The following is a 57671-nucleotide window of genomic DNA, read 5'->3' on the forward strand; positions in this document are numbered from 1 at the left end:
AGTCAACTAGAACAAGAAGTTGTAGACAGATGGTAGATTTTCATGCATAGGCTGCAAAACTAATCTGCATGCAGAGTATAACAGTCATTATATTAATAGTAAGTTATAGCCCCACATCATCTTGAGTAAGCGCCACTCTCTTTACTGAGACAGCATATTCCCATAGCTCACCTTTATCACAAACGAACTGGTCGTTATTGAAAGCTACAATAGGAACCAATAATTCGTAGTAATCATTATCTATGGTTGCTATAGCATAATCATCGCTAACGTTGCTGACAGCACACCATACATAGTTGCTGACATTTCCCAAGATGGCTTTGGTTAACTCACTGCCTTGTAATTCAGCAATCATCTTCAGGCTCCAGTATCTATCAAGTTAATCTATTACTTTATAGATAAATTCGGTTTTTGCAATATATCTGTATAACTCATAAGTTCTCGAAATACGCCTGACTCCCATCGAGCAGATTTTTTATAGTTATAATTTATACTCAAACTATTCAAAGATATTTTTAATCTTATGCTCGATATACTGTCTTTTCGGTATGATAAATCGGCTTTCATTTATGCTATAAAAGACTGCTTGAACGATGCTCGTTAACGCTTTACTAACATCTAAGAAATTGACAGCAGGGGGCAGCTTATACTACCCTTTATCACTCACTCATTCATTCATTTTATTAATCTTACTTCTTAAATAGTAAGATCGTTCCGGAGTAATCCCATGCAGTGGACCAAACCAGCTTTTCAAGACATTCGTATCGGTTTCGAAGTGACTATGTATTTCGAAGCACGCTAAAACTCATTAGCACTCAATCCATTAAAAGCCCTAGATGATTAGGGCTTTTATTTTTTTGGAAATATTGATTTATGTATATTCACGTTTTAGGCTCAGCTGCTGGTGGCGGTTTCCCGCAGTGGAACTGTAACTGCGATAATTGCCACGGTGTCCGTCAAGGCACGATTCAGGAAAAAAACCCGTACCCAATCTTCGATAGCCATATCAGAAAATGGTGTGGATTGGATCTTATTCAACGCGTCACCTGATATCCGCCAACAATTATTTGAGTTCAAGGCAGCACAGCCAGCACGTCAATTGAGAGATACAGGCATCACGAATGTGGTCTTGATGGACAGTCAACTTGACCATACGACGGGGCTATTGACCCTGCGTGAAGGTTGTCCAATGCCTGTTTGGTGTACTGACATGGTCTATCAAGATCTCACGACAGGATTTCCTCTTTTTAATATGTTAAAGCACTGGAATGGCGGCTTGCAATATAATCAAATTGATCCAGAAAAGACGTTTAAGATTGAAGGATTTGACAATTTAGAATTGACGCCTTTAGTGATTAGAAGCTCTGCACCGCCCTACTCTCCGCACCGCAACGACCCGCATGATGGCGACAATATTGCTCTGATTGTAAAAGATTTAAAAACACAAAAACAGCTGTTCTATGCGCCAGGTTTGGGCAAAATTGATGATGACGTTATGCAGATCATGCGCGCCTCTGATTGCGTGATGATTGACGGTACGCTATGGACAGACAATGAAATGCAAGAGTGCGGCGTCGGTACAAAGACCGGCCAAGACATGGGGCATTTACATATTAGTGGTAAAGACGGCTCGCTACATTATTTAGATCAGTTGGATAACGCTCGTAAGGTGCTGATCCATATTAATAATACCAACCCGATATTGAATGAACAGTCTGAACAAGCCGCGACATTAAAACAACATGGTGTTGAAGTAGCATTTGATGGTATGCAGATTGAGCTTTAATACAAACGGTAAGGCAAAACAGCAATCGTAAGGTGAGAACAATGCAAGAAGAAAACACAGCGCTAAGCCCAGAAGCGTTTGAACAAGCGATTATGGATAAGGGTCAGTATTATCATATTTACCATCCTTTTCATATTATGATGCATGAAGGCAAAGCGACCCAGCAGCAGATCCAAGCGTGGGTCGCCAACCGTTTTTATTATCAGATCAATATCCCATTGAAAGATGCGGCCATTATGGCAAACTGTCCTGATCAGCGCGTGCGTCAAGAATGGATTCAACGCATGATTGATCAAGATGGCGTCTATCCTGATGGCGGCGGTCGTGAAGCATGGCTAGGTCTGGCAGAGGCAGTCGGTCTGACTCGTGAGCAGGTGATTTCTGAAGAGCTGGTACTACCGGGTGTGCGTTTTGCTGTCGATGCTTATGTGAACTTTGCGCGGCGTACCTCATGGCGAGAAGCCGCCAGTAGCTCACTGACTGAGCTGTTTGCCCCGCAGATTCATCAGTCGCGTTTAGAGTCGTGGCCCAAGCATTACCCTTGGATAAAGGAGCAAGGCTATACCTATTTCCGCTCGCGCCTCAGCCAAGCTCGCCGCGATGTTGAGCATGGTCTGACCATCACACTCGACTCATTCAAAACAGCCGAGCAACAAGAGCGTATGCTTGAGATCCTACAGTTTAAGCTCGATATCTTATGGACAATCTTGGATGCCTTGAGCTTGGCCTATGTGCATAACCAAGCCCCTTACCAAAGTGTTACCACTGACAATGTCTGGCATAAAGGATTGTTCAAATGAGTATACCTGCTAGTTTACCTGAGCTGGATCAATCCATCGTACCGGCATGGCGTCATGGCTATCGCTTTCAGTTTGAGCCAGCGCAAAACGCCTATGTCTTACTCTACCTGAAGGCATGATTAAGCTCAATGACAGTGCCAGCATCATTGGGCAACATATTGATGGCAAAGCGTCCATTGCTGATATTATCCAAAAGGTACAGGCTATGTTTGGTGATATTCCCGAAATCGAACAAGACATCATTGAATATATGCTGGTCGCCCAGCGTGAACATTGGATTGATTTAGTATGACTGCGCCAGTCGGGCTACCGCTATGGCTGCTTGCTGAGCTGACCTACCGCTGCCCCTTACAATGCCCTTATTGCTCAAATCCTATCGATTATGCTCAGTATAAAGAAGAGCTAACGACAGAGGAATGGTTTGATGTATTTGATCAGGCGCGGCAAATGGGCGCGGTGCAGCTTGGTTTTTCTGGCGGCGAGCCACTGGTTCGTCAAGACCTAGAAGAGCTGGTCGCTTATGCACACAATCAAGGTTTTTATACTAACTTGATCACGTCGGGTATGGGATTGACCGAAGCTCGGATTGCGCGTTTAAAAGAAGCAGGTCTTCAGCATATCCAGATCAGCTTCCAAGCCAGCGATCCAACGGTGAACAATGCCTTGGCAGGTTCAAAGCATGCCTTTGAGCAAAAATATGAGATGTCACGTCTGGTCAAACAGTACGATTACCCGATGGTACTTAACTTTGTCATTCATCGGCAAAACATCGATCAGATTGACCAGATTATTGAGCTGTGCTTAGAGCTGGAAGCCGACACAGTTGAGCTGGCTATTTGCCAGTTTTACGGCTGGGCATTTGAAAACATAGAGGGTTTACTACCAACCAAAGCGCAAGTGGTCCGAGCCGAACGCATTACCAATGAATACCGTAAGCAGATTGAAGAACGTGGTATCAAATGCAAACTTATTTTTGTGGTGCCTGATTATTATGAAGAACGTCCAAAGCCCTGTATGGATGGCTGGGGCAAGATTTTCTTAACAGTGGCCCCAGACGGTACAGCCCTGCCTTGCCATGCTGCCAGACAAATGCCAATACAGTTTCCTAATGTACGACATACACCACTGTCAGATATTTGGTATGAATCTACGAGCTTCAATCAGTTTCGCGGTGATGACTGGATGCCTGACATGTGCCAAAGCTGCCCAGACAAAGAACGCGATTATGGCGGCTGTCGTTGCCAAGCCTTTATACTGACTGGGGACGCCAAAAATGCCGATCCTGTCTGTGGCAAATCGCCTTATCACTACTTGATTGAGGAGGCGCGTATCAACAGCGAGACGCCTGTACCTTTTGAAGAGTTGCGCTTTCGTAATCCAAAAAAATTCTAAAACACTGAGCAATAAACAGCTGAATAAAGACAAATTGATTCCTACTCGTATGGTAACAGGTGAAATATGAATGCTAATACTAAGCCTGTGATATTTGATGGACATAACGATCTATTGACTCGCCTTTGGCTAAGTTCAGCTGCCGATCCGGTACATGATTTCATTTATGGTACGTTACCGGGACATTTGGATTTACAACGCTGCAAAGACGCGAATTGGATGGGCGGATTATTTTCTATTTTCCTGCCGCCCTATGCTTATGTGAAAAACAACCATCCTGACAAATTAGCCAATCCCTCACATTCAGACTTCACTCCGCAAGAAATCGTCGATATCTGCTGTGCGCAATTGAAACTAGCCCAGCAACTAGAGGCAAGATCTGACGGTCAGATTCAGATTTGCACCTCGTTAGAACAAATTCAGGCCTGTCAGCAGAATCAACAACTGGCTATCGTTTTGCATCTTGAAGGTGCTGAGTTTTTAGCCATACAGCCTGAACTGCTAGATGTGTTTTATGATGCCGGACTCAGAAGCATTGGCCCACTATGGAATAGAAAGAGCCTTTTCGGTGATGGCTTGAATGCCTCCTTTCCGCATTCTCCAGATACGGGAGCTGGGCTTACGACTCAAGGTAAAGACCTCATTCTTAAATGCAGTGAAAAGCATATGCTGATCGATGTGTCGCATATGAATGAGCGTGCTTTTTGGGATACGCTAGAGATTGCTTGCCAGCCTATTGTTGCAACACACTCCAATGCACATGCTCTATGTCAGCAAGCACGGAACTTAACTGATCAGCAGCTGGCTGCTATTAAACAAAGCGATGGTTTGGTTGGGGTGAATTTCGATGTGGCGTTTCTTCGTGCAGATGGGCAACGTAATACGCAAACCTCACTTGACGTGATTGTCGACCATCTTGATTATCTGATCGACCATCTAGGCGAAGATCATGTTGGGTTTGGCTCTGATTTTGATGGGTGTCTACTACCTGATGAGCTATCTGATATCAGTCAAATCTCTATGTTGATTGAGCGAATGCAACAACGTCACTTCTCAAATCAACTGATTGAAAAGGTGACATCAAAAAAACTGGTTTACGGTACTTGATAAGGTATGGCAATAGTCATAATAATCATTAAGCAATTACTGTCTAGGGACTGCTGTTTTGCTCATCTGATTAAACATACCTCATGCAAAGAATTTAAATGTTAACTATCTTAAAACTGATCAAACAGGGTAATCATTAGTTCTCGTTTTACCTTAATACCTGCTCTACCCGTTCAATCAAGTATTCTTTGACCGCATTGAACAATGGATCGATTAAGCGCCGTTCTGGACAAATCAAATATAGTGGATAATTGGCCACTTGCCAGCCGTCCAACTCCACTTCAATAAGTCTCCCTGCCTTTAAATCGCCGGCGATATCTAACTGAGACTTTAATGCGATGCCTTTACCCGCTACTGCCCAGCGGCGTACAACGTCACCGTCTTTACTTCTGCGATTGCCATCCACTGCCACACGTTTAGTCTTTCCCGCTTTTTCAAAAGTCCACTCGCTCAAATACTTTTCATCATGACCCAAACGTAAACAGTTATGCTGCGATAAATCTTCTGGCATTGTTGGGATACCAATATCCTTATCAATCTTGTTCAAATACTCCTTTGACGCACACAGTATAGGGCGATTATTCAACACTATGGGTAATGCGACCAGTGATGAATCTTTGGGTGCGCCGTAACGTAGTGCCAAATCAATCTGCTGACCGTACAAGTCCACATAGCTGTCTGACATATGTAGCTGCACCGTCACTTTTGGGTGAATGTCTATAAAATCGTCCAGCCAAGCAAAATTAGGTTTCGTCCCAAATCTGATGATGCCGACAGTCGAATGGTACCCGTCAGTTCAGCATCATTGTCATGTAGTCCTGCATAAGCGTTGTCTAAAATAGCCACCGCATCTCGGCAATGCTTTAAATATTGCTCCCCCTTGCTAGTTAGACGCAGCCTACGAGTAGAGCGAACAAATAATACCGTCTCAATTTCCGCTTCTAATCGCTTGACCGCTGCACTCACAACTGCAGGCGACAGATCTAAGTGCCGAGCACAGGCAGATAGGCTACCTAAGCGAGCGGTCTCAATAAAAATACGTAAATCCTGCAAATTTTTCATCGTCATGCCTTCGCTCAATTAACGTCTAACTTAGCAACCACCATCGCTTGCTGCTGCTAGCCTCATCATTATATAAAAATTATTGAAACTGTTTCTCTAAACCTGCTGATTATCAAAATCATTAATTATAGTAGCATGCACCTATAAGGTTCACTCACACATTTGGAGATACACAATGGATACTATAATACGGCCTACGAGCACACAGGACACTCAACACCATAGCGACCATGATGGAGATAATCAACAGAGCGCACTACAGCAAGCACGCAACTTACCACTACCTTCAAAATCAGACATGCTTAGACGTGCACCATCGGTAGAGCATTTCTGGCATCAAAACAGCCAGTTACTAGAGCAAGCATGGGCAGAATGGGAAACCACTGAGCATGACTTGCCTGTACTCGATGATTCATTATTTGATCCAACTCTATGTGATGCAGTGACGCAAGCGTGGCGCACTCCTTCTACGGAGACAGCGGTTAAAAACTTATGGCAAGAGATACTACCTGACGTATATCAGGGGCAACTCTTTGACCCAGCACAACTATCAACGCTGCGCCGTTATTTGCAAGCAATCGCAGACGCTAATATCCCAATACGTCCTCCTTATGGTATCGCATTGAATAGTAATGGCGCCATGCTAGATGCGCGCTCGCTAGGCTATCTGGCCACCCCTAATTTTCAGGCGTTTTATCATAAAGTCATGAATCAATATATGCGCCCTATCGCTCGGTTATTATTTGCCAATATTTATGGCTATGACACTCAGACCTTTGGGTTCTCGATTCAATACCAGCCGGCAGGCGACACATCGCTACAACTTCATACTGATGCTTCAGCGGTGACTATGAATATTAACCTAAATCTGCCAGGCGAAGACTTTACTGGATCAGAAGTTGACTTTGTCGATCGCCATTTAGGGCAAACCAGACGTGCCATCTTTAAACCTGGCATGGCGATTATTCATAGAGGCTCAGTGCCTCACGCCGCACATTCAATCACCAGTGGCAAACGTACCAATATGGTGCTTTGGCTGTATGGCGATAATATGCAAGTACCACGAGGAGTTGGGCTTAATAGTCATATTGATGCCAATCAACGTTGGACTGCTACGCACAGTCAGCCTGATAATTTCGCACCGTTTTAAGATCAGTTTATGCGTTTAATAAATTTATCAATTGATAAATCACCTTCATTATACGTCCTAATATAGCTAACAAATAACCTTTAAAAAGATTAAAAACGCCGTATTCTCAAAATAATATTGAAAGTGTTTTCTCTTGTAGCTAGTGGTTCTAATGTATGAACTTTACTATTATGAGTCATCACTAGGACGGACTAATCAGTTAACTTGATGAACAATAAGGGTTGAGTGGCACCGTTTGTTAAATCCGTTTGTATTACCAGCTGACTAAAAAACTGAAACTTACTTTACTTAAGGACAATCATGAAAACCATTAATGAAGCACTAACTGGCGTTACAGCACCAAAGTATTTGATGCCAATAAAAAGATATCTGCTGAAGATTTTAAGCAGATCAAAGACATGCTACAAATGAGTCCATCAAGTACCAATATTCAACCATGGAACTTTGTCATTGCAGATGATGACGCAGGCAAAGCGCGCATTGCCAAAAGCACGCAAGGTGCCTTTCATTTTAATACACCTAAAGTCCTAGATGCCTCACACGTGGTGGTTTTATGTACTCGTATTCATGCGGATGATGAGTATCTGCAAGCTGTGTTAGAAAAAGAAGATCAAGATGGTCGCTATGCGCAGCCAGAATTCAAAGCACAGATGCATCAAGGTCGCCAATTGTTCTTAGATATGCATCGCTTCGATACCAAAGATGAGCACATTGGCTTGCCAAACAGGTATATCTCAACATGGGCGGGGTACTATTGGGCAGTGCGCTTTTGGGTATTGACACCGTCCCTATGGAAGGTGTTGATTTACAGGCGCTTGATACGGAGTTCGACTTACGTAGCAAAGGATATTCTGCTGTGGCAGTGGTATCGTTTGGCTACCGCAGTGATGAAGACTTTAATGCCAAAATACCTAAATCGCGCTTGAGTGAAGAGACTATTTTTAGTAAGGCTTAAGCAATCATTAGGGTCTGTTGAACATTCAAATGTGGTGCTGGCAGTCACTATTTTTTAGACAATATGCAGTGAATTTTTTTGACGCCTAGTCATTCTAGGTTAAACAATTTCGCCATATATTGGCAGAAAATAGTACTGCCCTGAAAGGCTGATGCTAAAATCACCCCAAACGTTGTTGCAATCCTAGTTAAGGTCTCGACATTATCGTCGGCTTGCGCCTAATTTGGTGCAATTTTAGCAATCAGCAGCCCTAATATTTGAATGTTCAACAGACCCTAAGCGAAGTCTAAACATTATCAAATGGTCAATAAGTATAATTTTAATGTTGCTATTGGCCGTTTGAGTTTCTGCTATAGATTTTCTGACGTTTTTTTAATAATATTTCTTATTAATCTACTATGTTGTTTTTAAAATAGTATAAACAAACATTCCGAGCCATCCATTACTTGCTACCAATAAGGCGAACGCTTTATTTCTTCGGCGAGAAAATCAATAAACTTTCTTTGTAGTGGTGTCACCTGCTTTCGATTGGCATAAACCACATAAACACCCAAGGTTTTGGGTTTCCATTCAGGCAATAACTCAATAAGTTGTCCAGATGCAATCAAAGATTTGACTGCGCCAGATGGCTGTAAACTAATCCCATGTCCACACAACGTGGCAGAGAGCAAGACTTCAGAGATATTGGCGCTAATATTGCCAGAGATAGGAACAGACTCTGGACCATTTGGCCCGTCAAACACCCATGCCGACCGTCCAAAATACGCAAATGATAGACAGTTGTGATGTACAAGCGACTGTACATCTGTAGGTCTGCCACGCTTTTGTAAATACTCAGGGGCAGCGCATACGATAGAGTGGCACTCACCGATACGTCTGGCAACGACATTTGGCTCCAAGTCATTGGTGATACGAATCGCCAAGTCAATACGGGCATCAACTAAATTGACCGAGTCATCAGTGGTAAGAATATCAATTGCTGTTTGCGGCCAGTGAGAAACAAAGCGACCAACCACATCCATCAAAAGGCTATCAATTAGCGAAAAGCTGGCAGTGATTCGCAGCTGACCTTTTAGCTCCAAAGTATTCTGATTGCGTATCTGATCCAACGAGTCGGTCAATCCAAGCAACTGGTACGCCACCTCAAGAGTCTGCTCACCAGGTGCAGTGAGGCTCAGACTTCGGGTCGTGCGATGTAATAAGCGCATATCCATCCAGCTCTCAAGCTCTGTCAGATAGCGCGTTACCTTAGCTCTAGACATGTCTAAATTGTCTGCGGCACGGCTCAAGCTACCTTGTTCAACGATCGTGACAAACACCTGCAACGCGGTCAGCCTATCCATCTCCACATCCTTATTTGCGCGAAAACTGAAACAGTAAATGCCGAATTATAGCGTATTTAAACGAAATACAATCGAATAGAATAGCCACTAACAACGAATACCGCCATTAACGCGGTCTATTTACTCAAACGAAAATACAGGTGGATTATGAAAAAATTAATGACAGCTTCTATGGCGGCCAGTGTGCTACTGCTCGCAACCCAAGTAAACGCAGCCGATCTACAACTGCAAGCATATAAACCAGATCAAAATGCTATTTTCCCAGTGACCTCTGTGCTGGCAAGTGGCGAGAAAGATGCTATCTTGTTCAATGCACAGTTTAGTGTTAGCGACGGTGAAGCATTGGTTGATATGATCAAAAAGAGCAATAAAGACCTAAAAATGATTTATATCACGGCAGGCGATCCAGATTACTATTTCGGTCTTCAGCCTTTAGTCAAAGCCTTCCCTGATGTGAAGGTTATGTCTAGCCCTTCTATTATTGAACACATTGAGGCGACTAAAGATGCAAAATTAGAGCATTGGGGTCCAATCCTTGGCAAGCATGCGCCTACCAAGATCACAGTACCGCAAACACTTGATCAGTCTACACTGACCCTAGAAGGTCACAAAATTGAAATCAAGGAGATGGGAACCCATCAAGCATACATGTGGGTACCAAAGTCAAAAACTGTTTTCGGCGGTGTGTCGGTAACATCAGGTATGCATGTGTGGACTGCGGATACCCAAACTAAAGAAGCTCGTAGCGATTGGATGCAATCATTGGAACACATGAAGCAATTAAAGCCAAACCTTGTGATACCAGGTCACTATTCGGGCAACCTACTCAAAAAAAGACTATGCTGTTGATTTCACTCTCAGTTATCTAAAAACCTTCAAGCAAGCACTGGGTGAGGCAAAAAAAGCAAGACTCCAAGCAGTCAGAAAAAGTAATTTCTACCATGAAATCGGCTTATCCAGCGTTGCCCGGAGGAAGTGATTTAGAGTTGAGCAGTCAAGTCAATACAGGTGAGATAGAGTGGTAAATACAGGGCAACTATTAAGTAAAAAACACTAATACTTTACTAAACCCACTAACCAGATATTAGTAGCAAAGTACTGGCGTATGCTGGGTCAATCAGCATACGCCAGTACTTTTAATGATAAATGAGAACAACTGATGACAATACAGTATCGTCGTGCTACGCCTGAAGACTTTGCAGCCATTGTTGAGCTTTTTATCGTCAATATGAATTTGAGTGTATTTACTACTGCTACAGATAAGCAGGTTCTAAAGCAACTGGCTACCCTATTTCTTGCGAAAGACTGTCATTATGCTACTTTTATACAAGTTGCAGAATATGATGACATCACTTGTGGTGTGGTGATAGGTGTTACTAAAGAAGATTCATACAAGGCATTACCATTCGATGATGAGCCTATTATTGTTCAGATAGAACAAAAGCTGGGTCTATCTGAACAAGGACAACAGGTATTAATTGATTTACAGAAAAAAAGAAACGGCTGGCGCGAAACGAAAGACAGTCGATTTTGATAGCAAGCTACAGTTCTTCTGTGTAGATCCAGACTATCGTCGCCACCGTATTGGAGCGACGTTGATTCAAGCATTTGAGACTTATCTCGTGGCACAGGGTGCAGACATGTATGCATTACATACAGACACCCTGTGCACTTATCAGTACTACGATAACAATGGCTATCAGCGTGTTGATGAGTATCCTAACCATCTAAACCCGCAGATAATGCACTATACCTATGTCAAATCTTTATCTTAACAAGCTTGTATAGACTATCTTTAATTAGCCAATAAAGCGGCTTCGAAAGGATAGTTAGTAAGGTTTTCAAACCCAGTGTCTGTAATAATGATTTGATCTTCAAGTTTGACACCATTTTTACCTCCAACTCGACCTACATACGCTTCAACGCAGAGGGCCATGCCCGGCTCCAACACACCACTATAGCCATGGCATTCAAGGTCTTCGGGGTAACGAATAGACGGGTATTCATCACAAAGACCAACGCCATGCATCATCACACCATATCTTTGCGCTCTATATTCTTCAGGTAGTAATAAACCAGATTTTGTCACCTCCTCAAATGTCATTCCTGGTTTTAATATAGTCATGTTGTGTTGGATATGTTCATAAGCTACCTGATAGAGATGCTTTTGCTCTGCACTTGGCAAGCTCTCTCCAATCATCCAAGTTCGAGACAAGTCTGCACACATTCCATAAGGCCAATCAGATCTGTATCGAATGCAAGTAACTCACCTTCCTTCACAATTCGAGGGCCACTTTCTTGAAACCAAGGATTGGTTCTCGGCCCTGAAGAAAGAATTCGACATTCTATCCACTCACCACCTCGACGAATATTTTCCGCATGAAGAATAGACCATATGTCATTCTCAGTGATACCGGGTACTGTTGCTTCTTGCATGCACTTCATCGCAACCTCTGTTGAGGCAATTGAACATCGCATGGCATTAATTTCATCTTCGTTCTTAATAGATCGAGCAAACTCCATCACTTCCTGACCATCAAAAACATCGACTCCTAACTGTTTTATCTTATTGAAACCAGCAATTTCAATTTTATCGATAGCCAATCTTTTATTGTCTCCAGCATGCTCCCGTAAAATAGATTGAATTTCTGAAGCAAACCTAGAGGCATGTTCGTCAGTTCTATCACCGGTTTCAAAGTAGAAGAAAGAAGCGCCTCCTCTGACTTCTTTGATCAAAGGAAGGTGTGCTGATAAGTGCTCACAATTGTGAAAATCCCATAAAATAAGATGGCCTGATGCCGATACAAAACAGGCTCTAGAGTGATTATGGGTTACCCATACCTGCATATTTGTGGAGTCAGTCGCATATCGAATATTAAGAGGATCAAACAATAAGATGCCGCCAAGATCTCTTTTCTGTAGTTCTTTTACGATTCTTTGGAGGCGGTATTCACGCATTCGTGTAAGGTTAGGAGGTGTCAACCTAGCTCAGCCCACTCATTGAATGCAAGATCTGTTGGACCTATCTCGACACGGTCATTGTCGTTAAGAGAGCCATCAGCTTTAAACGCGCCACCTCGACGCGTGAAGGGTCGATTTTTCGATTTGAAGATGTGACTGAAAATGTGGTTATATTGCTCATTATTTGGCCTGCCTATAGTAATAACTTCAACAAACAAGAGCTCCATTGAAGACTAGAGCCTTGCTTGAATGGTTGTATATATAGTAATTTGCCACAAAAAATGAATATAAAAAAACGATTTAAACACACGAATTCATGACATAAAGTCATGCTAATATTATGACGCTTTCCTTATCTGTTCTCTATGTTTCAAAACGCTATAAGGCTGTTCTTTTATATTTAATAGACTCAAGCGTGGCGAGCCAAATTAAAGGTAAGACAATAAGAGCCGAACCTATCAAAAGACTGATATCCGGTATTTCATCAAACCATACGATGCCGATAACCACTGCTCCTAACAGACCGGTATATTCTGCACTAGATATTTTATGTGCTTCAACCGCTCGGTAGACCAGTACGCAGATACCCGCATAGATCAAAATAAACAAATTTGAGCCTGCTGCTATCCATAGCGCGTACCAACTCAAAGGGGCATTTTCCCAAATAGCCAAACCAAGCCCCAACGGTATTCCGACTAAATTGGTCAAAAACAAGGTCTGAGCAACGGTGTGATTCGAAGGCAATTTACGCACTAGTAGGTTGTTTGTCGCCATGGTTAAGGCCACGATCAGCGCAAATATAGCACCCATATTAATTTGTGTTGGTTTTACCACGACAAGAATACCTATGAAGCCTAGTATTGCCACAATGATGCTTGGTGCTGTGAGTCTGTCTTTATAAAACAGAAACCCTAACGGCAACATCAGTAAAGGTGCAGTATAAAAAAATCGCATTGACCGTGGCTAGCGGTAGCGCTTGGATAGACAACACCATGAATACCGCGCCAAACAACCAAATATGCCCACGTACAAAATGCCATTTTACGTTACTAAGTAGCTTGGCTTTTTGGTTGAATAAACAAAACGGTAGCAGCATCAAGACAGCTGTTAGCTGACGCAATAGCACAAACTGATAGACGGCTGCGCCATCAGGCAATTCTTTTATCAGCGCATCTGAAAGGACGGCAATCATGTTTCCTGCAACCAACAGTATCATTGCAAATCCAACACTCATCTTCGGCATTATCATGCTTATACCTATCTCAAAATACATAAAATTTTCAATTAAGCCATTTAATCTAATGGTCGGATAAATAGTATATTCGCGTATACTCATGACGTATAATGATATAAAAACGTTTAGTATTAGTTGAACTCATAATGAAACTCCCCCATTACGTGCCATACAATGCTTTGAATCTGTAGCAAGGCTCAATAGTTTTTCTAAAGCGGCAGAAAGCCTCAACGTAACGCAAAGTGCTGTGAGTCATCAGGTTCGAACGCTTGAAGAATATCTTGGTGAAGCGTTGTTTTATAGGCAGGGCCGAACCCTTTCTTTAACAGATATAGGTGCTCGCTATTTCACAGAAGTGAATCAATCGCTGACTACTCTATCCAATACCAGTCAGGCCATTCGCCATGATAAGCCTGGCCATATTCGCCTAGCACTGTATAGTTCAGTGGCTGTCAATTGGTTGATTCCTCGGTTAGAAAACTTCCGCGAACAGCACCCAGAGATTGAGCTGACCTTAAATATGGTGACAGACCAAGACGACTATAATGAGCAATGTTCGGATTGCTTTATTACCGTCAATCTACCGAAACGCAATGTAGTCAGCAAGCTTTTATTCGCTGAGAAGCTATTTCCTGTCTGTGGCCAAAAGCTTTGGGCAGAAATAAAGGATCAGCCATTGCCTGAGGCGTTATGGCAACACCCTATACTGTCCGTAAAATATTCTGACAAAAGTGAAGGTACGGCTAATGATTGGCTAAAATGGTGTAAAGCAGGCGGGTTTGAGCTGCCAAGCGAGGTAAAGATTAATCAATTTAGCCATGTACTGCTTGCCGCACAGGCTGCACGTTATAACTTAGGTATTACGCTTACCGACAACTATATGATGCTAGAACAAACACATCAGCAAAATCTTGTCAAAATCCCAATGCATGAATTACTCACTGGCGACAGTTTCTATTTCTTTTATAATGACTTAAAGTCAAATCAACCAGACATCATTAAATTGAGTCGTTGGTTAGAGTCACAATGTCTTTAAAAGTGTTTTAAATAGCATTTTAAATAAGTGTTTCTAAAGACCGTCATTAACGAATATTACCTATAATTGCGACCAATAAGCACTGTGAAAGTATCAACCCCCTACGGTAAAGAGCAAGACCTATGCAAATAATCCTCAATCAAATGGATATTACCGATTATCAAGTATCAGTAAATGCTGCTGCGATATTAAAATCAATCCATGACAATCAAGCCTGCGATGGCTTTATGATTTTTCCAGAACTTGCTTTGACTGGCTTTCCGACGCTAGACAATATTGAAGCGTTGTATCATCAATCAACAGAGCACTTTCACAGCATATTGGAAGCAAGCAAAAATACAGATTCAACCATCATTATTGGACATATTGACAAACAGGATCAACTTTTCTATAACGCATGTTCTTTTATAAAAAACGGCAAAATCATTCATAAACACAGAAAAGTCAAAGCTTTGGCTTGATGATGTTGGGGTATTTACGAGCGGAGAAGACTTGTCAGTGGTTAGCATTAATGATGTGGTTTGCGGTGCTCAGATTTGTTTTGAGCTAGAGTTTCCAGAAGGCTCAAGAGCACTGGCAAAAAAAGGCGCACAGATCATATTTATGCCAAACGGCAATATGTCTCCCTATGCAAATAACCACTATGTATTGACTCAAGCTCGGGCTATAGAGAACCAATGTTTTGTGATTACCTGCAATGGTGTCGGCGTCGGTCATGGCGGTCAGTTTGTAGGAGAGAGCCTAATCGTCTCTCCTACAGGACGAATTATCAAAAAACTTGGTTCGTCGCCAGATATAGTAACAGTAGATATAGATTTAGAGGAACTAGAGCAGTCTAAGCAAAACTATCAATATATAGACTTGTCTTAATGTAACCATAGAGCTTAATCATTAAACTGAGTAACAAGGTTATTTTCTGGAGAAACCACAGTGAAGAAAAATCACGGTTACTTATCGCGGCTGACGTCTGGTGGCTTGAGAGCCAATGGACTATCGTTGAGCTAGTACAGCGCAGCCTATATATCCTATGACTTACTATTCTCAGTCTCTCAAAGCATCTTCAACAAAGCTCAACCGGTCTTGACCAAAGTACATTTCATCATTTACGAAGAAACTTGGTGCCCCAAATATGCCTCGTGCTACTGCTTCTTCGGTACTAGATTTTAAACGCGCCTTGACCTCAGGCTCACTAATACGCGCCATAAAATCAGTCGCCTCAATGCCTACTTTCGACAGAACTTCAGCCACAACTTCTGGTGATTCCATATTTAACTTTTCAGCCCATAGCGCATTGAAGATAGCGGATAAATAACTCTCAAATTTAGGTGTCCCCAAATAAGCGGTAACACCGCGCATAAGCTGCATCGTATTGACTGGGAAAAATGGATTGAAGCGAAAAGGTACGTCATAGATGGCTGAAAAACGCTTAAGGTCTTTGAGCATATAAGCGCCTTTAGCAGGTACGGCAGCTGGTGAGGTGTTACCAACGGCTTGAAACACTGCGCCAAGTAACATAGGTCGCCAAACAATTTCGGCATTGTGACGCTGCGCGATACTCGCTAACTGTGTCCATGCCAAGTAACTGGCTGGGCTACCCACATCAAAGAAAAACTCTACTTGTTTACTCATCTTTGCATTCCTTGCAATATATTAAAAATTCATTAAAATTTTGACGGTTATTAACCAGATAAGATTAAAAATTTTCCATCCATGGGCGTAAATCCAGCTCATGCGTCCAGCTATCTCTTGGCTGACAGTGCAACTGCCAATACTGCTCAGCGATATGTTCTGGATTTAAAATACCATCTTGGTCTTTTAGCTCATAGCGCTCAGGAAAGTTGTCACGAATAAAATCAGTATCAATAGCACCGTCAATGATAGGGTGTGCGACATGTATGCCTTTAGGTCCCAACTCGCGCGCCAGGCTTTGTGCCAGTGCCCGCAGAGCAAACTTAGCACTAGCAAAAGCTGAAAAACCTTTACTACCGCGTAAAGACGCTGTTGCACCCGTAAAAATAATTGTTCCCCTCTTACGTGGAATCATGACTTTTGCCGCTTCTCTACCTGTCAAAAATCCAGCCAAAGCACCCATCTCCCACACTTTACGATAGACCCTCTCTGTCGTATCTAAGATGGAGAAATGCACGTTTGCACCGATGTTAAACACCACTACTTCAATCGGCCCAATGTCTTTTTCAATATGAGCAAACAGCTCAACCATCTCTTGCTCGACACGTGCATCACAACCAAATGGCTTGACTACTCCTCCAGCCGCTTCGATATCACTGACTAATGTCTCTAGCTTCTCAACAGTCCTTCTGGTCACGCACAAAGTAAAACCTTCTCGCGCAAAACGTTTGGCAACAGCACTGCCAGTGGCATCGCCTGCGCCGATTACAACTGCTACGGGTGCTCTGTTCATGTCTATTTCCTTATAGGTTCCTTTTTAGAACTAACAAAAACATAGCTTTATTTTTGGACCCTGTCAAGCTAACCTATAGCTTAAAGATAAAGGAGATAACCTATGCGCTGGGATGAACTGAACCAACAGTCTTGCTCGGTGGCTCGCACTTTAGCAGTCATTGGTGATCGTTGGACGCTCATGATTTTACGTGATTGTTTTTTGGGAGTCAGACGATTCGACGTATTTGAGCAACGCTTGGGCATTACACGTCATGTCCTATCTACCGTCTTCGTAAATTGGTTGAATACGATATTTTAAAAAAAGTCGCCTATCAGCAGCGGCCGCTACGTGAGGAATATAGACTGACAGAGTGTGGATTAGATTTGCACTCTGTCGTACTGGCATTGGTCAGTTGGGTGATAAATACATGGCTGATGAACGCGGGGCACCGCTGTTGCATAGACACAAGGCATGTGGTCACATTATGCATCCGGTGACAGTATGCTCCAAGTGCGCTGAGCCCATTACTGCACGTGATATTGAGGTTGAGATAGGACCCAAATGGATCGGTAATGATGAAGTAAGTATTTAATATAGTAGCGGTTTATAAGCCATTAGAGCTAGATATCAGAACACTTTATTTAAAAGACTTAACCTTTTACGGCTGTACCGTATTTCAGCCTAAAGTGTTCCGAACCCTCGTTAACTATTAATCTAAATGGCGTTATGCAGACCAGCCTTCTAATACAATCTTGCCATGCGCTTGCTGTTTTTCTAGCATTTGGTGCGCACTACGTAGATGTTCAGCGGTGATAGCCCCAAGATTGTGAGCAACTGTGGTTTTGATCTCGCCTGCATCAATCAATTTTGCCACCGCATTTAATAAATGATGCTGTTCAATCATGTCTGGCGTATTGAACATTGAGCGTGCAAACATAAATTCCCAATGCAGACTTAAGCTTTTGGTTTTAAGCGGGTTGGCATCTAGTGATTTTGGATCATCAATCAGTCCAAGCTTACCCTGCGGCTTTAAACATTTAATGATTTCTTCGTAATGATCTTCAGTGTTATTGAGACTCACCACGTAGTCTACTTCAGCAATACCTGTTTTTTTGTAGTTCATCAGACAATGGGTTGCGGTGATTGATAACATGATCAGCACCCAAATCTTTGAGCCACTGCACGCTCTCATCTCTCGAAGCCGTACCGATAATCGTGGCAGATGTTCTTGTTTTTAATAACTGAGTTAGGATAGATCCAACGCCGCCCGCTGCGCCAATGACCAATACTGAGACGTCATCAGCGTTCTCGCTACTACCGCTGTCATTCGCTGCGCTATCAGAGACAGGCACTTGCAAACGATCAAATAACATCTCCCAAGCTGTAATCGTCGTCAGTGGTAATGCTGCTGCCTCAGCGAAAGACAAAGAGGCTGGCATGTGCCCAACGATACGCTCATCGACCAACTGATATTCAGCATTGCTGCCTGAACGGGTCAAATCTCCAGCATAATAGACATTGTCGCCTACTGAGAATAAACTGACGTCTTCACCGACAGCCGTCACAGTACCAGCAGCATCCCAACCAATAACAGCATACTCACCCTCTGCAGCAGGACGCCCTTCACGGATTTTGTAATCTACTGGATTGACTGATATGGCTTTTACTTCTACGAGAATATCGCGACCTGAAGCAACTGGTTTATCAAGGGTGATGTCTTGTAGCGATTGTTCATTATCGATAGGTAGATTGTTTTGATAACCAATGGCTTTGATAGTTTGCATAATATTGTGTCCTGTTTTTAATAAGAAAGTTTTTAATAATAAAATTTGAAAATATAGTTAGGGCGTGTCCTCAATTCAATCAATAGTCATCTAAATGGGTTAAAAATGGCTAAACCTTGCCAAACAGCGTCAAATCGCTGGTTAATATCCCGATATTATCTGCACTATTTTCCTCGTTTGACGGCAATTTACCTCATTTTTATCACCATTTTTGAAATGAAGATACGCCCTAGTAATGGTTTAATTGTTTGAAATTCATTGATGCCGCAAAATATAAATCTTATGCATCTTATGCAAAAATTGACTGCAATAATGTTTGAGTCTGCTGCTCAAGCTCTGCAATGGCTGCTTGGTTTAAAGCATCAGCATGTGGTCGACCAAATTCTCCTCTTGCATCGCCATGTGCGCCACCTTTGATGTCGTTATCAAAGTATGTACCAGTATCGTCAGCGAACTCATCCGAGATGGCCAACTCCGTTAGGATATTTGCGCCTTTGTCTGCTGATGACCAATGCTGACCATACGCTTCGTTAGCCATTTTTGTATTCAGTAGCGAACCTGGGTTAACGGCGATGACATTGATATCGTTGCTAACGACTGTGTCAGCTAATGCCATACTCCACATGGTTAATGCCAGCTTACTTTGGGCATAAGCATCTTTATCATCGAGGCGGGTTTGACCTGCAAGTGCTTGATAAGATATTGACGCTTGCGCAGCTGAGCTTAAGTTCACGATACGCGCTTGCTTAGACTGCTTGAGCAAAGGCAACAAAGCATTGGTCAGCTCATAAGGCGCTAGGTAATTGACTACGAAACGTACATCCAAACCGTCTTTCGTCATTGCTGATGCCGTAGTATAAATCCCTGCATTATTTATGAGCACATCAAGCTTGGTCAGTTTTTCATTGACGTCTGCTGCCATCTTTAGCACATCCGTTAGATCAGAAAAATCAGCCACAAACCCATCAATATTATCTACTGCTGCGCCTGTCGCGACTGCTCGAACTTCTGCAATGACGCTAGCAAGCTTGTCAGCATCGCGGCCATGCAAGTACACTTGGTGCCCAGCTTCTACCAGTTTTAACGCTGCCAATTTGCCAATGCCATCTGTGCTGCCAGTAATTAAAATTGTTTTAGTGGTATTCAGAGTCATAAACCGCCCTTATTGTTTGAATTATTGTTTCAGTTTTGGATACCTGTTCTATTTTATCCGTCGTGATAGCGTCCATTGTAATGAAAGTGTTGTGGGTCAAACAGTAGCCATCACCTAAAACACTTTCAATATAATTTTGAAAGTGAATTATATTTAAGAGGTTATGTAGAGCATTATCTAAGCGGTTGCTAGTTATACTTAGGTTCAAACTTCATGAGGAATGTTAAATGCAGTATCCCATAGCAATTACACCAAGTAATAAAACAACAGCTTATGGCATATTTATCCCAGACATAGTGGGTTGCTATTCAGCCAGCGATGAACGTGCAGATATCTCTAATAATGCTAAAGAAGCGATTATGCTCCATCTAAAAGGATTGATAGAAGACGGTGAAGCCATTCCTCTACCTACCGATAGTACTAAACATAAAGATAATCTAGATTTTGAAGGAATGGATTGGGCAGTAGTAGATATTCAGATACATGAGCTATATGAATGACATCAAAGAACCACTCATGCCTGTCAGATATAATAAATGAACTAAAAAAATTCACATAACAAAAAGGACAAGTAATCTAATCATGAAAAATTAAAAAGATAATGAATAGAAAACTGCATTATCAATCTTATTTTAAGACAGGCTATGCAGATTGGCGTTCGAATGACGTCCAGTTCTCAATATAGGCTGGCTAGCAAATAAGACAATCACACCAACTAATGAAAACACACCAAAGGCGTAGAACGCAGTAGCAGCACCATACCTATCCACAATCAAACCAGTAAAGATGACGGGTACACTAAGCCTATATATGCCATCAGAAAATAGCCTGCACTTGCACGTGCCTGCTCATTTCCAGCAGATTTTGCGACTCCTAGCATACCGCCCAAGTAGACAAAGCCATAGCAACTAGTACTGGCCAAGAATGCCGCCAAAAGAATGACTGGTAGATTGGCGTTCAACGTCCCCCAAGCCAATAAAGCATAAGCCGGTAATAAGATCAAAAGACCAAGCTTGCTTGAGACTTGAGGGTCAAGCTTTCGGGCGATTGGCTGAACGATCAATCCACAACTGATGGCTAACATAGAAGATACCCCTGCATACTTAGCGAGGCCATGCGTGGCCAGTACTGAGGGAATAACTGACAATACCAATCCTGTCGTCGCCCAACAAATCAAAATACCGCTGCCATACCAGATGACCTCACGGTTAAAATAAGGTAGCCGTAGCATAGAGGTGGGCAAATTAGTGCGTTTAGGTGCTGTCTCTGGTAATTGATATAACAAAAACATAGCGAACAGCCCGCTAGCTAGCAGTAAGAAAAAAACTGGCTGGCTGATCGGTTTCATAAAACATCAAAGAAACCGTCGTCAATACAGGACCAAGACCAAAACCTATCGTCGTACTGGCCGTCACCCACGCTGTCGCACGCATCGTATCTGATGAGCCAAGTAGCTCAATCATATAGGCAGTCGCCGTAGCAGCCATCAGAGCCGTTCCTACACCCAGTATGAATCGTGCTACTGCTAACGCTCGTGTGTAAGGATAAAATAGCATGAGAGCCGTCGCTGCTACCGATATTGCCAAAGAGATTAAAATCACCTTGCGCCGTCCGATGCGATCAGACAATCCACCAAAAGCTAACAATACAGGTATGACGCCTAATACATAAAAGGAAAACGCTATCGTGGTTGCTAGTACACCATAGCCATCATTGTGTGCGTAAACGGCATAAAGCGGCCCTTGGATATTGACGCTTGTCGTTATCACGCATAAGGCAAAGGCCAGATATTTATTATATTTTTTTCGTGGTCATATATCGCTGCTTTTTGAAGAATTACCATTGAATTGACTGAGGTAAGTGTGATTCACAGTAGAATGACACCTACCTCTACATCGTTTACGTTCAATGATTAAAACAAAAGTACAGTAGGTTATCTATATACAATCCAGTACAATTAGACAGAACTGTTTGGTCTATAAAACCCATACAGTTCGGATATCCTACCCATATATTATCCTAGCTATAACCTTAAGATAAAACCTTCACAAAATTCGCCTTACCAGAAATTGTAAAAAATATGAATAAAAAGCTAACACGTATCGAAGTTGTCATGGCTGACGTAAAAGAGAAAATAGCAACCGTTATCTATATGCCAGAGTCGCGACTACCCTCCGTCCGTGCCGCTGCCAAAGATTATGGGTTCTCACCATCTACCGTGGTTGAGGCCTATGAACGCCTGCAAACTGAGGGAATGATCTATTCCCGTCCTGGTGCAGGGTTTTATGTGGCAGAGACGACAGCGCCGCTATCATTGACAGATATAGCACCAAAAATTGATCGAGTGGTAGATCCATTGTGGGTATCGCGGCAATCGCTGGAGCCGCCCGATGGTGCATTAAAGCCAGGCTGCGGCTGGTTACCAGCGGACTGGCTGTTTGAAGCAGGTATGCGCCGTGGTCTGCGAAATGTAGCAAAAGCTGACGCGTCTATTATCAGTGAGTATGCAACGCCGCTAGGACTGTTAGCATTGCGTCAACTACTCACGCGGCGTATGGCAGGATTGAGTATCAATGCAGAACCGTCACAGGTCATATTGACGGATTCAGGCACTCAGGCGATAGATTTGATTTTTCGATTTTTACTGACACCAGGTGATACAGTTGTCGTCGATGATCCTTGTTATTTTAACTTTCGAGCACAGCTGCTTGCCCATCGAGTCAAAGTGGTTGGTGTCCCTTATACGCCCAATGGTCCAGATGTAGAGGCCTTTGCAGCGATTTTAGATGAGCATAAGCCGCGCCTGTACATCACCAATGCTGCCATTCATAATCCTACGGGCGCAACGTTATCACCTGCTACGGCATACCGTGTATTACAATTGGCTCAGACTGCTGATTTGTACATTATCGAAGACGATATTTTTGCAGATTTTGAAGTCAAGCCTGCGGCGAGATTGGCGGCTTTGGATGGGTTATCACGAGTATTCTATATAGGCAGTTTTTCTAAAACGTTATCAGCATCCCTACGCTGTGGTTATATTGCAGCGCCTACAGAGTGGGTTGAGAGTTTGGTAGATTTAAAGATAGCGACTGGCTTTGGTGGCAGTCAGTTAGCAGCGGCGGTTGTGTTCTCAGCATTGACTGATAGCGGCTACCGTAAGCATATGAATGATATCCATACTCGGCTGGCAAGCGCGCGTACTCATACGCTACCACGATTGGCCAAATTAGGCATCGTACCGTGGCTGCTCCCACAAGCAGGTATGTTCCTATGGTGCCGATTACCTAAGAATAATAATGCGACCGAATTGGCCAATCGCTGTTTATCCAAAGGTGTGGTATTGGCACCGGGCAATGTTTTTAGCCAATCGGACAATGCTGAAAATTTTATGCGGTTCAATGTGGCGCAGATGAGCCATTCAAAAATTTTCGAGGTATTGGCTCAATCGTTAGACTAATCAATCAGAGACTTATATAGTCATTCCACTATAAAGTATTACAGCGTTAACCTCGCTTGAAGTATCACATGTACATCTACACTCGGTTGCCTTGTACTACTTTTAAATTGAATCGACTATAGTGCTAGTACCTTCTTATTATATATTGACCTTTCGACTATAATTCTAAGCCTAAACATAAGCTGAACACAATTAAATATAACCACTCCCGACAACGGATACTATTTCTCTAGGATAGCTCATATGTCCCCTATATATACTGCATTGGCTATACTGGTTACCTTTATCTGGGGCGTAAATTTTACTTTTATTGCGTGGGGTCTTGAGAGCTTTCCGCCATTGATGCTTACTGCTCTGCGTTTTTTCTTTACTGCTGTGCCATTGGTTTTGTTTCTAAAGCCGCCTAAATTCAACCGTACCTTGTTTATCTATGCTATCGGTACATTTGTCATGCAGTACGCCTTTGTATTTACAGCAATGCATCTGGGTTCATCCCCGGGGCTGACGGCACTACTGCTACAAATTCAGATTTTTATCACGGTATTGCTAGCGTACTTTATATTGGGTGAAGCAGTCAGCCGTATGCAAATCGTCGGTATGTTGGTCGGTGTACTAGGACTCAGCGTGATTGCGCTAAACCTTGGCGGTGATATGCCTTTGGCAGGGTTCATCTGTATTTTGATTGCGGCCATCGGTTGGAGCTTTGGTAATATTGCCTCCAAGCAAGCATCAAAACAGACCTCAGAAAAAGCGTCAGAGCAAACGGCTCTAAAAGCGATGCAGCAAGGAACAAGGGTATCTGTTGCTACATCCAGCACTGAAAAAAATAAAGCCTCTGCTCTGTCTGCGCTAGCGCTGGTAGTCTGGGGCGGTCTCATTGCTTGCGTGATGTTGACGATATCTTCTCTTACATTTGAGACTGATGCATGGCAGATGGCGACGTTTACTGAAGCATCACTCAAGTCTTGGCTCTCACTTGGGTTTATCGTCTATATCTCAACCTTAATTGGCTTTGGTCTGTGGGCACACTTACTCAGTCAAAATACCGCGTCCAAGGTTATGCCGTTTGCACTATTGGTGCCCGTATTCGGTATGGTGACCTCAGTACTACTCACAGGAGAAGTGGTGACTTGGTGGAAGATGCTGGCCATGATGTTGATCTTATCAGGGCTGTTATTGGCGAATGTGAAAATGAAAAGAAGCTGCTAACGATGACCACTAAAACACTCAGCCATCATTAGCAGCTTTCTATTTTCTTTTTTCTATAGTTATCGTAAGTCATCCACCACAGCTAGCATTGCTACCAGTGATGCTTCCCCTAACTTGATAGAACGCTCGGGTGACCAACCCATCTCTTCATCGGGCAGATTATCATTGTCTTTAAATGGCATCTCTAACGTATTAGCAAGACAATCAAAACGCTCTGCTACCCAATTGGTGGCAACGGTCATATTGGCAGCACCTGGTGCATCGACCTCATAGCCAATCTCAGACTGAAAGTCGGCACTGGCTAACTTTAATACCTCTGAAAACTTATCACGTAGTCCAGCAAGACGGTCACTGTAGCTTGGCGTCCCTTGTGACCCAGCGAGGAATACATACGGCAATGCTTCATCACCATGCACATCATAAAATAGATCCACGCCTGTCGCTTCCATTTTATTAATCACATGAAATACTTCAGGCTTTTGTCTAAGCTTGGACTTTGCCATTCACGATTTAAGTTGGTTCCGGCAGCGTTAGTACGCAAGTGTCCACGCACACTGCCATCAGGGTTCATATTAGGAACAATATAAAAATTGGCCTTGTCTAACAACTGTTTGCCAGTCGCATTATCACTATCTAACAAGCTATACAACAAACCCTCAATGAGCCATTCAGCCATCGTCTCACCTGGATGCTGACGAGCAGTAATCCATATATTGCGCTTGTGGGCAGCACCGTCACCTATTTTGACTAGGGTCAAGTCACGTTTATCAAGCGTTTCGCCTAGATGCTCTAACGTCACTAGCGGATGCACTTGCACGGCGGCCAATAAATCTTGATGACGCTCATAGCTATAAGGCGCAAAATACGCAATCTGAATGGTTTCGCATTCTAACTCTGCCACGATGGTCAATTTGCCATCTTTATAAGAGGTTGGCAGACGGAACCAATGCTGACGATCATAAGAAGCCACCGCTTGGTAGTTCTCCCACCCTTCTAGATAAGACGCCTCTCCTGCATTCAGAATATTGAGAACATACTGCTCCCCTATTTGACCTGACAAACGAAAGTTAAACCACTGAAAAAACTCGCCGCCAACATCTGGACGAATCGCTAATTGAATGTCTTTTTTTGTTGTCTGCATTAATAATGTCAATGTTGCCTGCATCAAAATTAGCTGTGATATGCATAGTCATTCCCTAATTGATTTTTATGATTGTGTTTTAAGTATTATGTTCGTTATCGACTTACTGTTCTACCTATTGCCTTGTAATAATCTCTAGCTTTATATTGGGCACTAGACATACATTTACTTGGTCATTATCAGCTCGTTTTCAAGGCAATAACCTATCAAATCTATCTGTTCAGGTTGAATATTTAGCGTTGGCTACTAAAAGATTAAACCTCTGCTAATAACTCGACACTTACTTGAAAGTAATCATCGTCTTTTATAGTAATACTGACGTTACCATTATGCGCCCCAACGATAGACTGTACGATAGATAGACCCAAACCTGTTCCTGTGTGGCGATCTATTGTTTTATGATGTCGATAGAAGCGCTCAAACAACTTATCTGCCTCACTTTGTGTCAACGGCTCATCTAATTGGTTAGTGATGGTCATTCGTAAAATAGCTTGTTTTGATTGTTGAAGACTGCTTATTGTTGTACCCACCATCTCATCTGAGTTTACTCTATCTGCACTAATGGTTATAACGCTATCTTGAGCAGCATAATAAATCGCATTCGATATCAGATTAGCAAAGAGCCTTTGTAATAAACTTTTATCTCCTAAAACAGCGCTGAACTCACCTTTGGTTTCAATAGCGATACCTCGGTCTTCTGCAATCATTTCGTAGTAATCAACGAGCTTGGTGATTAAACTGTCCGTATCCACGTGACTGATTTGCGAGTCACTCAATCCTTTTTGGGTTTTTGCTAGCAGCAGCATATTATTTATCATGGCCGATAGCTGCTCTAAGGTGTCATGCTGATGGTGTAGCTGCTCAATGTATTCATCACTAGCTCTCGGTTTGTTTAACATGACTTGCGTTTGCGTGCTGAGTGTCGCTATTGGAGTGCGCAGCTCATGGGCGATATTGTCTGAAAACCGTGACAATGATTCAAAATTACTTTCAAGCTTGGCCATCATTGAGTTGTAAGATTCTGCTAATGGTCGCAGCTCTAACGGCATATCACTGACCGTGACTCTATCATCCAATCTGTCAGGATTCATTGTTTTCATTTTTTTGGACGATGGTCGCCAAAGGTGCAAAACCCCAATACACACCCAGCGCCGCTACTGATACGAGCAACAAGGTAATCGCGAACAAAATCATACTAAGCTGACGATTGAACTGTAATAAATACTGATGATGCACATCTATAGGCAATGCGATAAGCGCGAGCATTTTGTCGTCTTCAATGACCATTGCTCGATAGTATCGGCTGTTGATATTCATCACAAACTGTTGCTTATCATTATCTTGTTTCAGTGATGACAGATTAAATCCTTCCCCTAGCTCTTGAGCAAAGTTATTGGGGGTACTAGACAGTATCTGCCCTTCTTTATTAGCGATAATGGTTTTTAGATCGTAATCTAGCCAAGAAGAATGCTGATGATCAGCTTCATCTGATATCGCTGCGGTAGAAGTATCTCCATCAGGCATTACGTCAGGTGCCGCTCTTAGCGGCTGTTGACTATCCAATGGATTTTGAGAGCTAGGTAGGGTTTGGGAAGTTATAGGGCTACTAGGTTCTATCACTCGTTTACGTAGATTAAAAGCCGCATGAGTCATAATTTCAGCGTCCATTTGCTCGAAATGGCCTTTAACAGAACGCTGTATCCATATATAAATGATAACCTGTGATATAACAACAAATATCGTGAGCAGCAACACAGTACGCCATAATAGTGGCAAGCGCCGATTATCAAACCTATATTTCATATTAGACATTGCCAGCTTCGTGAGATGGTTGGCTATCAAGCGCTGTATCGACAGCTTCTAACCGATAGCCCATCCCGCGCACCGTATGAATCAGCTTTGCGTCATGATCATCGTCTATTTTTATACGAAGACGTCTTATCGCCACATCAATCACATTGGTATCATTTTCAAAGTTCATATCCCATACTTGGGAGGCGATGATTGAGCGTGGAAGCACTTCACCGCGGCGCTCTAATAAAAACTGTAGTAAGGAAAACTCTTTTGCCGTGAGCTTAATAGGCTTATCTCCTCTATGCACCGTACGCTTGCCGATGTCCATCTTAAGATCCGCTATTTGCATAATCGTACTTTGATAGTCGGCTTGATTGGCACGTCGTAATAAGCTTTTCATCCTGACGATCAATTCTGCAAAGGCAAAAGGCTTGGTCAAATAATCATCGCCACCAATCTCAATCCCTTTTATCTTGTCACTTAAGTCATCTTTTGCGGTTAGAAATAGCACAGGCGTATGCTTGCCAGCCGCTCGGTAATTACGCACCAGCTCAAAGCCACTAACATCAGGCAGCATCACATCCATCAATATCACGCTAAATTCTTCCGTCATCAATGCATGATAGCCATCTAATCCTGTTAGCTGATGATCCACGATAAACCCAGCTTCGGTTAAGCCTTTTTTTATATACTCGCCAAGCTTCAATTCATCTTCTACCAGCAGTACTTTCATTGTAATTCCTCAATACGGTCATGATTGTTTAACGTTCTAACCAGCACAGGTGACAATATTGACTGGTAGCGGACAAAGATGTCATGTGCTCGTAATCAGACTGTCAGTTTTATTTTGCTAATCTATATAAACGGTACATAGGTGCTCGTTTCAATACTTAGCTACTATCCAATACTTAGGGCGTGCCCTCAATTCAAACGAGTGTCTCTAAATGGCTAAAAACAGCTAAATTTTGCCAAACATCGTCAAATAATTGGTCAATATCTCGATATTATCTGCACTATTTTCCTCGTTTGACGGCAATTTATCTCATTTTTATCACCATTTTTAAAATGAGGACACGCCCTAGCTACTATGAATTATTTTTATCGGTAATCAATGTAAACAACTTACGAAAGAGGTTTTATATGAAAATTTATGGTTCGTTCAAAAAAAGTAGTACTGCTTTCGGTATCTGTACTTATCGGTACTACCACTGCCAATGCGCATACGATTGATCTAAGCACTTCAATCATCAACAACTGCGACGCTGTGACTGAGTTTGCAAAAAAACTTGGATCATAACGATGCTCAGCTCTCAAATTCACAAATGAAAAGCTATATCGATGCGAGAGTGGCTTGTGAGATTGAACACAAAGATCAACATCTACAGTCTGAAAAATACTTCATTAACAAATATGGTAGCGATAAGTGATATCAGCTCTGATGTCATACTAAAGGATTACTGACAACATTAAAAACCATAAATAGTAAGATGACAGAATTGTAATCTTACCGTCATCTCTCTGTCAGAATCACTAAAGTATGCTTTAAAGTAACTTAATATCTTAAAGTCTTTTCGACTACATACCAATTTAAATAAGGATTTACCATGTCATTATTCAAACCAATGCCACTGCTCAAATCAATGCCACTTTCTAAATCAATCGTAGCAACTGCTATAGCCTTAGTTGTTTCAACCTCTGCGTTGGCACACGATCCCAAAATGCACGCTGAAAAAGACCAAATGAACTGTGAGAAAATGCAAAAGCATATGCAGATGATGCAAAAAAAATGGATCATAGCAAAATGGATATGAATGATCCTGCTATGAAAGCCATGATGGCTAACATGAGCAAAATGAAAGCGATGTACCAAAAGCACTGTGTGAGCAGCGATAGCGATTCTTAAATATCAATTTATAAGTTCAATACTATAGTCAGTTCAATATAATTTCGATACAAGGAAACCGAGTGCAAGTTATACATTAATATGCTTAGCGAGGATGACGCTGTAGCGGATTTATATAGACTTGACTATATTGTCAGAGAAGCTGATCAAGCAGTAATGGGATATTAAATAAAATGGATTTTTAGGACAAACCTATGAAGTTTTTACTAGGAATACTGTTTACTGTCTTTGTCGCTATTGTGGGCATTTTTATGGTGGTGACTAGTGGCATGATAAATATCGGTGCTGATCGAGCTCATAGTCCGCTGGTTTACGATTTTTTTAGAAACTGCCCGCACACGCTCGATTGAACATGCCAGTAAGAATATTTTGGTTCCCAATTTAAAAAAAAGGCGGAGATGATCAGCTCGGGCGGTGCAGATTACAAAGATATGTGTGCAGGCTGTCATTTATCTCCTGGCGTCAACAGCACAGATTTAAATAGCGGTATGTACAAGCCTCCTAACTTTACTCAGGCGGATATCGTTAAGCGCTATCGAAACGAGGCTGGTGCCAGACAAAGCTTTTGGGCGATTAAACATGGCATTATGGCGTCTGGCATGCCCGCTTGGGGCGCTACTCACGATGATGACAGAATATGGGCGATGATTGCTTTTATTAGATCGCTACCTAACTTAAATGAAAACCAGTACACCATGCTAACGATTCGGTTAGACGATAGTATGTTGGATATGTCATTTGATGGTGAGATGGATATGTCAGGTGATGGATCCGGCATGCAACATTGATTTTTTGTACAAAATGCAGTGCTCAATAGTGCTGCTTTTTGCGATTTGAGTTTTAAGCTTTGCTAGCACTATTTTGTCCAGTGATGTGGCTCTAATTTTTATAATATTTAATCGTCAGACAGACGCTCGGGAGTGGTTTTATGAGACGCTATACTAATAGATTTATTAATGAACATAATCTGATATCTGGCCGTGTGCTCTCGGCGATCGTGGTATTGCCGTTATCGTTAACGATTGCCGCTTGTAGTCAACCTAACTCCGCTGCTGCTGACTCAACACCAGCGACTGAGCCAACTGTTGCTACGCACACGGAGCAACCAACAGCTGAAATAATGCCAGTCAGCGCTCCTTCAGATACCCAATCAACTATCCTAAAAAATATCTCAGCCACCGTCTATAAAGATGCGAATTGTGGCTGCTGCAAAGAATGGGTCGGTTATGCCGAAGGTCATGGTTTAAACGCAACTGCACAGAATGTCGAAGACGTGTCCTTGTTTAAAGAGCGATACAGCGTACCGCAGCAAATGCGCTCTTGCCATACCACCGTCACTACTGATGGCTACGTATTTGAAGGTCATGTCCCTGCTAAGTATATGGCGCAGTTCCTAAAAAAACCCGCCAAGTGATGCGATTGGCCTTGCTGTCCCGAGCATGCCAGTCGGTAGCCCAGGTATGGAATACCAAGATAAATTTATGCCATATAAAGTGATGCAGCTTAATAAAGATGGCTCAACAGCTATTTATGCAACTATTGACTCACCGCAGCAGCAAATCTAGCTTGGTTGTCGTTTAAATAGCTTATCCAGCTCTATTAATAAGCGGCCAAAGTCATAGACTTAGCTGATAAATATAGACTCGACTCTCACTTTATAGATATAAATCAGGTGAATTATTATGAACACAACTATGTTTAACCGCAGGCGTTTTTTTGACAGGATCTTCTACCTTGTTAGGGGCATCCATGCTGTCCACCCTACCGTCTATTGCCAATAGTGCGCTCGGTAAAGGCCAGCAGAATGTAGCCATCAACAGTGATAAAGCCGACCATATCGTACCTATCTTAACTGGGAATGAGTTTGATCTGTATGTCAGCAAGAAGCCCGTCACTGTCAATGGCAAGTCGAGTATGGCAACACTGATTAATGACTCGCTACCAGCACCAACGCTAAAGATGCGTGAAGGCGATACCGTAACTATCCGTGTTCATAACCAGATGAATGAGTCAACCTCTATTCATTGGCATGGCTTGCTGGTACCTTTTGAGATGGATGGGGTGCCAGGTATCAGTTTCGATGGTATTCCCGCGAACAGCACCTTTACCTATAAATTCAAACTTAAACAATCAGGCACCTATTGGTATCACTCACACAGTGGCTTTCAAGAGCAAACCGGTATGCTTGGTGCTATCGTCATTGAACCCAAAGGCCGTGAGCGTCATCCTATCGAGGAAGACCATGTAATCGTGCTGAGTGATTGGACGCACCGCGATCCGCACAATCTCTTGAAATTGCTCAAACAGCGCGCTGACTTTGATAATTATCATCTGCCAGATTTCAAAAAAAACTATTGTCTGATATCGCCGCAACAGATTTAGAAGCCGCTTATGACAAGCGCAAAATGTGGAATCAGATGCGCATGATGCCGACGGATTTTACTGATTTATCTGGCGAAAAGACCTTTACCTATCTGATGAATGGTAAGACCACAGCGGCTAATTGGACAAAGCTAGTAAAAGCAGGACAGCCCGTTAAATTACGCTTTATCAATGCTTCAGCGCAAACCATTTTTGATGTGCGTATACCGGGTCTCAAAATGACTGTGGTGGCAACAGATGGTATTGATGTCGCACCTGTTGCGATTGATGATTTCCGCATTGGCGTGGCTGAGACCTATGATGTCATCGTCACGCTACTCAAGATGCACATACCATATTTGCCCAAAATATCGATCGTTCAGGCTATGTCGCGACCACGCTTGCGACCAAGAAAGGCGCTCGTGCTGCAATACCTGCTATGGATCAGATCGAATGGCTGACCATGGCCGATATGATGGGTGCGATGGGTGATAAAGCTACAAAGCAAAGCATGCCAAGACCGAGTATGACTTTAAATCTGATATGCGTGTCGACAGTCCACGTATGAACCTAGATGATCCCGGTATCAACCTGCGTAATATCAATCGTGACGTACTGAATTATAGTCAGCTGCGCTCTGTCGATGAGGCCATATTTGTAGAGCAGCGTAAGCCTACCCGAGAGATTGAGCTACATTTAACGGGTAACATGGAGCGCTATATTTGGGCTTTAGATGGTGTCATGTTTAAGGATGCAACGCCTGTCAATATTAAGCCAAACGAGCGTGTGCGTATTACCTTAGTCAATGACACGATGATGAACCATCCTATGCATCTGCATGGTATGTGGAGCGACTTGCGCACGCCATCTGGAGACTTTCAAGTACGTAAACATACGATTGTAGTTCAACCAGCGCAAAAGATTAGCTTTGATGTGACGGGAGAAGTTGGACGATGGGCGTGGCATTGCCATCTGCTTTATCACATGGAAGCCGGCATGTTCAGAGAAGTTGCCGTCGTTTAACAAACCTTCGAATATGAGGCTTATTATGAAAATATCTAAGAAAAACCTGTCATTCATTGGTTTGTCATCGCTAGTCTTGCTCACATCCTCTTTTGCAACAGCTGCTGAGATGTCGAATATGGATCATAGTGGCATGGATATGTCTGGTATGGATCATAGCGGCATGGATATGTCAGGTGATATATCTGATATGGATCATAGCGGCATGGACATGTCGGGCGATATGTCTGATATGGATCACAGCAGCATGGATATGTCGGGCGATATGTCTGATATGGATCACAGTGGCATGGATCATGGCAGTATGGATATATCTGGTATGCAAGGCGGGCAGCCACCAGCTGATGCTCGCAGTCCAGACTATTCAAATGGGGTTCCCTACGGACAGTATGGTAAGCCAATGATGATGGACAGCATGCCATTATGGGGAGTGTCAGTAGACGACTTGGGCTATCAGTTTGATGAAGACCAAATCAACTTTGAGGCGACGGGTTGGTATGGTACTGATAGCAATCGTATAAGACTACGCACGGAAGGTAGTGCTCAGACTAAAGATGATAAAGGAATCGATAGCTTAAGCTCCCTTGCTTATTGGAAACCACTGAGCATTTTTTTGGAATGGTGAAGCTGGTGTCGCTTACGATACTGAAAACGACAACGCTGCCGTAATGGCAGGTATTGTCGGTACCGCGCCTTATTTTATAGAAACGGATGCGAGAGCCTACTTATATACCGATGGTCAACTTCGTCTTGATCTGGGCGCAGAGTACGAATGGCGTTTGGATCAGCATTGGGTAGTCATACCGGAGGTTGGACTGACTGCCTTTAGTAAAGATGACCATGATAATGGTATTACCAAGGGCTTTAATGAGATGGAAGCTGAGGTTAGGCTGACTTACGAGACGTTCAGTCGCCAGCTAGCCCCTTATGTAGGTGTTAGTTATGAGACAGCGCTTGGCAAGGCTCGTGGCCAAAGACGTCAAGAAAATGAATCAGTTGATAGCAGTAGTTTGACTGCGGGGGTTAAATTCTGGTTTTAACTGTCTACCCATTTTAATTTAACAAAACAATGGAGGTCATATCATGGAAGCTGCTAAGCAAAAAAATATGAACCCTTATGTAAAATTTACCTTAATGATTCTGACATCGACTGTCATCATGTATATCATGATGTACTTCAATACCTACCAGTGGGATCACATTTACTTTAGTGAAACCCGAGCTTATATGGCGCTATACATGGGTGCCGGTATGGCAGTCGTCATGTTGGCATTTATGACCAATATGTATAAGAAGACCAAGGTCAATTTGATGATCTATGGTCTAAGTGTATTGATGTTTGTAGTTGGTATTTGGGGCGTTAGATCTCAAGGGACTGTCGATCAAGTCGATTGGATGCAGGCGATGATACCGCATCACTCGATTGCCATTCTCACCAGTAGTCGCGCTGATATTGAAGATCCGCGTGTGCAACAGCTTGCTGATGATATTATAAAAGCTCAAAAACGTGAAATTGATGAAATGAAACAGTTGATTGATGAGCTTGAATAAGAGAATGGTGTACCAGTGAACGCTGCGAAAAGCGATTACTTTTTTTTCTGCTCAGACGCTCAATGACCCAGCCTGCTAGTGGGAAGGAAACTAGCTGTGTCAATGGAACGAGTATGATGGTTTCAATTAATACCACCACTGGCAGGCTTAATCCTTGGGTCACAGGCTTCAATAACGTCAATACGATTAGGAGCGTTGGATAAAGTCCGACATATCCTATCAATATGCGTATAAGTCTGTCTTTGGAATTCTGATTCATTGCCTACTACCTATTGATAAAACGATAAAAGAAAAACCTTTAAGCGACAAAAACAATAATTGTCGCTTAAAGATTGACTGTCTGTGAATATCCAACAAGTCACAAATTTATAAATGAAAATAAGGCCATTAGTATTAATGGCCTTATCTCAGTCACTGTTTATGTACTTTGCTATTCTTGATAGTAAGGATAATCACTGTAGCCCACATCAGTACCACCATACATCGTGGTAGGATCTACTTCATTCAATGGCCAGTTATTGGCAATACGCTCTGGCAGATCAGGATTGGCGATAAAAGGACGACCAAACGCGAATAAATCACCGTAGCCTTTTTCTAAAATGTTCACAGCTTTTTGTACCGTGTACTTGCCAGCATAAATAATACGGCCTGAAAACTCTTCTCTGACTGCTTGATAAAAAGTGTCTGGTAAATCAGGCGCATTATCCCAATCAGCTTCTGCAATGGACAAATAAGCAATACCCGCTTGCTCAAGCAATTTGACTGCTTCGACATAGGTATGATGGGGATCTGACTCTACCAAGCCTAAATACACGCGCGTCTCATCCGTACTCGCAAATAATGGCGCAAAGCGTACGCCTAAACGATCAGCACCCACCACATCACTGACAGCAGCGACGATTTCTTTTAAGAAGCGCAAACGATTGGTCAACGACCCACCATATTGATCATCACGGTGATTGGTGTGCTCAGAGATAAACTGATTGACCAAATAACCGTTAGCACAATGCAGCTCTACCCCATCAAAACCCGCCTCCAATGCATTGCGCGCAGCGGCCGCATACATCGTTACCAACTCACCAACTTCATCGGTACTGAGAGCGCGTGGCTCACTTGGATCAGCCAATGCACCTGCACCTGGACCTGTTTCAATAAATACTTTGACGTTATCAGCGGTAATATCAGACGGCCCTACCGGCTGAGCACCATTAGGCTGCAAGCTGGTGTGCGACACACGGCCTACATGCCAAAGCTGAGCAAAAATAATACCGCCTTTGTCATGTACTGCTTGCGTGACTTTTTTTCCAACCTTCAATTTGGGCTGATGAATGGATACCTGGCGTCCAAGCATAACCTTGACCTCTTGGCTCAATCTGCGTACCTTCCGTCACCATAAAGCCTGCTGACGCACGCTGTGCATAATAGCTGGCCATTAAGTCATTAGGGATATTGTCAGGTTGCGTGCTACGAGAGCGTGTCAATGGCGGCATTACGATACGGTTGTTGAGCGTATAAGGCCCAAGTGCTACAGAGGAAAATAATGTCTTTGTATCTGGAATAGTTTGTGTCATAAGTATCTCTTTTAAAGCAGCTGATGGCTTATTATTGAATGTATTGAGCCTGTTTTAATGCTTAGTAGCTCATTTAGTGGCTACTTAAGCAATGTTGGTCAGCATAGCGTTTTGCAGGTACAATTAGAAACAACCGTTTCTTGTTTAAGATACAATTATTAATGGTATGAAATTATGAATGGTATGAATCGGCTCGATATCAAGCAACTTAGAGTATTGCAGGCGCTACTTGATCTAAAAAAACTTGTCGCAAGTCGCACGCAAAATGGGGCTGACCCAACAAGCCATCAGTGAGCAGTTACGCAAGTTACGTGAGGTGTTTGATGATCGTTTGTTTATTCGTCAAGGCAATAGCATGGTGGCAACACCAAAAGCGCTATCGATGCAGCAACCTATTGACCATATATTAAAGCAGTTGGAAGATTTGTTAGAGCCAGAGATTTTTATGCCGCACACATATAAAGGCGTCTTTACGATTAGTGCGACTGACTATGCAACACAGGCATTATTACCGCAATTGTTTAATATTACGCGACGCGATGCACCAGATCTGAAGTTAATCGTCCGTGATTTTGCCTCGGACAATATCAATCAGCTGATTGCAGCAGGCGAGCTTGATTTGCTGATTACCTTTCCCGAATTTATCCCTGATAACTTATCGTATGTCACTCTGTTTGAAGAACAGCATTTATGCGTGACAGGTTGTGAAAATACCTTTGCCACAGAGCCATTAACGCTGGCGCAAGTGGCTGCACACGCGCAGCTAGTCGTGTCACCCTCGCGTGCCAATTTACGTGGCTCTCATGATCAATGGTTTGCAGAAAAAGGTCTAAAACGAAATATTGTGATGTCGGTTCCTAGCTTTTCGGCTGTACCAGATATTTTGCACACCACTGACATGATTGCGTTTTATCCTTCGCGATTGTTGCCGAGCAGCAAGGTCAAAGAGCTTAAGATTGAAGCGTTGCCCCCCACTTTTAAAGTCATCGCGGCATGGCATCCACGTACAACGACAGCGGCATACATCGTTGGTTGATTGAGCAGTTGAGAAATCTATAGTAATTAACTTAGCTATAGCCAACTTTGAAACGACATCGAAAGTTTTTAAATTCAAACTTGATGGAAATAATGTGGTGGCAAACTACGAATAATAAGCGACGTTATCTCTAATTTGATATGCCATTAATAATTGCTGTATTAACCTAAAACATCCTTTGATTCTGAGATTCAAAGGATGTTTTATTTTTGACAATTACGCTGAAACACTGTGATCTATGCTTTTTAGAATACTTACCCAAACTGAAAGGCAGACAATTGCGTTTTTAGCACTTGCTGGGAGTAAATCTTTTGCCCTTTGTCACGTCCTGCTGCACCCACCGCTATCATAAGCGGTAACAAATGCTCCTCTGCCCCTAACGGATGTGAGTCAAGCGCGTGAGGAGCATTTTTCCAATTGGCCAAGGCCGTGAGTCGTTTATCCGAATCTGCTGATTCTACAGTATTCGTTAGCCATTCATCAAAATGCTCTGATGATTCAGTAAAACTGGTATCGCCATAACCGCGCATATTATGAAAGCTCATGCCGCTACCGATGATTAGCACACCCTCTGTACGCAATGACGCCAATGCCTGACCAGCAGCCAAATGCGCTTGTGGGTCTAAATCATGACGCAGGGATAGTTGGACCACTGGAATATCTGCCTCAGGGAACATTAGCTTGAGCGGTATAAATACCCCGTGATCAAACCCACGCTCCGCATCTTGTTTATTGCTTACCCCTGCCTCTGTCAGTAGACTACTGACTTTCTCCGCCAATGCTGGTGCGCCTGAGGCTGGATAAGTCAAACTGTAAGTATGTTCAGGAAAGCCATAATAATCATAAATGAGGTCAGGTTGCTTACTAGCGGTGATACTAAATTCAGCTGTCTGCCAATGCGCACTAATGATTAAGATAGCCTTTGGTCGCTCAGGCAAACGAGCAGAAATGCTCTTTAAAAACGTTGCCATCTCATACCACGTATCCGCTGGTTGCCAATCCATGAAAAAGCACGGCCCTGCACCATGCGGTATAAACAATACAGGCTGGCTGACTGACTCATTAGATAAAAGTGTTGTCATGGCTTTCTCCTTGTTGCTTGTCTTAAATGGCTATTTTCAAACAGCTTTATTCACGAAAATTGAATAAAGCTATTTACAACTATAAAACCTATCCTAATTTTTCTGACAATACCTTATCCATACTGAGGGAGCCGCCACCTTGAATAGCTAGAGCAAGCGAAGCCACCATCAATGTTAGCGCGTATTCATAACCACCATTATCAGCGAACAGCCCATTACTGATATGGACAGAAAAAAATAGCCACCAACATGGTAAAAGCTGCGGCTAAAGCGGCCGGTCTGGTTAGCAAACCTAATACCATAGCCAGACCACCGAAGAACTCAGCACCGCCTGCGAGTATTGCCATCAGGTAGCCATGCTCCATACCCATACTGCTTAACCATTGAGCCGTACCTGCCAGTCCATTGCCACCGAACCAACCAAATAATTTTTGGGCGCCATGGGCTGCTAAAATCAGCCAACGGGTACCCGAAGCACTAAGGCCGCCACTCCAGCTTTTGATGACAAAATAGTATCTAATAGTGATGATTTCATTGATGCTTACTCCATAAGGTATGATTAAAATAAATAGTGTCGAAAATGATATAGGCACACTTTACTATCAACGCTATAAAAGAGTAAGCTCATTTATATTGAATAATTATCAACATACTGTTTATAGTGGATTTGATATCAAGAGAAATATAGGAATAAATATGGATAGAATCGATGCCATGCGCGCTTTTGTCGCGGTAGTAACAGAAGGCAGTTTTAGTAAAGCGGCAATTACGATGCAGCTCTCGCCGCAGCTAGTAAGCAAGTATGTGGCAAAGCTAGAGGAGGAACTGCATACTCGCCTGCTCAACCGCACTACGCGCAAAGTCAGCCTCACTGAAGCTGGCAGTCAATACTTTACGCATGCGCAGCAGATTTTATTGAGTATTGATGAGATGGCATCGCAGCTAGGCGGCTTACAGCAGCATCCTAAAGGCGTCCTGCGAATCAGTGCTCCCGTGTCCTTTGCCTTAAAGCATATGGCGAAACTCATCACTGATTTTCAGGCGCGCTACCCCTCAGTTACCGTTGATCTGCAGTTGAGTGATCGAAAAGTAGATATCGTTGAAGAAGGGTTTGATATTGCCCTGCGTATCGGACAGCTCCAAAGCTCGTCACTTATCGCCAAGCAGATTGCTCCGATTCGCGTGGTGTTATGCGCCTCGCCCGAGTACCTCAAAGCTCATGGCACACCTAAGCAACTTGAGGATTTAGAGTCGCATCGCTATTTGCATTATAGCTATATGAATGTAGAAACTAAGGGTCAAATCTACAAATACCTAAAGACCAAACAATTCAAAGAACATAGCGTTTTTCATAGTAATAATGGCGACGTACTCGTTGAAGCAGCTATTGCAGGCGGAGGATTGATATTACAGCCGACTTTTATTGCTAGTGAAGCGTTGAGCTCTGGCAAGTTGGTCGTAGTGTTGCCAGAATATGAACCTAGCCCTTTAGGCTTATATGCCGTCTACGCCCATAGAAAACTACTACCTCACAAAGTCAGATGCTTTATCGACTTTATGACCAACTACTATGCACGCCGCCGTATTGGGATGAGAATATATAGCTTTAAACATAGAGACATAAAAAAAGCCACGACACATTATGTATCGTGGCTTTCGGTTCAAGCAAACTTAAGCAAGCACTGATTTAATAATCAGATCCAACCTTCTTCTAATAGGTGCTCAGTATTGCTGATTTTAAAATTATTGCATAAGTCATAGAATGCCATTGGGTCTTCAACATTATCGAGTAATTCTCTTTTATGCAGTGCCACAAAAAGCGCCAACGCATACGCCGCACTATGGATAGATTTTTTTAGGATTAAAGGTAATATCAGTAAATCCCTGATATTGAATCACTTCCTCATGCAGCTGAGGGTTTTGCTTGAGCGCATTCACGTACAACCAATCATAAAATGTCGTTAACGGCTCTACGCCCCATTCCATACCAAAGTAATTGTAGCCAATGAGCTCGCCCGAGGTCATCAATCGCTCATCCTTTCTGGCTTGTCTTGGTGGCGCGGTAAGCAAATCCGTATAAGGACCACCATCTTCAAAAACCATACTGGCTTGAAAAGCATTTTCGACACTATATGGACTGCTATCATGCTCATCAGTAATTTTTAAACTAAACGGACTTAGCGGAAAACTCAGTTTATTACCAGATTTACTAGACAGCTCTAACACATGCTTAAACCCATACTTTTTACGAATGACTTGCTGTAAGTCATTGATGGATTTTTTCTTTTGTCTGGTCGCAAATCCCACATGTCGCTCAAACATAACCATATCCGTTTTTACCAAATTGTCACTATTGACTTTGGGCATGAATACGGGTCTTTGTTCTATCGTATTTGGTACTTCTTCCATAGTGATGTGCCTTAATATCAATGGTCTTGTATAAATGTCTTATGTTAACGGTGCTGATATTACCTGCTGTTGACGGTGTACTCTGTCATTGCTAGCAGCATTTCTTATTATTGGTATTTTCTTCGCTAGTAGCCAAATACAGTGAATTGATCGAGAGCTATCGAGAGTTATCGAACCCTATCAGTGCTCGCTGGGCAGTTTATCTTATTATCAGTCATTTATCCTGCCCTATTTTAGAATTAATGCCGCCATACCTTCAACAATAAACCATAATCGAGCTATTTTGAACTTAACGATAAATATAAGGCGCTACTATAAACGGGTTTAAAAGTATCCAAAGAAATCTGCTTGACCTTACCATCATGTCAACCTATATGCTGTCACTATAGATTTGAAAATAAGATTAAAATATAGTTAAAAACGACAGAGGTTGTTATGAAAACAAAAAAATACTAAAGCCCATACTTATCAAGAAGTGCTGAGCACTGAAGGCATGAGTTGCGCCTCGTGTGTCGGGCGTATCGAAAAACCATTAAAAAAATATTGAACATGTTGAAAACGCCGAGGTAAATCTTGCAACTGAAAAGGCGACTGTTTATTCATCGCAGCCTTTAGATGTTGCCCAGTTAAACAAAGCGGTAGAGCGCGCAGGCTATAAAGTGACTGAAACCAAGCCTATCGAGCTATCTATAGAAGGCATGAGCTGTGCCTCTTGCGTTGGACGAGTAGAAAAATCCTTAGCCAAAGTCGCTGGCGTGCAACAAGCCACAGTAAACCTTGCGACTGAACGCGCTTGGATTAAAGGCGATGCTCAAATAAAAACGAGTGAATTGATTGAGGCCGTTAAAAAAAGCGGGCTACGAGGCCAAACTGGTAGAACAAGACCAAAGTGATCGACAAGATAAGAAAGCCACGGAGCAAAATCAGCTTAAACGAGATTTGGGACTTTCTGCGCTGTTGTCACTGCCCGTATTCATTTTAGCAATGGGTTCGCATATGATTCCCGCCTTTCATATGTGGGTGGTGAATAACCTTGGCACTCAGCAAAGTTGGCTAATACAGTTTGTCTTGACCACATTGGTACTACTCTTTCCAGGCCGACGCTTTTATCAAAAAGGTGTGCCAGCCTTATTACGTTTTGCGCCAGATATGAATTCGCTAGTAGCGATTGGTACCATCGCAGCGTATGGCTTTTCTCTGATAGCGACTTTTATCCCGCAAGCGTTACCTGAAGGCACGGTGCACGTCTATTACGAAGCCGCTGCATGATTGTGAGCTTGATTTTATTAGGACGCTATTTTGAAGCAAAAGCTAAAGGTCGTACTTCTGGGGCCATTCAGCATTTAGTAGGCATGCAGGCAAAGACGGCCCGTGTACAGAAAGATGGCAAAATCATTGAAATCCCTGTAGAAAACGTCACCGCACAAATGATCGTTGAGATTCGTCCAGGCGAGCGTGTGCCTATCGATGGCGAAGTCGTTGACGGTCACAGTTATATTGATGAATCTATGATTACTGGTGAACCTGTCCCTGTGAAAAAAACAAGCAGGCGATCAAGTGGTCGGCGGTACTATCAATCAAAATGGCACCGTGAATATTCGAGCCACGGCCATTGGTGAAGATTCTGTATTGGCGCAAATCATTCGTATGGTAGAACAAGCCCAAGGCTCTAAATTACCAATTCAAGCATTGGTGGATAAAGTCACCCTGTGGTTTGTACCAGCCGTGATGTTTTTATCAGCATTGACCTTTATAGTTTGGTTGATTTTTGGCCCTGACCCTGCCTTAACCTTTGGTTTAATCAATGCGGTTGCCGTGCTCATTATAGCCTGCCCTTGTGCAATGGGATTGGCCACTCCCACCTCTATTATGGTCGGCACGGGACGTGGTGCAGAATTAGGTGTGCTATTCCGTAAAGGTGAAGCGCTACAAATGCTTCAGGATGTGAGCGTAGTGGCCGTTGATAAAACAGGCACATTGACTGAAGGCAAACCTACCTTAACGGATTTCCAAGTCCAACAAGGGTTTGAGAAAGAACAAGTCCTACGTATGGTGGCATCGGTTGAAGCAAAATCTGAGCATCCCATTGCCTTAGCCATTGTACAAGCCGCAGAACAACAGAGTATTCAACTGCTGCCTATCACTGATTTTGAGGCGATGACAGGTTTGGGTATTCAAGCAAACGTGGCAGGACAAGTGATTCACATTGGCGCGGATCGTTATATGCAACAATTGGGTCTTGATGTTACGCCTTTTGAACAAGATGCGCTACGTTTGGGGCAAGAAGGTAAAACCCCACTCTATGTCTCTATTGATCAGCAATTGGCCGCTATCATTGCCGTTGCCGACCCTATTAAAGAGACGACTCATGCCGCCATCGCCGCACTACATCAGTTGGGCTTAAAAGTAGCCATGATTACAGGTGATAATCGCCATACAGCCCAAGCGATTGCCGCAAAATTAAATATCGATCAGGTAGTGGCAGAAGTGTTGCCTGAAGGAAAAGTGGATGCAGTACGCCAGTTGCAAGAACAATATGGCCGAGTGGCATTTGTTGGCGATGGTATCAATGATGCCCCTGCATTGGCTCAATCCGATGTTGGATTGGCCATAGGTACAGGCACAGATGTGGCGATTGAGGCGGCTGAAGTGGTGCTAATGTCAGGTAGTCTGCAAGGTGTGCCCACCGCGATTGCATTGAGCAAAGCCACCATCAGTAATATCAGACAAAATCTGGCTTGGGCATTTATTTATAATGTTGCTTTGATCCCGATTGCCGCAGGTGTCTTGTATCCCGCATTTGGTATCCTGCTCTCACCCATTTTTGCGGCAGGTGCAATGGCGCTGTCTTCCGTTTTCGTATTGGGTAATGCGTTACGCCTCAAGTACTTCAAAGTATAGTCAGCGAACTACTAAACCGCTACAGAGTGAATATAGAACCGTAAAGGATATCCATATAGTTTAAACCTTAATGGTTAAACCCTTTTGTTATTTGAGTCCCTTTTTAAGTTAGGAGGATAAATATGAATATTGGTCAAGCATCAAAGCAATCAGGTATCTCTACCAAAATGATTCGCTACTATGAGCAGATTGGCTTGCTAGAAACCGTAAATCGCTCGAACTCAGGGTATCGTTTGTATTCTAAAGACGATATAGACGACCTATGCTTTTTAAGACATTCTCGTGACTTGGGGTTCTCATCCAAGCAAATGAAAGAGTTATTGTATCTGCGCAAAAATGCCAATCGTCAGAGTGCAGATGTTAAGCAACTGACACAAGAGCACATTGAAACGTTAAACCAAAAAATAACCCAATTGCAGGAGATGGTCGACTCTCTACAGAATTCTTTTGATCATTGCGCAGGCGATGATAATGCAGAGTGCGCTATTTTAGAGGATCTTGGGCAGGGTCAATAAAGTAAATGAGTTAGTTATACATTTTTTTGCTAACCATACCTTATGGGTTTTGTTTTCAGGAATTAGCCCTTTGCTTACAAGTCCTTTTAAACATCCAAATCTGGAGTGACCTTCGACCAAATGTAACCCATAATCTAACTCATAATCTAACTCAAGAAAAAGTGGTGCTCTTTTCCACGTGCGATTATGCTCCCAGTACATTACAGTCTGTTTTGTATGCCCAATTAGTTTCCAGTCTGAATCTATAGAAACGCCACAAGACTTTATATAGCAGGTATTTACCCACTCTTGAAAACCAGGAAAAACTGTAGCACATGATATTTCGTCAAAGGTGACACTAATAAGCTCCCAACTTAAATTATAAATGTCTAATTCAGAGTATTGTTCTTGAAACTGATCTTTACGTCCATGATCTCGATAGAACTGTTCTAACACATCTCTTGGTGTATTAGGCAGTTTCAAGATCAGTTCGTCAATATCTATATTTCCTGCTTGATCTGAATGAAGACCCATCAAATCTTTAAATTTCAAAATTACCTCACAATGCAGATTTCGGAACGTGTATGTAGACGTAATGATTCTCATACTATAAAGGTCACTTGATGTACTCATAAAAGGAGTTAATTTGCATTGAGTACCTCTCATACCCCAAATAAGCTGACTAGCACACTTCCCTTATATCAACGCTCATTTCCTACTTTTATCCTCTCAACAAAAAGTCTACGGCGGCTTTTACTTTTGGTACTAGATAGCGCTGCTTTTGATACAGCAGATATACGGCCATATCAGCGTGCTGCGTGATTGCTAATGGATGCTCAAATTTAATCTCTTGCAATGCCCCTGACTCAAGATATGAGGATAGTGCCCATCGAGTGGACATCAAAATCCCTTCACCATCACAAGCCTTTTTGGCAAGCCATGGTCCGTTGTTTGAAATTGCCACTGTTGGTCCTGATACATCATGCCACTGATCGTCCACATAGCAGAGCCAAGGCGTTGGCCCGTTTGGGGCTTTGAAATACAGGCCTTTATGTTCTTTTAACTCCATCACATGGTTGGGTGTACCATGCATCTCCAAATAACTGGGCGACGCAACGGGAATAAACCATTGTCCATGAGCCTAATGGCAAGCACTCGCTCATTTGGTGCATAACCCCCGCGAATCGCAATATCGACATCGTCACGTCCTAATGCTGATAGCTCATCACTGAGACTGACATCCAATACAATCTCTGGTATAACTTACCAAACTCATCCAACAGTGGTAGCAGTATTTTTTTCACCAAAACCCACCATAGAGCTGATGCGTAACCGTCCCATCGGCGTCGTTTGATAACTGCGTACTGTTTCTTTGCTTTGCTCGATCTGATCTAGTACTTGCTGCATATCGTCATAATAAACCTGCCCTACTTCGGTCAATTTAACGATTCGGGTCGAACGCTTTAACAGTGTCGCGCCCAAGCTCTTTTCTAAATCAGATACTCGTCTTGATAGTGAGGATGGCGGCACTTTGAATGCATTTGCTGCCTTAGTAAAACTGCCTGTTTCTACGACTTTGCTGAAATACTTGATGGCACGTAATTGATCCAACTGACCTCTCCATTTAGATGAATGTGTGAGCATTTTCGCTTTATTATTGTCTTAAAAGCAATAGTGATTCACGTTATTCCTTATATATAACCACATTAAAACCAGTAATAATGTGTTTAAGTTAGGGCGTGCTTGATATTCGACCATGGCACTGACAGAGACTATTTTTTTAGACAGTTCGACGTTAAAAATAGTAAGTTTAGTCATTCTAAGCGTCTATGTTTTAACAATGAAGTGGCAAAAAAATAGTCCTGTCTCCTTCTGTTTATATTGGAGCTGATGCTAAAACTGCCCCATACTGTGTTGTAAATCTAGTTAAGGCACGAGCATTACCGTCGTTTTACGCCTTGTCTGGAACCGTTTTAGCAATCAGCAGTGCCTATTTGTGAATATCAAACACGCCCTAAACGTTGCAATGAAAACACGATTAAAGATAACTTTTACGTCAACAATGGAAGAATGACTTATGATTACTTTGCACGGCTTTGCTGCAAGCAACTATTACAACATAGTAAAACACGCTCTTTTATATAAGGGCGTTCCATTTCAAGAGGACCTTTTGTACGCTGGTAGTGATGATCTACTAACCGTTAGTCCAGTGGGTAAAGTACCTGTGATCACCATGCCTGACGGTTTTAATCTGTCAGAATCCAACGTGATTTGTGACTTCCTTGAAGAAACATATCCTGAAAAGCCACTATATCCTGCCGATGCAGCAGAACGCGCGACTGTACGTCAGATTATGAAAATAGCAGAGCTGTATTTTGAGCTACCAAGTCGTCGTCTGATTCCATATGTATTTTCTGGTACTCAAGCACCTAACGCAGTCAAAGAGGAAGTCCGTCAAGTATTAGGCCGCGGTATTATTGCTATTAATCGCTTATGTCAATTTTCGCCTTGGATTGCAGGCGAGCAATTCACCATGGCTGACATCTATGTGCATCACGTCAACACTATTGTCAACGCTTTTGGAGCGACTCAGCTTGAGTGGGATGTACTGGCAGAAGTGGACGGCATGAAAGAATGGAACAAAGCCATGAGTGAAACTGACATTGCAAAAAGCGTTCAGGCAGACAGTCAAGCAAACATGCCTGAGTTTATGCAACACGTTAAAGCTCAAATCCAAGCCGCAAACGCTAAATAATATATAGCGATGTGGTCACTAAAAATGAGCCACATTAAGAAAATTACTAAAATTCAATAACCTAAAGAACAGCCAATACCATAAAGGGATTGGTCAAAAAAATCTAACTATTTGCAGGAGCAAATCTTATGACCGATAAAAATAAACAACTGGTTTCAACCATCAGTGATGACAACAAATTAACCCTGTCTTTAAAAGACATCGAGATGCCGCAACCCGGTGCTGACGAAGTTGTCGTTCGCATGGAAGCCATGCCATTGAACCCCTCTGATTTTGGTGTGATGTTCAGCGCCGCTGATATGTCAACCGCTGTACAATCAGGCACTGATGACAGCCCGATCATTACTGCTGATGTGCCTGCGAAATTCATGCCATCACTCAAAACGCGGGTAAATAAAGACACCCCTGTCGGCAATGAAGGCGCTGGTACAGTCGTCGCAGCAGGCTCATCAGAAGCCGCACAAGCACTCATGGGCAAAATGGTTGCAGTGATTGGTGGCGGTACATATCGTCAATACCACTGTGTCAATGTAAGGAGCTGCATAGAAATGCAAGACGGCACGACAGCTACCGAGGCTGCATCGTCTTTTGTAAACCCGCTCACTTCACTGGCAATGGTCGAAACCATGCGCGCTGAAGGCCACAAAGCCATCGTACATGCAGCAGCCGCTTCTAGCCTTGGTCAAATGCTAAACCGTATCTGTATGGCAGACGGTGTTGATTTGGTGAATATCGTACGTAAAGATTCGCAAGAAAAGCTATTGCGCGATATGGGCGCAAAGTATGTGGTGAACTCAAGCAGCGAGACGTTCCTTGCTGATTTGACCGCCGCGATTACTGAAACAGGCGCTACGATTTCGTTTGACCCTATCGGTGGCGGTAAGCTCACCAGCGATATTCTAAACTGTATGGAAGCAGCTATCACTCGTGACGTAGAAGAATACAGCGTCTATGGCTCAAATACCTTTAAACAAGCTTATATTTATGGCGCCTTAGACCGTGGTCCGATTACCTTAAACCGTAACTTTGGTTTTGCGTGGGGTGTGAATGGTTTCCTACTGTTCAATGCACTAGGCAAACTGGGCACTAAAACTGTCGTGAAAATGCGTCAACGTGTGGCAGAAGAAATCACCACCACCTTTGCGAGCAGCTATACGCATGAAGTGACCCTAGAAGAAGCGCTACAGTTAAAATCAATCGCCGCTTACGGTAAACAGGCGACTGGTGAGAAGTACTTGATCAAGCCTCAAGCTTAATAATTGTTTGAAGCATAATATAGAAATAAAAAAGCAGATATTCTAGGATGTCTGCTTTTTTATGTCTGACTAAAAGTCATCGTCACCTCGCATTTACTCACAATTTGTATAGACCTCATCAGAAAAACCATGCAATACCTATACTCGAACAAGGCAACCAGATGCCAAAAGTAATCAATTAACATTATTACTAAACTTTTGGTTGCATCTACTCCTTATTACGCCTAGTATTTCGTCCCTTTAAATAACTCTATTTCTCAAAATATAGCTGATTCAGTTTGAAAGAGAGACAAGGCAACCAAGCGCAGATGTAACTGTGATACTTCAAGTGAGGTTAACGCTGTCACTCTTTTATAGAGAATTGACTATAGAGTCTTAGTAGATGTACCTATTCACTATAAAGAGGGACTTATTATGTCAATTGACGCAATCACAATTATTGACGGCGGCTTGGGTCGAGAGCTAGCCAAACGTGGCGCACCATTTCGTCAGCCTGAGTGGTCGGCGCTGGCAATGATAGAAGCGCCTGAGATCGTCCGTGACGTGCACCGCGCCTTTATCCAAAGCGGCGCAGCGGTAATCACCACCAACAGCTATGCGCTCGTACCCTTTCATATTGGCGAAGAGCGTTTTGCCAATCAAGCGCAAGCGTTGGCTACCTCAGCAGGCGAGATGGCGCGCGCTGCAGTCGAGATGGAAGGCCGCGACACTAAGATTGCAGGTTCCATCCCGCCACTATTCGGCTCATATCGTGCCGATTTGTTTGACGCGGATCACTTGGAAGATATCGCCACGCCACTTATCAAAGGTTTGAGCGAATATGTGGATTTTTGGCTGGCAGAAACCCAAAGCCTAATCGCTGAATCTGTCGCTGTTCGCGAGCTACTGGACACGCTCGATACTAACAACAAACCATTATGGGTTTCATTCACCCTAGAAGACAGCGAGCATCTCGATGTACCACGCCTACGCTCAGGTGAGACGGTAAAAGAAGCCGTTACCAAAATGGCGGATATCAATGTAGAAGCAATCTTGTTTAACTGCTGTCAGCCAGAAGTGATTGACCAAGCGCTTGATGTAGCGCAAAGCGTGTTGCAAGACAAGGATGCCGCGCACATCAAACTTGGTGCGTATGCCAACGCCTTTCCACCACAACCAAAAGACGCTACAGCGAACGATGGCCTCGATGAAGTGCGTGATGACCTAACCCCGCCTGCCTATCTGGTCTGGGCAAAAAAATGGCAAACCCAAGGCGCATCACTAATTGGCGGTTGCTGCGGTATTGGCCCAGAGCATATTCAGGCATTGAGCCAGCATTTCACAAGCACTTTGACAACAGCTACTTTAACAACAGATACTTTGACGACAGGCACCTCAACAAAATAGAGATCGCACGATGCAAAATGGACAAAAAAATTGGGCTAACCATGCTCACTGCCATCGTGTTTAGCTCGATGGTCGGTGCGGGTATTTTTAGCCTACCGCAAAACATGGCCGAAGTGGCAGGCGTGAACGCATCATTACAGCATGGATCATCACCGGCGTGGGTATTTTGTTCCTCGCGGGCTGCTTTTTACATTTATCACGCCTAAAGCCTGAACTGGATGGCGGTATTTATACCTATGCTAAAACAGGGTTTGGCGATTTGGCAGGCTTCTTTTCGGCATGGGGTTACTGGCTGTGTGCGACGATTGGTGTGGTCGGTTACTTGGTCGTGGCGTTTGCCGCGCTGGGTAGCTTTATTGATACACCAACCAGTATTGTTTTTGGTGAAGGCAATACGCTATGGGCGCTGGTCGGTGAATCTATCATTTTATGGCTGGTACATTATTTGGTACTGCGCGGCGTTAAGCAAGCGGCATTTATCAACTTGCTGGCGACTTTGGCAAAAAGCTTACCGCTCATTGCTTTTATTGTGTTTGCCTATTATGCCTTTGATATGCAGACCTTTAATGCTGACCGCGCGGGAACGACGTTGGACGTGCCCTTTATGGAGCAGGTCAAAGGGACAATGCTGATCACCCTATGGGTATTTACGGGTATCGAGGGCGCGATTGTCTTATCGCAGCGTGCCAAGAAACGCGCTGATATCGGCCGCGCTACTTATATCGGTGTGTTGTGTGCGCTGGTGTTGTATGTTGCCATTACCCTGCTCTCTCTCGGATCATGAGCCGTGTGGATGTGGCGGCTCTCAGCAACCCATCGATGGCAGGTATCATGGCGCAAATGACGGGCGATGTGGGTAAATGGGTTATCAGTATTGGTCTTATCATCTCGGTATTAGCATCTTACCTGAGCTGGATTCTCTACTCGGCTGAAGTGCCGTTTACCGCGGCGAAGTACAATGCGTTTCCACGTATATTTACCAAGCAAAACGCACAAGGCACGCCAACGGCATCATTACTACTAACCAGTTTGACCGTGCAGCTGTGCTTACTGATGATCTTTTTGACCGGTAAAGGCTATAACACCTTGGTGATTATCTCCACCTCGATGATTTTGATTCCTTACTTTTTGGTCGGGGCGTATTTGGTCAAAGTATCATTTGCACAATCAGAACGCTGGAGCATCAAAGCCATCGGTCTGGGCGCGAGTGTCTATGGTATCTGGCTAATTTATGCTGCTGGCGTGGATAACTTGCTGTTGTCCTTGCTGCTGTATATACCTGGTTTAGCGATTTTTTTATTACAGCCGCTATCAGGCACGGCAGCAGTTAACATAATCTAGCTGATCGATAGCTCTCTATGCTGACAATATAAAAGGTCCAAAAACGATGGTTTTTGGACCTCTTTTAGTAGCGGTAGCGGCTTCAGAATATATGCAATCAAAGAAACAACCGCAAATATCAAGTATTAAGTAGGGAAAGCCACTACATAGTCGTCTTTATGCCATAGCTAAAACTTAGTCAATAACGCTTCAAAATCCTATAAAAAGATATATCTTATTGCCGAGACTCTAATTCGATCATCTCAGGGTAATCATTGGCGTACTGGTAACCATCTAATCTATTGCAGACTTTGACTTTGACTTTGACTTTGACTTTGACTTTGACTTTGACTTTGACTTTGACTTTGACTTTGACTTTGACTTTGACTTTGACTTTGACTTTGACTTTGACTTTGACCGAATAGATAAAGTTGATTTATTATGCGAGTCAACGCTAACAGTCGATCCAGATTATTATCTCGTTCGCAAAAAGAGTTCGTCATCATCATCAACTGTCGACGCTGTCTGGAACTGGTGTGTCACTCATTTAGCACTGGCTTGATTTAGTCAGGGCTAGCTAAGCATCAATATAAATAACCTAATCTCAAATTGATTAACGTAATTAGCTTCTGAAACTAACTACGATTTCAGTCGTGTTTTTCTATCCTACTACAGTCGTGCTTCAACGTAATGATGCAGACCTTCCTGCTTTTTTTATCCTTTTACTAACTACCCTAACTCAAAAATAAAAAACAGTTACCTACCCCCTTCTCAATCAAAAAACGCCCTATTTTTACGCGATTAAAATACTAAGTTTTTATGTCACATTACGTACAACTTACACAGTTAATTTATCACAAACAATTATCGGCTAAATCATTACTTAATTCTGTATTAGCATGCATTGGTATTCATTAAATGACTGAAGATACAAGTACTTACATTACCCATAAGCATACTATTCTTTATATAAATTTCACTTGTTGTACATGCTTAAGGACCAGACATGACTGCTAACACACAAGAAGCTTTGACTAGCGCAGCACTCAGTTTTCAGTTGATGACGCGAGCTGAGCCTCCAGAGTTGGTTATTGCCACAATAAAGTCGTTATTAGCAGTAAAGGAAGCATGCGATGAGATATTGATTATCGATAATAATAATAAAGAGACGTCGTTATATGAGCCGTTAGCAGCATTTTGCCAAAGCTTAGACGCTGAGCTGAATGTCCATTTTCATCACATTGATCATGTCGAAGGTTTCAAAGCGGGCGCTTTAAACTTGGCACTTGGGTTAATGAGTCCAGACTGTAGTCACATTGTGGTTGTCGATAGTGATTACCAAGCATTACCACATGCTAGAGCCTCTATTACACAGGCTATCGCCCAGTATCCTGAGCATACCCTACTGCAGTTTCCGCAGTTTTATCGTAATGAAGGACAGCTCGATGCGCATAGCGAGTTGAATCACTATTTTAACCATCATCTGTACCGCTCTTTTAATCGCAATCGCGCCTTATCAACGGGTACTTATGCAGTCATTCGACGCTCGGATCTTTTGAGCATAGGAGGTTGGTCAGGCGCTTCTATCACTGAAGATGCTCAGATGGGCGTGCTTATGCATCGACAAGGTTTTCGCAGTCAGTTTGTGCCAGAAGTTATTGCCAGAAGTTATTGCCACAGGCTTACTACCTAACACGCTAGATGACCTAATATGTCAACGCCGACGCTGGATCTACGGCAATATGCAAGTGCTCACGGATTACTTGTCAGTCCCGTACAACTCTCCATTTCAACATGTCTCGCAATCTAAAAGTATGAGTGAACGTCTAGCATATATACGCGCTCATCTGTCTCAATTGAGTGCTTGGGTCAATTTTACAGGGTTCTTTATTCTTTTGCATATTTGCTCATTACTGGTAATGGTTGATATGCTTTCAATAAATAAAGCTGACGTGTCAATGCTTGCACCTTTATATCTGGTTTATGCAGGCTACACATTTTTTATCCTTAGACGGTTGTGGGCATATTGCGTGATCAATCGCCTCTCAATCAACAAATAGATGACAACCATCAGCCGCGTTTTAGCAGAAAGATACGTGCATGGTTGATGCATTTGAATTTTTGGGAAATTGGCGCGTTATCATGGCTTCCTGTGCTGTGGGGACGAGAGAAACCTTTTGTTTGTATAGTCAGTTCAATATAATTTCGATACAAGGAAACCGAGTGCAAGTTATACATTAGTATGCTTAGCAGGATGACGATGTATCGGATTTATATAGGCTTGACTATACGCCAAACAAAACTATATCCAAAGTCGTCAGTCATTACTCCTTAAGAATATAGCGGCGTTACCAAAACTGCTGTTGGTGCTAAATATCATTACAGTCCTAGTTGTAGCACCGTTTTCACCGCTCTATTCGCCAGTACTATTTATCTGTGCAGCGGCAGTTTGTATTCTCAAACTAAGCGCAGCCAAGGTAGCAATGGATAACTTCTCTGATGCTCGAGCAGATATACCAAGTATGAGTAAGGTTCTTAAGCAGACTTTAAAGGTAGCCCATGAAAAGAAGACGACTATCACGACATCTTATGCGACGTCTTTATTTAAAGATAAAAAAAACCATCGACTCATAAAAGTTAGTACTTATAAAACTAGTACTTATAAAGATAGCGATTCGTAAAAACTTGTGATTTATATAAGCCAATTTTGAACCAAGGTCATTATATTGTCTTTTATCGTTTCTATACTATGTTCCCTATACACCACTCTACTAACCAAAATGCTTATAACTATAAAGGTCTTAAAAACATGATTAGGTCTTCGAATTCACCGCTACGTATTGCCATTATTGCGCATTCACTGTATCCCATTGCCCAGCCTTACGCGGGTGGTCTAGAAATGATTACCCAATTGATTTGTGATGAGCTAGTGGCGCAAGGTCATGAGGTATTGCTTTACGCTCATAAAGATAGCGATACAAAAGCAACGTTGGTGCCATTATTGACTCGTCATGAGTTTAACAAGATGGTCTATGATAATGAGCATGAAACGGTCGCCATGGGCCGTGAAGAAATGTACCAATATCTCACTTATCAGATAGCCTTACGAGATATTATCGAACGTGATGATCGTGGTGAAATTGATATCGTACATAACCACAGTCTGCATCACATTCCGATGATGACAGGCCAAGCATTTGGCGAAAGGTTTTTTACCACTTTTCATACGCCTATTTTTCCACAGTTACGTTTGGCGCTTTTAACACTGCGCTCTGGTACAACCACTCAATTTACAGCGATTAGTAAGCACCAACAGCAGTTATTCGCTGAGTTTGTCCCCTCACAAGTGGTATACAACGGCATTGATGTCGAATCCTTTATTTCCAATACAGAATCGCTTGGCAATACTAATGGTAGCGATGACGAGGTATATTTTTGGTATGGACGTATTTGCCCTGAAAAAGGCACTCATTTAGCCATGCGGTACTGCATGGAAGCTGGAAAAAAACTTATCATTGCAGGACCTAAAAGCAACGAAGACTACTTCAATCAAAAAGTAGCCCCTTTGTTGTTTAAAGACAGTAAGAGTGGCGATGACAAACTATTCAGTTATGTAGGTCATGTCACCAAGGACGAGATTAACAATTACTTGTGCCAAGCAACTGCCATGCTATTTACCAGCACTTGGGACGAGCCATACGGATTGACCTTGGCTGAGAGTTTGGCATGTGGCACACCAGTGATTGGTTTTGATGCTGGAGCCAGTGCCGAAATTATTACTTCAGAGACAGGAGTCATCGTACCTAAAAAAAAGACAAAGCCGCCTTTATCAATGGTTTTGCTACGATTAAAAATATATCACGCCAAGCCTGCCGTAACCGTGCTTTACAGTTTTGTTCAGTGTCAGCCATGGTAGACGGCTATCTGAAACTGTACCGAGCAGCGTTAAAAAATAGAACTGCGTTGATAGAAGACAATTCAGAAAGTTATATCAACAGTATCAACAGCTATGAGCTGTCTGATTTAACAAAAGACTCCCTGCAATTTTTTTAATCAGGCCATTCAAGCACCAGTTGAAACTGATACCACTCTTGTTAGCTTTTCTGAGGGATCGTAATGATGCGTATCGGATATTATGCTCATCATCATGGCTCAGGACATTGCCGACAGGCAGACAAACTGGCTGCATTGCTACCTAATAACGCAAGAGCGCAATTAACGGTATTTACGAGCTTAGATATAAATAGCTATCGTTTTACCGCTATTGATGAACAACAAATCGTACGTTTGAATGCGGAAGATGAACGCCCCGATGATATATTGGTAGGTCGTGCGGGAGAATATTGGCAACCAGCCAGCTTACACTACTCGCCCGTAGGCAATAGTGACATTCAAAAACGCAGTCACCAAATATTAGACACTATCTTTCAATGTAAGATTGATCTGATGATTATCGATGTCAGCGTTGAGGTGGCAATGCTCTGCCGTGCAGCAAGTATTCCTTACCTTTACGTTAGGCTTCCTGGCATTCGCGATGATACGCCACATTTGGGTGCTTTCGTTGGCGCGCTTGCCTTACTAGCACCTTATCCTAAAGCGTTAGAGTCTGCCCACACATCTGAGTGGGTCTGTGATAAGACGCTCTATCTTGACTTTATCTACTCTCAAAAAGCTGAGTCATACACTTATGAGAGTTTTATAGATATCTTGGCAAAATTAAGCGTAGGTGGCGAAATTTCTGCGCCTAAATCTACAAACCTACCATCTATTGAAACTCAATTAACAGATAAGTCCGGAGCTACAATACCTGTTATCACCGTTATCAAAGGCTACGGTGGACACAAAGCGATTGACGAAAAATTATCAGAGTTGCGCTCACTGCTACCCAATGCATTAATTGTCTCTCTCGGGCCTATAGACGATGACAAACGATGTTATGTCGATATCTCAACTGAAGTAAATGACGTCACACCATTTATTTGTCATAGCGATTATCTGATGATGGCCTGTGGCTTAAATGCTGTTGCGCAAGCGTATCATTACGATACGCCGCTCATAGTAGTGCCTGATGACAGACCGCATAATGAACAGGTCGTCATGGCTGAAGCGTTAGTTACTCAAAATAAAGCGCTAAATTGGCAGCAGTTTAAAACCTTGATGAGCGTCAATAACGGTCAACCTGAATCTATTGCCCAAGCAATTCATGGTCGAAATAAACCACACCCCACTACCTCGGTTGATAGCATTAAAGAAAATAACATTGAAGAAAACAACATTGAGGAAAATAGCAGCGAGGAAATCAACGCAGTTACGCCAATAGCTGCTCAAGCGTTCATGCATAGCACCACTGCTCACCCTACTACTAATCGTTGGTTTAAAAATTGGTTACTCCCTCGACTCAACTTAACACCCGAATCAACAATTAAAGACTGACTTATTAAAAATAACAGGCAACTTGATAGCGAGGCAAAGATAAACGATGACCATTCAGCCAACGAGTAACGCTAGTACGACTTCTGATACTGTACCGATGACCGTCATTACGACTTGCTATGGTCGTAATCGTCATCTCTATAACCTACTCAGCAGTCTAGAAAATAGTAGTGTAAAGCCCGCCGAAGTCATTATCGTCAACGACGACGCTGACCCCAATCGGTTAGCTGAATTCTCATTAAATATCGTGAAGTTACCTACTACGGTTAAATCAGCTGTGAATGACGGTGATGATATTAAAACTACAGAGTTTGATATCGGACATAATAGCAATCTTGGAGCACTGCAGGCAACTCACGATATGCTGATTTTTTTGGATGTTGATTGTATCGTAGCGCCTACGTTTATTGAGCAAATGTATAAGAAGCTTCTGCAATATCCTAGTGCGCTTTTGATGGGTCAACCGCGCTATCTAACGCGACCTTTATCAGTAGAAGAAAATGCACAATTAAAAATTAACCATCTGCCTGTCTCTATTTTAGATGAGCTGTCTGTCTATAACCCTTATCGTTATAATTTTGATGAAGCTGACTCATATCCCACTGAAACAGAGCAAACAGCTATCAAACAAACTGATGATTACGGTGCATTTTGGAGCCTATGCTTCGCTATCAAGCGACAGACTTTTGATAAAATTGGCGGTTTCGACACTCAATATACAGGTTATGGTGCAGAGGATACCGATTTTTCCTTTACAGCACGTCGGTTAGGTATCGATTTTTACCTTACTGCTGATATCGCTTATCATCAGCAGCATAGTGTCTACCGGCCACCACTCAATCATCTGGACAGTATCATTGTCAATGCCAATCGCTTCTATCAAAAATGGCACTGTTGGCCCATGGCAGGATGGTTGTCACAGTTTTCCGACATGGGGCTGATCGATTGGACGGAAGAACAGTCGTTACCGATAGCCATACAACGAGAGCCTAATGACAAAGAGGTAGAGCTTTCCCACTGTCCCGATGCTCCTTATGTTTAACTATTTTTAGCTAATGAAAACTTAGTGGATCAATATTCTAGTACCGATGAATAGTCACTCCTGTAGGTAGTTGGTTCATTTCCTGACGCTCAAAACCCCAGTTATGGCCATGCCAAAAGTGAGCAGTTTTATCATTGTCATTGAAGCCGATCATTACTATCTCTAACGGTAGTTTTATCTTTTGAATATGGTGTAAGTATGCTCGAGCTGCCATTATCAGCCGATACAATAGAAAACCTGATGAAGGTGCTGATCAATGAATATCAGTAAAATATGGGTAGTCAGCAACGACTTTATGATGCTCTGATAGCACACTGTGATAGGTAGGGCTTGATAATAGTTTTTGCATGTTCGAAGGAATATCTAAGATGCGATGA

General features: G+C 42.8%; 57 protein-coding genes and 15 pseudogenes (1 of these 72 running past the window's edge). 43 read left to right on the forward strand and 29 right to left on the reverse strand.

Translation table 11 applies throughout. The features are described 5' to 3' along the window. Positions 1-103: 103 nt before the first annotated feature. On the reverse strand, positions 104-355 hold the full coding sequence (locus TT11_RS12825; protein ID WP_261870729.1) for a hypothetical protein: 252 nt from the start codon (positions 353-355) through the stop codon (positions 104-106). 372 nt (positions 356-727) lie between these two features. Between TT11_RS12825 and pqqA the strand changes: the two genes are divergently transcribed. From pqqA to TT11_RS12855, 6 genes and pseudogenes are all read left to right on the forward strand, one after another. Further along, positions 728-802 carry a pyrroloquinoline quinone precursor peptide PqqA gene (pqqA, locus tag TT11_RS12830; protein ID WP_082894360.1) on the forward strand — a complete coding sequence of 25 codons (75 nt, stop codon included), beginning with the start codon at positions 728-730 and terminating at the stop codon, positions 800-802. A gap of 71 nt (positions 803-873) precedes the next feature. After that, a pseudogene (pqqB, locus tag TT11_RS12835) lies at positions 874-1786 on the forward strand (pyrroloquinoline quinone biosynthesis protein PqqB). Between the two features lie 41 nt (positions 1787-1827). After that, on the forward strand, positions 1828-2586 hold the full coding sequence (gene pqqC, locus TT11_RS12840) for a pyrroloquinoline-quinone synthase PqqC (protein ID WP_261870730.1): 759 nt from the start codon (positions 1828-1830) through the stop codon (positions 2584-2586). Further along, positions 2583-2878 (forward strand): annotated as a pseudogene (pqqD, locus tag TT11_RS12845) (pyrroloquinoline quinone biosynthesis peptide chaperone PqqD). The gene pqqC and the pseudogene pqqD overlap by 4 nt, the downstream one beginning before the upstream one ends. After that, positions 2875-4048: pseudogene (pqqE, locus tag TT11_RS12850) on the forward strand (pyrroloquinoline quinone biosynthesis protein PqqE). Before pqqD ends, pqqE begins: the two co-directional pseudogenes overlap by 4 nt. Next, a pseudogene (locus tag TT11_RS12855) lies at positions 4045-5101 on the forward strand (dipeptidase). Before pqqE ends, TT11_RS12855 begins: the two co-directional pseudogenes overlap by 4 nt. A gap of 132 nt (positions 5102-5233) precedes the next feature. Here TT11_RS12855 and TT11_RS12860 read toward each other — a convergent pair. Both TT11_RS12860 and TT11_RS12865 read right to left on the reverse strand, forming a co-directional pair. Further along, positions 5234-5788: a substrate binding domain-containing protein gene (locus TT11_RS12860; protein WP_261870731.1), complete on the reverse strand. Its 555-nt coding sequence runs from the start codon at positions 5786-5788 to the stop codon at positions 5234-5236. 14 nt (positions 5789-5802) lie between these two features. Next, positions 5803-6147, reverse strand: a complete 345-nt coding sequence (locus tag TT11_RS12865) for a LysR family transcriptional regulator (protein WP_261870732.1) — start codon at positions 6145-6147, stop codon at positions 5803-5805. Positions 6148-6322: 175 nt separating this feature from the next. Between TT11_RS12865 and TT11_RS12870 the strand changes: the two genes are divergently transcribed. The 3 genes and pseudogenes from TT11_RS12870 to TT11_RS17390 all read left to right on the forward strand — a co-directional run bounded on the left by TT11_RS12870 (position 6323) and on the right by TT11_RS17390 (position 8252). Continuing rightward, positions 6323-7297, forward strand: coding sequence for a hypothetical protein (locus tag TT11_RS12870; protein ID WP_261870733.1), 975 nt, complete (start codon positions 6323-6325; stop codon positions 7295-7297). A gap of 365 nt (positions 7298-7662) precedes the next feature. Next, positions 7663-7836, forward strand: a pseudogene (locus TT11_RS17385) (nitroreductase family protein); the annotation flags it as partial. Between the two features lie 200 nt (positions 7837-8036). After that, complete coding sequence (locus TT11_RS17390) at positions 8037-8252, forward strand: hypothetical protein (protein WP_370587854.1); 216 nt, start codon at positions 8037-8039, stop codon at positions 8250-8252. A 449-nt stretch (positions 8253-8701) separates the two neighbouring features. Here the strand turns inward: TT11_RS17390 and TT11_RS12880 are convergent, their stop codons facing one another. Beyond that, positions 8702-9595 carry a LysR family transcriptional regulator gene (locus tag TT11_RS12880; protein ID WP_261870734.1) on the reverse strand — a complete coding sequence of 298 codons (894 nt, stop codon included), beginning with the start codon at positions 9593-9595 and terminating at the stop codon, positions 8702-8704. Positions 9596-9742: 147 nt separating this feature from the next. Between TT11_RS12880 and TT11_RS12885 the strand changes: the two genes are divergently transcribed. The 4 genes from TT11_RS12885 to TT11_RS12900 all read left to right on the forward strand — a co-directional run bounded on the left by TT11_RS12885 (position 9743) and on the right by TT11_RS12900 (position 11370). Then, the gene (locus TT11_RS12885; protein WP_261870735.1) at positions 9743-10444 is read left to right on the forward strand and encodes an MBL fold metallo-hydrolase; all 702 of its coding nucleotides are present in this window, start codon (positions 9743-9745) and stop codon (positions 10442-10444) included. Positions 10445-10485: 41 nt separating this feature from the next. Next, the gene (locus tag TT11_RS12890; RefSeq protein WP_261870736.1) at positions 10486-10620 is read left to right on the forward strand and encodes a hypothetical protein; all 135 of its coding nucleotides are present in this window, start codon (positions 10486-10488) and stop codon (positions 10618-10620) included. Between the two features lie 134 nt (positions 10621-10754). Further along, on the forward strand, positions 10755-11129 hold the full coding sequence (locus TT11_RS12895; protein WP_261870737.1) for a hypothetical protein: 375 nt from the start codon (positions 10755-10757) through the stop codon (positions 11127-11129). Then, positions 11074-11370, forward strand: a complete 297-nt coding sequence (locus TT11_RS12900; RefSeq protein ID WP_261870738.1) for a GNAT family N-acetyltransferase — start codon at positions 11074-11076, stop codon at positions 11368-11370. Before TT11_RS12895 ends, TT11_RS12900 begins: the two co-directional genes overlap by 56 nt. A 20-nt stretch (positions 11371-11390) precedes the next feature. Here the strand turns inward: TT11_RS12900 and TT11_RS12905 are convergent, their stop codons facing one another. From TT11_RS12905 to TT11_RS12920, 4 genes are all read right to left on the reverse strand, one after another. Then, the gene (locus tag TT11_RS12905) at positions 11391-11780 is read right to left on the reverse strand and encodes a Xaa-Pro peptidase family protein (protein ID WP_261870739.1); all 390 of its coding nucleotides are present in this window, start codon (positions 11778-11780) and stop codon (positions 11391-11393) included. Between the two features lie 11 nt (positions 11781-11791). Further along, positions 11792-12553 (reverse strand): Xaa-Pro peptidase family protein, encoded by a 762-nt coding sequence (locus tag TT11_RS12910; protein ID WP_261870740.1) that lies wholly within the window; start codon positions 12551-12553, stop codon positions 11792-11794. Positions 12554-12934: 381 nt separating this feature from the next. Beyond that, positions 12935-13510 carry a DMT family transporter gene (locus tag TT11_RS12915; RefSeq protein ID WP_261870741.1) on the reverse strand — a complete coding sequence of 192 codons (576 nt, stop codon included), beginning with the start codon at positions 13508-13510 and terminating at the stop codon, positions 12935-12937. After that, positions 13452-13805 carry a hypothetical protein gene (locus TT11_RS12920; protein WP_261870742.1) on the reverse strand — a complete coding sequence of 118 codons (354 nt, stop codon included), beginning with the start codon at positions 13803-13805 and terminating at the stop codon, positions 13452-13454. Before TT11_RS12920 ends, TT11_RS12915 begins: the two co-directional genes overlap by 59 nt. A 154-nt stretch (positions 13806-13959) precedes the next feature. Between TT11_RS12920 and TT11_RS12925 the strand changes: the two genes are divergently transcribed. The 3 genes from TT11_RS12925 to TT11_RS12935 all read left to right on the forward strand — a co-directional run bounded on the left by TT11_RS12925 (position 13960) and on the right by TT11_RS12935 (position 15696). Continuing rightward, positions 13960-14826, forward strand: a complete 867-nt coding sequence (locus TT11_RS12925; RefSeq protein WP_261870803.1) for a LysR substrate-binding domain-containing protein — start codon at positions 13960-13962, stop codon at positions 14824-14826. Between the two features lie 122 nt (positions 14827-14948). Further along, on the forward strand, positions 14949-15287 hold the full coding sequence (locus TT11_RS12930; protein ID WP_261870743.1) for a nitrilase-related carbon-nitrogen hydrolase: 339 nt from the start codon (positions 14949-14951) through the stop codon (positions 15285-15287). After that, complete coding sequence (locus tag TT11_RS12935; protein ID WP_261870804.1) at positions 15256-15696, forward strand: carbon-nitrogen hydrolase family protein; 441 nt, start codon at positions 15256-15258, stop codon at positions 15694-15696. Before TT11_RS12930 ends, TT11_RS12935 begins: the two co-directional genes overlap by 32 nt. 171 nt (positions 15697-15867) lie before the next feature. Here TT11_RS12935 and TT11_RS12940 read toward each other — a convergent pair whose 3' ends face one another. Then, positions 15868-16455, reverse strand: a complete 588-nt coding sequence (locus tag TT11_RS12940; RefSeq protein ID WP_101204561.1) for a 2-hydroxychromene-2-carboxylate isomerase — start codon at positions 16453-16455, stop codon at positions 15868-15870. A gap of 64 nt (positions 16456-16519) precedes the next feature. Beyond that, positions 16520-17248, reverse strand: a complete 729-nt coding sequence (locus TT11_RS12945; protein ID WP_261870744.1) for an SDR family oxidoreductase — start codon at positions 17246-17248, stop codon at positions 16520-16522. A 102-nt stretch (positions 17249-17350) separates the two neighbouring features. On the opposite strand from TT11_RS12945, the pseudogene TT11_RS12950 reads away from it, so the two are divergent. Continuing rightward, a pseudogene (locus TT11_RS12950) lies at positions 17351-17822 on the forward strand (winged helix-turn-helix transcriptional regulator). Between the two features lie 132 nt (positions 17823-17954). On the opposite strand, the pseudogene TT11_RS12955 reads toward TT11_RS12950, so the two are convergent. Next, positions 17955-19005: pseudogene (locus tag TT11_RS12955) on the reverse strand (zinc-binding alcohol dehydrogenase family protein). Positions 19006-19303: 298 nt separating this feature from the next. Further along, entirely contained in the window at positions 19304-20167 is an 864-nt protein-coding gene (locus TT11_RS12960) for an SDR family NAD(P)-dependent oxidoreductase (protein WP_101204558.1), read from the reverse strand. Between the two features lie 227 nt (positions 20168-20394). Here TT11_RS12960 and TT11_RS12965 point away from each other — a divergent pair, with 227 nt between their 5' ends. After that, the gene (locus tag TT11_RS12965) at positions 20395-20667 is read left to right on the forward strand and encodes a type II toxin-antitoxin system HicB family antitoxin (RefSeq protein ID WP_101204557.1); all 273 of its coding nucleotides are present in this window, start codon (positions 20395-20397) and stop codon (positions 20665-20667) included. 132 nt (positions 20668-20799) lie between these two features. Here the strand turns inward: TT11_RS12965 and TT11_RS12970 are convergent, their stop codons facing one another. The 3 genes from TT11_RS12970 to TT11_RS12980 are packed head-to-tail and all read right to left on the reverse strand — an operon-like array spanning position 20800 to position 21954. Continuing rightward, positions 20800-20943, reverse strand: a complete 144-nt coding sequence (locus tag TT11_RS12970) for a hypothetical protein (RefSeq protein ID WP_261870745.1) — start codon at positions 20941-20943, stop codon at positions 20800-20802. Then, on the reverse strand, positions 20940-21458 hold the full coding sequence (locus tag TT11_RS12975) for a hypothetical protein (protein ID WP_261870746.1): 519 nt from the start codon (positions 21456-21458) through the stop codon (positions 20940-20942). Before TT11_RS12975 ends, TT11_RS12970 begins: the two co-directional genes overlap by 4 nt. Before the next feature lie 13 nt (positions 21459-21471). Next, entirely contained in the window at positions 21472-21954 is a 483-nt protein-coding gene (locus TT11_RS12980; protein ID WP_261870805.1) for an MFS transporter, read from the reverse strand. A 293-nt stretch (positions 21955-22247) separates the two neighbouring features. Here TT11_RS12980 and TT11_RS12985 point away from each other — a divergent pair, with 293 nt between their 5' ends. Next, entirely contained in the window at positions 22248-23627 is a 1380-nt protein-coding gene (locus TT11_RS12985; protein ID WP_261870747.1) for a PLP-dependent aminotransferase family protein, read from the forward strand. 243 nt (positions 23628-23870) lie between these two features. Next, positions 23871-24836, forward strand: coding sequence for an EamA family transporter (locus TT11_RS12990; RefSeq protein ID WP_101204554.1), 966 nt, complete (start codon positions 23871-23873; stop codon positions 24834-24836). A 59-nt stretch (positions 24837-24895) separates the two neighbouring features. Here TT11_RS12990 and TT11_RS12995 read toward each other — a convergent pair whose 3' ends face one another. The 4 genes and pseudogenes from TT11_RS12995 to TT11_RS13015 all read right to left on the reverse strand — a co-directional run bounded on the left by TT11_RS12995 (position 24896) and on the right by TT11_RS13015 (position 28504). Next, a complete protein-coding gene (locus tag TT11_RS12995) occupies positions 24896-25297 on the reverse strand; it encodes a hypothetical protein (protein ID WP_261870748.1) in 402 nt (133 codons plus the stop codon). Next, positions 25294-25977, reverse strand: a complete 684-nt coding sequence (locus TT11_RS13000) for a M14-type cytosolic carboxypeptidase (protein WP_261870749.1) — start codon at positions 25975-25977, stop codon at positions 25294-25296. The genes TT11_RS12995 and TT11_RS13000 overlap by 4 nt, the downstream gene beginning before the upstream one ends. Positions 25978-26231: 254 nt before the next feature. After that, a pseudogene (locus TT11_RS17395) lies at positions 26232-27780 on the reverse strand (ATP-binding protein). A 1-nt stretch (position 27781) separates the two neighbouring features. After that, positions 27782-28504 carry a heavy metal response regulator transcription factor gene (locus TT11_RS13015; RefSeq protein WP_101204551.1) on the reverse strand — a complete coding sequence of 241 codons (723 nt, stop codon included), beginning with the start codon at positions 28502-28504 and terminating at the stop codon, positions 27782-27784. Positions 28505-28921: 417 nt separating this feature from the next. On the opposite strand from TT11_RS13015, the gene TT11_RS13020 reads away from it, so the two are divergent. From TT11_RS13020 to TT11_RS13070, 10 genes and pseudogenes are all read left to right on the forward strand, one after another. Next, the gene (locus TT11_RS13020) at positions 28922-29068 is read left to right on the forward strand and encodes a hypothetical protein (protein ID WP_261870752.1); all 147 of its coding nucleotides are present in this window, start codon (positions 28922-28924) and stop codon (positions 29066-29068) included. Positions 29069-29393: 325 nt separating this feature from the next. Continuing rightward, positions 29394-29674 (forward strand): annotated as a pseudogene (locus TT11_RS13025) (hypothetical protein). Positions 29675-29868: 194 nt separating this feature from the next. Then, positions 29869-30024 carry a hypothetical protein gene (locus TT11_RS13030; protein ID WP_261870754.1) on the forward strand — a complete coding sequence of 52 codons (156 nt, stop codon included), beginning with the start codon at positions 29869-29871 and terminating at the stop codon, positions 30022-30024. A gap of 48 nt (positions 30025-30072) precedes the next feature. After that, entirely contained in the window at positions 30073-30462 is a 390-nt protein-coding gene (locus TT11_RS13035) for a cytochrome c (protein ID WP_261870755.1), read from the forward strand. A 140-nt stretch (positions 30463-30602) separates the two neighbouring features. Continuing rightward, positions 30603-31239: pseudogene (locus TT11_RS13040) on the forward strand (DUF411 domain-containing protein). Positions 31240-31390: 151 nt separating this feature from the next. Then, positions 31391-32056, forward strand: coding sequence for a multicopper oxidase domain-containing protein (locus TT11_RS13045; RefSeq protein WP_261870756.1), 666 nt, complete (start codon positions 31391-31393; stop codon positions 32054-32056). Continuing rightward, entirely contained in the window at positions 32029-32496 is a 468-nt protein-coding gene (locus tag TT11_RS13050) for a hypothetical protein (RefSeq protein ID WP_261870757.1), read from the forward strand. Before TT11_RS13045 ends, TT11_RS13050 begins: the two co-directional genes overlap by 28 nt. Before the next feature lie 82 nt (positions 32497-32578). Further along, positions 32579-33058 (forward strand): multicopper oxidase domain-containing protein, encoded by a 480-nt coding sequence (locus tag TT11_RS13055; RefSeq protein WP_261870758.1) that lies wholly within the window; start codon positions 32579-32581, stop codon positions 33056-33058. A gap of 25 nt (positions 33059-33083) precedes the next feature. Continuing rightward, positions 33084-34098, forward strand: a pseudogene (locus TT11_RS17400) (copper resistance protein B). Positions 34099-34141: 43 nt separating this feature from the next. Then, on the forward strand, positions 34142-34609 hold the full coding sequence (locus TT11_RS13070; protein ID WP_240990717.1) for a DUF305 domain-containing protein: 468 nt from the start codon (positions 34142-34144) through the stop codon (positions 34607-34609). Positions 34610-34661: 52 nt separating this feature from the next. Here the strand turns inward: TT11_RS13070 and TT11_RS13075 are convergent. Together TT11_RS13075 and TT11_RS13080 are read right to left on the reverse strand one after the other, a co-directional pair. Next, positions 34662-34868, reverse strand: a pseudogene (locus tag TT11_RS13075) (hypothetical protein); the annotation flags it as partial. Between the two features lie 171 nt (positions 34869-35039). Further along, a pseudogene (locus TT11_RS13080) lies at positions 35040-36168 on the reverse strand (alkene reductase). A 277-nt stretch (positions 36169-36445) separates the two neighbouring features. On the opposite strand from TT11_RS13080, the gene TT11_RS13085 reads away from it, so the two are divergent. Beyond that, entirely contained in the window at positions 36446-37216 is a 771-nt protein-coding gene (locus TT11_RS13085; protein ID WP_261870761.1) for a LysR family transcriptional regulator, read from the forward strand. A gap of 254 nt (positions 37217-37470) precedes the next feature. On the opposite strand, the gene TT11_RS13090 is transcribed toward TT11_RS13085, so the two are convergent. Beyond that, entirely contained in the window at positions 37471-38298 is an 828-nt protein-coding gene (locus tag TT11_RS13090) for a class III extradiol ring-cleavage dioxygenase (RefSeq protein ID WP_261870762.1), read from the reverse strand. A gap of 215 nt (positions 38299-38513) precedes the next feature. After that, positions 38514-38891 carry a DoxX family protein gene (locus tag TT11_RS13095; RefSeq protein WP_261870763.1) on the reverse strand — a complete coding sequence of 126 codons (378 nt, stop codon included), beginning with the start codon at positions 38889-38891 and terminating at the stop codon, positions 38514-38516. Positions 38892-38994: 103 nt separating this feature from the next. On the opposite strand from TT11_RS13095, the gene TT11_RS13100 reads away from it, so the two are divergent. After that, positions 38995-39984: a LysR family transcriptional regulator gene (locus tag TT11_RS13100; protein ID WP_261870764.1), complete on the forward strand. Its 990-nt coding sequence runs from the start codon at positions 38995-38997 to the stop codon at positions 39982-39984. Between the two features lie 153 nt (positions 39985-40137). Here TT11_RS13100 and TT11_RS13105 read toward each other — a convergent pair whose 3' ends face one another. Continuing rightward, entirely contained in the window at positions 40138-40707 is a 570-nt protein-coding gene (locus TT11_RS13105) for a hypothetical protein (RefSeq protein ID WP_261870765.1), read from the reverse strand. Positions 40708-41200: 493 nt separating this feature from the next. Between TT11_RS13105 and TT11_RS13110 the strand changes: the two are divergent. Beyond that, positions 41201-43608 (forward strand): annotated as a pseudogene (locus tag TT11_RS13110) (heavy metal translocating P-type ATPase). 122 nt (positions 43609-43730) lie between these two features. Beyond that, a complete protein-coding gene (gene cueR / locus TT11_RS13115; protein ID WP_261870766.1) occupies positions 43731-44123 on the forward strand; it encodes a Cu(I)-responsive transcriptional regulator in 393 nt (130 codons plus the stop codon). Here the strand turns inward: cueR and TT11_RS13120 are convergent. The 4 genes from TT11_RS13120 to TT11_RS13135 all read right to left on the reverse strand — a co-directional run bounded on the left by TT11_RS13120 (position 44097) and on the right by TT11_RS13135 (position 45713). Then, positions 44097-44654: a hypothetical protein gene (locus TT11_RS13120; protein WP_261870767.1), complete on the reverse strand. Its 558-nt coding sequence runs from the start codon at positions 44652-44654 to the stop codon at positions 44097-44099. The genes cueR and TT11_RS13120 overlap by 27 nt on opposite strands. A 169-nt stretch (positions 44655-44823) precedes the next feature. Beyond that, entirely contained in the window at positions 44824-45195 is a 372-nt protein-coding gene (locus TT11_RS13125) for a LysR substrate-binding domain-containing protein (protein ID WP_261870768.1), read from the reverse strand. Then, a complete protein-coding gene (locus tag TT11_RS13130) occupies positions 45171-45347 on the reverse strand; it encodes a hypothetical protein (protein WP_261870769.1) in 177 nt (58 codons plus the stop codon). The genes TT11_RS13125 and TT11_RS13130 overlap by 25 nt, the downstream gene beginning before the upstream one ends. 27 nt (positions 45348-45374) lie before the next feature. Further along, positions 45375-45713 carry a LysR family transcriptional regulator gene (locus TT11_RS13135; RefSeq protein ID WP_261870770.1) on the reverse strand — a complete coding sequence of 113 codons (339 nt, stop codon included), beginning with the start codon at positions 45711-45713 and terminating at the stop codon, positions 45375-45377. A 466-nt stretch (positions 45714-46179) separates the two neighbouring features. Between TT11_RS13135 and TT11_RS13140 the strand changes: the two genes are divergently transcribed. The 9 genes and pseudogenes from TT11_RS13140 to TT11_RS13180 all read left to right on the forward strand — a co-directional run bounded on the left by TT11_RS13140 (position 46180) and on the right by TT11_RS13180 (position 57294). After that, positions 46180-46857, forward strand: a complete 678-nt coding sequence (locus TT11_RS13140) for a glutathione S-transferase family protein (RefSeq protein ID WP_261870771.1) — start codon at positions 46180-46182, stop codon at positions 46855-46857. 128 nt (positions 46858-46985) lie between these two features. Beyond that, on the forward strand, positions 46986-48113 hold the full coding sequence (locus TT11_RS13145; protein WP_261870772.1) for a zinc-binding dehydrogenase: 1128 nt from the start codon (positions 46986-46988) through the stop codon (positions 48111-48113). Positions 48114-48542: 429 nt separating this feature from the next. After that, positions 48543-49499 carry a homocysteine S-methyltransferase family protein gene (locus tag TT11_RS13150; RefSeq protein ID WP_261870806.1) on the forward strand — a complete coding sequence of 319 codons (957 nt, stop codon included), beginning with the start codon at positions 48543-48545 and terminating at the stop codon, positions 49497-49499. Positions 49500-49656: 157 nt separating this feature from the next. After that, positions 49657-50840 (forward strand): annotated as a pseudogene (locus tag TT11_RS13155) (amino acid permease). Positions 50841-51825: 985 nt separating this feature from the next. Continuing rightward, positions 51826-52512, forward strand: coding sequence for a glycosyltransferase (locus tag TT11_RS13160; RefSeq protein WP_261870773.1), 687 nt, complete (start codon positions 51826-51828; stop codon positions 52510-52512). Positions 52513-53185: 673 nt separating this feature from the next. Beyond that, positions 53186-53500: a hypothetical protein gene (locus TT11_RS13165; protein WP_261870774.1), complete on the forward strand. Its 315-nt coding sequence runs from the start codon at positions 53186-53188 to the stop codon at positions 53498-53500. Positions 53501-53628: 128 nt separating this feature from the next. Beyond that, positions 53629-54735 (forward strand): glycosyltransferase, encoded by a 1107-nt coding sequence (locus TT11_RS13170; protein ID WP_261870775.1) that lies wholly within the window; start codon positions 53629-53631, stop codon positions 54733-54735. A gap of 203 nt (positions 54736-54938) precedes the next feature. After that, a complete protein-coding gene (locus TT11_RS13175; RefSeq protein ID WP_261870776.1) occupies positions 54939-56252 on the forward strand; it encodes a hypothetical protein in 1314 nt (437 codons plus the stop codon). 46 nt (positions 56253-56298) lie between these two features. Continuing rightward, complete coding sequence (locus TT11_RS13180) at positions 56299-57294, forward strand: glycosyltransferase family 2 protein (protein ID WP_261870777.1); 996 nt, start codon at positions 56299-56301, stop codon at positions 57292-57294. Between the two features lie 253 nt (positions 57295-57547). Here the strand turns inward: TT11_RS13180 and TT11_RS13185 are convergent, their stop codons facing one another. Beyond that, positions 57548-57671, reverse strand: partial view of a hypothetical protein gene (locus TT11_RS13185; protein ID WP_261870778.1) — the 3' portion only. It continues 101 nt past the right edge of the window; only the last 124 of its 225 coding nucleotides appear in the window; its start codon lies off the right edge, out of view; it ends in the stop codon at positions 57548-57550.

It is taken from the genome of Psychrobacter sp. JCM 18901, from assembly GCF_000586435.1.
Taxonomy (GTDB): Bacteria; Pseudomonadota; Gammaproteobacteria; order Pseudomonadales; family Moraxellaceae; genus Psychrobacter.

Bases quoted from the DNA above. Each gene is read 5' to 3' on its own strand.
- TT11_RS17390 (WP_370587854.1), top strand. From the start codon at position 8,037: ATGGGCGGGGTACTATTGGGCAGTGCGCTTTTGGGTATTGACACCGTC.
- TT11_RS12920 (WP_261870742.1), bottom strand. From the start codon at position 13,805: ATGATAATGCCGAAGATGAGTGTTGGATTTGCAATGATACTGTTGGTT.
- TT11_RS12885 (WP_261870735.1), top strand. From the start codon at position 9,743: ATGAAAAAATTAATGACAGCTTCTATGGCGGCCAGTGTGCTACTGCTC.
- TT11_RS12945 (WP_261870744.1), bottom strand. From the start codon at position 17,248: ATGAACAGAGCACCCGTAGCAGTTGTAATCGGCGCAGGCGATGCCACT.
- TT11_RS12985 (WP_261870747.1), top strand. From the start codon at position 22,248: ATGAATAAAAAGCTAACACGTATCGAAGTTGTCATGGCTGACGTAAAA.
- TT11_RS13170 (WP_261870775.1), top strand. From the start codon at position 53,629: ATGATTAGGTCTTCGAATTCACCGCTACGTATTGCCATTATTGCGCAT.
- TT11_RS12975 (WP_261870746.1), bottom strand. From the start codon at position 21,458: ATGTTTTTGTTATATCAATTACCAGAGACAGCACCTAAACGCACTAAT.
- TT11_RS12915 (WP_261870741.1), bottom strand. From the start codon at position 13,510: ATGCGATTTTTTTATACTGCACCTTTACTGATGTTGCCGTTAGGGTTT.
- TT11_RS13180 (WP_261870777.1), top strand. From the start codon at position 56,299: ATGACCATTCAGCCAACGAGTAACGCTAGTACGACTTCTGATACTGTA.
- TT11_RS13145 (WP_261870772.1), top strand. From the start codon at position 46,986: ATGACCGATAAAAATAAACAACTGGTTTCAACCATCAGTGATGACAAC.
- TT11_RS12940 (WP_101204561.1), bottom strand. From the start codon at position 16,455: ATGAGTAAACAAGTAGAGTTTTTCTTTGATGTGGGTAGCCCAGCCAGT.
- TT11_RS13100 (WP_261870764.1), top strand. From the start codon at position 38,995: ATGGATAGAATCGATGCCATGCGCGCTTTTGTCGCGGTAGTAACAGAA.
- TT11_RS12895 (WP_261870737.1), top strand. From the start codon at position 10,755: ATGACAATACAGTATCGTCGTGCTACGCCTGAAGACTTTGCAGCCATT.
- TT11_RS13105 (WP_261870765.1), bottom strand. From the start codon at position 40,707: ATGGAAGAAGTACCAAATACGATAGAACAAAGACCCGTATTCATGCCC.
- TT11_RS13030 (WP_261870754.1), top strand. From the start codon at position 29,869: ATGAAGTTTTTACTAGGAATACTGTTTACTGTCTTTGTCGCTATTGTG.
- TT11_RS12910 (WP_261870740.1), bottom strand. From the start codon at position 12,553: ATGCGTGAATACCGCCTCCAAAGAATCGTAAAAGAACTACAGAAAAGA.
- TT11_RS13160 (WP_261870773.1), top strand. From the start codon at position 51,826: ATGACTGCTAACACACAAGAAGCTTTGACTAGCGCAGCACTCAGTTTT.
- TT11_RS13020 (WP_261870752.1), top strand. From the start codon at position 28,922: ATGGTTCGTTCAAAAAAAGTAGTACTGCTTTCGGTATCTGTACTTATC.
- TT11_RS13015 (WP_101204551.1), bottom strand. From the start codon at position 28,504: ATGAAAGTACTGCTGGTAGAAGATGAATTGAAGCTTGGCGAGTATATA.
- TT11_RS12870 (WP_261870733.1), top strand. From the start codon at position 6,323: ATGGATACTATAATACGGCCTACGAGCACACAGGACACTCAACACCAT.
- TT11_RS13055 (WP_261870758.1), top strand. From the start codon at position 32,579: ATGCGTGTCGACAGTCCACGTATGAACCTAGATGATCCCGGTATCAAC.
- TT11_RS13090 (WP_261870762.1), bottom strand. From the start codon at position 38,298: ATGACAACACTTTTATCTAATGAGTCAGTCAGCCAGCCTGTATTGTTT.
- TT11_RS12960 (WP_101204558.1), bottom strand. From the start codon at position 20,167: ATGACTCTGAATACCACTAAAACAATTTTAATTACTGGCAGCACAGAT.
- TT11_RS13140 (WP_261870771.1), top strand. From the start codon at position 46,180: ATGATTACTTTGCACGGCTTTGCTGCAAGCAACTATTACAACATAGTA.
- TT11_RS13085 (WP_261870761.1), top strand. From the start codon at position 36,446: ATGGGGCTGACCCAACAAGCCATCAGTGAGCAGTTACGCAAGTTACGT.
- TT11_RS12990 (WP_101204554.1), top strand. From the start codon at position 23,871: ATGTCCCCTATATATACTGCATTGGCTATACTGGTTACCTTTATCTGG.
- TT11_RS12965 (WP_101204557.1), top strand. From the start codon at position 20,395: ATGCAGTATCCCATAGCAATTACACCAAGTAATAAAACAACAGCTTAT.
- TT11_RS12930 (WP_261870743.1), top strand. From the start codon at position 14,949: ATGCAAATAATCCTCAATCAAATGGATATTACCGATTATCAAGTATCA.
- TT11_RS12825 (WP_261870729.1), bottom strand. From the start codon at position 355: ATGATTGCTGAATTACAAGGCAGTGAGTTAACCAAAGCCATCTTGGGA.
- TT11_RS13000 (WP_261870749.1), bottom strand. From the start codon at position 25,977: ATGCAGACAACAAAAAAAGACATTCAATTAGCGATTCGTCCAGATGTT.
- TT11_RS13175 (WP_261870776.1), top strand. From the start codon at position 54,939: ATGCGTATCGGATATTATGCTCATCATCATGGCTCAGGACATTGCCGA.
- cueR (WP_261870766.1), top strand. From the start codon at position 43,731: ATGAATATTGGTCAAGCATCAAAGCAATCAGGTATCTCTACCAAAATG.
- TT11_RS12880 (WP_261870734.1), bottom strand. From the start codon at position 9,595: ATGGATAGGCTGACCGCGTTGCAGGTGTTTGTCACGATCGTTGAACAA.
- TT11_RS13125 (WP_261870768.1), bottom strand. From the start codon at position 45,195: ATGCATGGTACACCCAACCATGTGATGGAGTTAAAAGAACATAAAGGC.
- TT11_RS12865 (WP_261870732.1), bottom strand. From the start codon at position 6,147: ATGAAAAATTTGCAGGATTTACGTATTTTTATTGAGACCGCTCGCTTA.
- TT11_RS13070 (WP_240990717.1), top strand. From the start codon at position 34,142: ATGGAAGCTGCTAAGCAAAAAAATATGAACCCTTATGTAAAATTTACC.
- pqqC (WP_261870730.1), top strand. From the start codon at position 1,828: ATGCAAGAAGAAAACACAGCGCTAAGCCCAGAAGCGTTTGAACAAGCG.
- TT11_RS13035 (WP_261870755.1), top strand. From the start codon at position 30,073: ATGATCAGCTCGGGCGGTGCAGATTACAAAGATATGTGTGCAGGCTGT.